Raw genomic sequence first — 57,671 nt, forward strand, 5'->3', positions numbered from 1 at the left:
CGGCTCGTCGCTCGCGCGCCGGAGGCCCTTCAGCCGGCAGAGGAGATCCGGCAGCGCGATCCGCGCCTCCAGGCGCGCCAGGGCCGCCCCGATGCAGAAGTGGATGCCGTGGCCGAACGCGACGTGCGGGTTGGGGTCGCGCCCGATGTCGAAGCGGCCAGGGTCGTGGAATTGATGCGGATCCCGGTTCGCGGAGCCGATCACGGGCAGCACCAGCTTCCCGGCCGGGATCACCTGGCCGTGCACCTCGACGGCGCGCCTCGTCTCGCGGAACACCATCTGCAGCGGCGAGCGGTGGCGCAGGACCTCCTCGATCGCCGAGGGCAAGAGCTCGGGCGCCGCCCGGAGGCGGAAGAGCTCCGCCGGGCTCTCGAGGAAGCACAAGATCGCGTTGTCGATCAGGTTCGTCGTCGTCTCGGTGCCCGCCGCGAGCAGGAACTGGAAGAAGCTCAGGAGGTCTCCCTCGGTCAACCGCTCGCCGTCCACCTCGGCCTCGACGAGCCGGGTCAAGAGATCCTCCGCCGGCGCCCGCCGGCGCGCCTCGATCAGGTCCGCCAGATACGCCTTCATCTCTTCCTTCACCACGGCGTGCGCGCTCACGGCCCTCGCCGCCTCCTCGCCGCCGGAGATCGCGTGGCTGAGGTTCGCTATCACCTCGCTCCAGCGCAGCAGCCGCGCCCGGTCCTCGGGGGGAATGCCGAGCATCTCCGCGATCACCATCGTGGGCAACGGCCCCGCGTAGTCCGCCGCGAGGTCCATCTCCCCGCGCTCGATCCACGGATCCAGGAGATCGCGCGACAGCTCCCGGATGCGCGGCTCCAGGCCCGCGATCGAGCGCGGCGTGAACGCCCGCAGGACGATGGATCGAAGCTTCGTGTGGCGCGGCGGGTCGGAGAAGACGATCCAGTCCGGCGCCTTGCCGGTGGGAGGCGTCACCGCGGAGCTGAAGGCGTCATGATCGGTCAGCGCCCGCTTCACCCCGTCGTAATCGAAGACCATCCAGAGATCGAGCGGAGCGACGTGGAACACGGGAGAGCCGGTCCGCAGCTGATCGTAGAGGGGATAAGGATCCCGCCGCATCTCGTCCGGGAAAAGGTTCATCGTCGAGACCTCCGTCGTCTGGAGTCGCCGGTGGCAGCCGCCCTTCGGAGACGATGGTAATCGATGCACCCACGAGATGGAGCGCTGGAACGCGCCTCCCGCGCGAAATGCGCCAGTCGACACACCCCGGACGGACGCGGCGCCCGCGCACCGACGCGGTCACGCGGGCAGGCCGAGTCGCTCTCACCGATCGACGCGCTCCGCTCGCCGATGCCGGCCGTCACGCCAGGATCCAGGTTCACCGCCGTTGGCAAGATCGGCTCGTACCCTGGTATCCTTCAATTCAGCGGCACCCTCCGGACGAACTCTCGGTCCCACGGTGAAGCCGGGCCTCCGGCGACGCAGCGCCCGGGCCGCGAGCGCCGCAGAGCCCGCCGGCCGGGCGCGCCGGCGCGCCCCCGCTCGGTCCCGGTCGCCACCGCCGCTCCGAGGCCGCAGAGCTGATGTCTGCAGGCCTCAATCGGCCCGCCGCAGCGCCGGCTGGAGCCGCGAGATCCCCGACGAACCACCCGCCCCACGCGACGGCGAGGCGTGCACACGCCTTGCATAGGCCGCGCTGCGAAGGCCGGCTCGCAGGAGAGCCGCCCTGTCGAGGCCGATCCGAATTCGGACGGCCGCCCATCGAAAAGTCCACCTGTAACGTCCTGCGACGCCTATAAGACGGCCCGGGATTTCGAGGATGCTCGCCGATCCTCCTCGTCGAGCACGCCGCGTTTCCCCCAACTTGCCTGCGCGCCGGAGCAGTCGACGGCCGCTCGCCCAAAGCACCGAAGGTGATCCTGCGCATGAGAGCCCCCTTGCCCCCTCGATGGATCTGCGGCGCCGCCGCCCTAGCCGCGGCGGCGTGGGCCGCGCCAGCGTCCGCTCAGGAAGCGGGACCGGCGCGCGGCCTAGCCCTAAACCGCTTCAGCCCCGCGCCCGCCGGCGACCGGATGTTCGGTGTGCCGTCGCCGTACGCAGCCTCGCCGAACCAGGACGGCAGCGCGACGCTGCACGTGATGCTGCTCGGCGACTACGCGCACAACCCGCTCGTGCTCACGCGGGAGGGCAGCGACGAGAACCTCGGCGCGATCGTCGGCCACCAGCTGTTCCTGCACCTGAACTCCTCGCTCACGCTCTGGGACCGGCTGCACGTCAACGTCGACCTGCCCCTCGCCGTGCTGCAGCAGGGTGACAGCCCCGCGGCCGAGGGCCTCTCGTTCAGGTCGCCGAGCGACGTGCAGCTCGGCGATCTCCGGGTCGGGCTGCGCCTGCGCCTCCTCGGCGATTACTTCGACCCGTTCCAGCTCGCCGTCGGCGGCTTCGTGTGGTTGCCGACCGGCGACCGCGACGGCTCGTTCGTGGGCGAGGACTCGGTCCGCGGCCTGCCGCAGATCCTCGCCGGCGGCCGGATCCCGGGCTTCGTCTGGTCGGCCGCGGCCGGCGTCGATCTGCGCCCGGCGCAGACGTTCGCGCAGGTGCGGCAGGGCCTGATGTTCAACGGCGGCGCGGGCGTCGGCCTGCTGCTGGGCTCGGAGGAGCAGCTCCAGATCGGCCCCGAGGCGACCGTCTCGACGGTGCTGGAGGACCCGGAGGCCCGGAACACGAACGTCGAGGCGCTGCTCGGCCTGCGCTACCGCTTCGCGCCGACGCTCCGCGACTTCGAGCTCGGCGTCGCCGCCGGCCCCGGCTTCACCTCGGGCATCGGCACCCCGGATTTCCGTGCCGTCGCGATGCTCGCGTACTCGCCCGAGGTCCGGCGCGCGGACCCGGACCGCGACAAGGACGGCATCGTCAACGAGAAGGACGCCTGCCCGGACGTGCCCGGCGTCGGCGACCCGGATCCGAAGAAGAACGGCTGCCCGCCGTCCGATCGCGACGAGGACGGCATCCTCGATCGCGTCGACGCGTGCCCGGACACGCCCGGCATCGCGAACGACGACCCGAAGAAGCACGGCTGCCCGCCGCCAGGGGACCGCGACAAGGACGGCATCACCGACGACGTCGACGCGTGCCCGGACGAGGCCGGCCCGGCGAACGAGGATCCGAAGAAGCACGGCTGCCCGCCGCCGCCCGACAGGGACGGCGACGGCGTGATCGACGCGGAGGACGCCTGCCCCGACATCCCCGGTATCCGCACCTCGGATCCGGCGACGAACGGCTGCCCCGGTGACCGCGACGGCGACACGGTGCGAGACGACAAGGACGCCTGCCCCGACGAGAAGGGCAAGCCCGATCCGGATCCGGCGAAGAACGGCTGCCCCGTCGCGGTGCGCGTCACCGAGCAGGAGATCGTCATCCTCCAGCAGGTGCAGTTCGACACCGGCAAGGCGACCATCAAGAAGGCGAGCGACGAGCTCCTCGACGAGGTCGCAGGTGTGCTGAAGGAGCACCCGGAGATCACCAAGATCGAGGTGCAAGGGCACACCGATCCGCGCGGCGGACGCGCGTACAATATCAAGCTCAGCCAGGCGAGGGCCGAGTCGGTCACGAAGGCGCTGGTCCAGCGCGGCATCGAGGCCGAGCGGCTCGCGTCGAAGGGCTACGGGCCCGACGTCCCGATCGCGGAGAACGACACCGACGAGGGACGCCAGAAGAACCGCCGCGTGCAGTTCAAGATCCTCGAGAAGAAGCCGAAGCAGCAGGAGGCGCCGTGAAGAGACGTTGGATCCTAGGTAGTCTTGTCGGGCTCGCCTGCGTGGGCGGGCAGGGCAGCGTCGCGCACGCCGCGCCCACGCTGCGCGTGCAGGTCGACCAGCGGGGAGACTTCCTCCTGGTCGGCAACACGCTCGGCTACGAGTGCGCCCCCGCGGACATCGACCGGCCCGCGCTGGGCACCGCCGCCTGTGCAGGCAGCACCTTCGACGAGGACAGCGCGCCCGATATCTACTGGCGCGCCGACTCGCCCGCGGAGGGCCAGGCGGAGGCGCGCACCACCGTCACCGCCGAGCAGGCGCGCAGCTCCGCGGTGCTTGCCGTGCCGGACGGCGCGACGGTGACGCACGCCTTCCTCTACTGGGCCGCGCACAAGCAGAACACTCAGCCCGCGGACACGGCGGTCACCCTGGACCGGCCCGGCGCGGGCGGCTTCATCGAGAACCTGACCGCCCTGCGCTCGGTCGTCACCACCAGCTCGGCCCAGACCTACTACCAGTCGGTCTCGGACATCACCGCGATCGTGCAGGAGCGAGGCTCCGGCGCGTACCGGGTGAGCGGGGTGAACAGCGCGAGCTTCGTGAACAGCGACTTCAACAACCACTTCGCCGGGTGGTGGCTTGTCGTGTTCTATCAGCTCGCCTCGGAGCCGCCGCGCAATCTGGCGCTCTTCGACGGGCTGGACTCGGTTCCTAGCGGAGGGAGGCAGGAGGCGACCCTCTCGGGGTTCCTGGTGCCGACTGCGGGCTACGACGCGAAGATCGGCATGGTCACGTTCGAGGGAGATGCGTCCATCCCGGGGGACCAGTTCTTCTTCAACGGAGGGAACGCCCTCGGCGACGATCTGAACCCGGACACCAACTTCTTCAACGGGACGCGCTCGTACCTGGGCGCGCCGGTGTCGACCGTGGGAGACCTGCCGCAGCTCGCGGGGACTCCCGGCACCATGGCCGGCATGGACATCGACGTCCTCGACATCACCTCCAAGGTGACCCCGGGGCAGGAGTCGGCGCCGATCGTGGCGTCGAGCACCAACGACCTGTACTTCCTCGCCGGGTTCGTCACGTCGATCTCGACGTTCAAGCCGGACTTCACGACCTCCACGAAGTCGGCCGTCGATGTGAACGGCGGATCGCTGCTCCCGGGCGACGTGATCCAGTACACGATCGAGGTCCGCAACACCGGCAACGACGCGTCGATCGACACGGTGCTCGCCGATGAGCTGCCCGCGGGCGTGACCTACGTGCCGGGCTCGCTCTCGATCACGGCGGGCGCCGGCGCGGGCCCGCAGACGGACGCGGCCGGCGACGACCAGGGCGAGTACGACGCGGGGACGGTCCGCGTGCGGCTCGGCACGGGCGCGAACGCGACGGAGGGGGGCTCGATCGCCGCCGGCGGGGCGACGACGGTCACCTTCCGGGTGACGGTCGACGCCGGCGCCTCGGGGCTCATCTCCAACCAGGCGGTCATCACCGCCGCCGGGCAGCAGGGCGCGCAGTCCGAGGAGACGCCGACCGACGGCAACGGCCCGGCCGGCGGCACCCCGCCGACCGACGTCGAGATCGAGGCGTGCGAGACGAACGCGCAGTGCGCCGCGCCGACGCCGTACTGCAACACGGAGGCGACCCCGAACGAGTGCGTCGAGTGCCTCACCGACGCGCACTGCGGGCCGCTGTCGCCGACCTGCGACGCCGACGCCAACACCTGCGTGTGCGTGCCCTCGGGGGCCGAGGTCTGCGGCGACGCGTTCGACAACGACTGCGACGGGGTCATCAACAACGGCTGCGACTCGGACAACGACGGGATCGACGATCCCGACGAGCTCGAGGCCGGCACCGACCCGAACGACGCGGACAGCGACGACGACGGGGTGCCCGACGGGCAGGAGCCGCGCTGGAACGAGGACGCCGACGAGGACGGCCTCATCAACGCGCTCGACCCCGACAGCGACAACGACGGGCTCTACGACGGCACCGAGCTCGGCCTGCCCTGCGATCGTCCGGGCACCAACGTGGCCGCGGGCCACTGCCGCCCCGACGCCGACGAAGGGGCGACCAAGACCGACCCGCTCGACCCCGACACCGATGACGGCGGCGTGCCCGACGGCCTGGAGGACTTCAACCTCGACGGAGCCATCGACGAGGGCGAGACCGATCCGAACAACGGCGCCGACGACGTGCCGCCGGTGGACTCCGACGGCGACGGGCTGAGCGACGCGCTCGAGGAGACGATCGGGACCGATCCGAACGACGCCGACAGCGACGACGACGGCGTGATCGACGGGCAGGAGCCGAACTTCAGCGACGATACGGACGGCGACGGGCTCATCAACGCGCTCGACCCCGACAGCGACGACGACGGGCTGTTCGACGGCACCGAGCTCGGCCTGCCCTGCGACAACGCCGCCACCGACGTCACCGCGGGCCACTGCCGCCCCGACGCCGACGAAGGGGCGACCAAGACGTCGCCGGTCAACCCCGATACCGACGGCGGCGGCGTGAGCGACGGCAACGAGGACACCAACCTGGACGGCGCCATCGATGGCGACGAGATCGATCCGAACGATCCCGCCGACGACGTGCCGCCGGTGGACTCCGACGGCGACGGGCTGAGCGACGCGCTCGAGGAGACGATCGGGACCGATCCGAACGACGCCGACAGCGACGACGACGGCGTGATCGACGGCGATGAGCCGAACTTCAGCGACGACCACGACGGCGATGGCCTCATCAACGCGCTCGACCCCGACAGCGACGACGACGGGCTGTTCGACGGCACCGAGCTCGGCCTGCCCTGCGACAACGCCGCCACCGACGCCGCCGCGGAGACCTGCATCGCGGACGCCGATCCCACGACGAAGACGAACCCGCTCGATCCGGACACGGACGACGGCGGCGTGCCCGACGGCGTGGAGGACGCGAACCACAACGGCTCCATCGACGAGGGCGAGACCGATCCCAACAACGGCGACGACGACGCGGTGGGCGAGGACCGCGACGGCGACGGGTTGCCCGACGCGGTGGAGGAGATGATCGGGACCGATCCGGACGACGCCGACAGCGACGACGACGGCGTGCCCGACGGCCAGGAGCCGAAGCCCGGCGAGGACACCGACGGCGACGGGCTCATCAACGCGCTCGACGTCGACAGCGACAACGACGGGCTGTTCGACGGCACCGAGCTCGGCCTGCCCTGCGACAACGAGGGCACCGACGCGGCGGCGGGCCACTGCCGACCCGACGCCGACGAAGGGGCGACCAAGACCGACCCGCTCGACCCCGATACCGATGACGGCGGCGTGCCCGACGGCCTGGAGGACTTCAACCTCGACGGAGCCATCGACGAGGGCGAGACCGATCCGAACAACGGCGCCGACGACGTGCCGCCGGTGGACTCCGACGGCGACGGGCTGAGCGACGCGCTCGAGGAGACGATCGGGACCGATCCGAACGACGCCGACAGCGACGACGACGGCGTGATCGACGGCGATGAGCCGAACTTCAGCGACGACCACGACGGCGATGGCCTCATCAACGCGCTCGACCCCGACAGCGACGACGACGGGCTGTTCGACGGCACCGAGCTCGGCCTGCCCTGCGACAACGCGGCGACCAACGCGGACGCGAAGACCTGCATCGCGGACGCCGATCCCACGACGAGGACGAACCCGCTCGATCCGGACACGGACGACGGCGGCGTGCCCGACGGCGTGGAGGACGCGAACCACAACGGCGCCATCGACGAGGGCGAGACCGATCCCAACAACGGCGACGACGATCAGCCGGCGTGCAGGCAGGACAGCGACTGCGGCGGCGCGACGAGCGGGATGATCTGCGAGGATCACGCCTGCGTGGAGGGCTGCCGCGGCAGCGACGGCAACAGCTGCCCGTCCGGCGAGGTGTGCAGCTCGACCGACAGCACGGCGGGCACCTGCGCGCCCGAGAGCGAGAACGACCCGACCGGCATCTTCGCCGAGGGCAACGGCTTCTGCGCCGCGCGGCCCACGCCCGCGGGGAGCACCCGCGGCGCCGCCGCGCTCCTGCCCATGCTCGCCGCCCTCGCCGGCCTCGCCCTGCGCCGGCGCCGCGCAGGCCGCTGACCGGCGGATAGAGGCCCACGGCCGCACGCCGCCCCGCCTTCCTGGCGGGGCGGCGCCCCCCAGCGGCCGCGGGCGCCTCTCGCCGCGAGCGCCCTCAGGGGCGCCGACATCCCCCCTACCCGCTCCTCAACAACCAGCGTTCGTCCTGGACCGGCCGAAGCACGGGACGCCACGTTGTAAGTTTCTTGTCCACCTGTAGCCGTCCTCCGTAGCGTGGCGCGCCAAGGAGAACGACCATGGAGATGCTGCTCGCCAGCGAGCGCCGCGCCACGCGCCGCGCTGCGATCGTGGAGTGCCAGGCCGTGCGCGAGCGAGGCTTCCGGCTGCTCGGGACCCGGGCGATCGACCTGTCGATCGACGGCATGCTCGTGCTGACGAGCGCCCGCCCGCTCACGGGTGAGCCGGTGATCGTCTCGTTCCGGATCCCGGACACGAACGTCTGGATCGACGCGACGGCGACGATCGCGCGCACGCTCCACGGCCGGCGCCTGGGCGACCCGGGGCGCGCCGTGGGCCTGCGCTTCGACCCGCTCGACAGGGCGTCGATCCGGCGCCTCCGCGCGGCGCTCGAGCATTTCCCGCCGACGTACCCCTACCGCGCACAGCGCGTCGACTACGCGGCGACGGCCGCGATGATCGCGCTCAGCTGATCTGCGCGACCGAGCGACCGAGCGGCCCTGACGCCGCTGCGGGGCAGCTCCCCGCGGTGCGAGATCAGAGCGCGCGGTGGGGCTCGACGTCGGCGACCGGGAACTCGGCCCTGAAGCTCTGCTCCCGGAGCAGCCGCCCCGGGAGCTCGAGCATCACGACGGTTGCATCGCCAGCCAGCGCCCACGGCGCCGGCGCTGGCTTCACGTCGGGAGGACGACCTCCGGCGCTCTGGCTCATCACGACCTCTCCTTGGGCTCGATGGGATCGGGTACCTCGAGCAGATCGATCGCCCCCGGGGGGCGCCGCGCGCTCGCGAGCTCCGATCGCTCGAGGTGGGCAAGGACGGCGAGGACGGCCGCTTCGTCCCACGCGTCGCCGAGGATCTGCAGGCCGATGGGCAGGCGCTCGGCGTCGACGCCGACGGGCGCCGTGCCGGCGGGGAGGCCGGTGAGGTTGCCGAGGAAGGCGAAGCGGCACATGCCGTCGAGGGCGACGGGATCCAGGAAGGCGCGGCCTTCCTCGGCCTGCGCGTAGCGGGGCGCGGTGATCGCCGTCGTCGGGAGCGCGAGGACGTCGACGCCGGCGAGGGCGCGCGCCGCCTCGCGCCGCATGCCCGCGCGGAGCCGCGCGGCGTCGATCTGCTCGAGCGCGGTGACACCCGAGAGGAGGCTGAAGGTGACGCGCAGGTCCTCGCTGATGAGGTCGCGCTGCTCCCGCCAGGCGCGCTGGTTCGCCGCGAGCGACTCGGGGCCGATGACGAGGTAGCCGATGGAGGCCGCGTGCCTGGCGAGGGGGATCTTCACGTCCACGAGGGTCGCGCCCTCGCGCTCGAGCGCGCGCAGCGCCCCCCAGCACACGCTCGCGACCGGGGTGGAGGCGTCGCGCCACTCCGCCTCGTCAACGCCGATACGCAGGCCGCGCACGCCGGCGCCGAGGCGCGCGCCGAAGCCTCCGGGGGGCGGCGGGGGCGCCCATGCGGTGAGGTCGTCGTCGGGGTCGGGCTCGCTGGCGACGGCGTCGAGGAAGCGCGCGAGATCGGCCGTGCTGCTGGCGATCGGGCCGGCGTGGGCGACCGAGCCCTTGAAGCCGTCGCCGGCGCGGCTGACGCGGCCGAAGGTCGGCTTGATGCCGAAGACGCCGTTCAGCGCGGCGGGCGCCCGGATGGAGCCGCCGCCGTCGCCGCTGGCCGCGAGCGGCGCGAGCCCGAGCGCCACGCCGACGGCGGAGCCGGTGGAGGAGCCGCCCGCGGCGCGCTCCTTGTGGTGCGGGTTGTGGGGCATGCGCTGGTGGACGCTGTTGCCGATCGGCGACATGCCCCACTCGGTGAGCACGGTCTTGCAGAGGAACACGGCGCCCGCCTGCCGGAGCCGGGCGACCACGGCGGCGTCGCGCGCCGCGGGCGGCTGGGGGCCGCAGGGCGAGCCGAGCGTGGTCGGGAGGCCCTCGACGTCGAACTCGTCCTTCACGAGCAGGGGCACGCCGTCGAGCAGGCCGCGCGGCCGCCCCGCGGCGTGGCGCGCGGTCGACGCGTCGGCGTCCCTGAGCGTCGCCTCGCGCGAGGTGGCGACGGCGATGTTCATGCACGGGCGCTCGGCGGCGAGCGCCTCGAGCGCCGAGAGCGCGCGCTCGGCGACGCGGAGCGGGGTGGTGGCGCCCTTGCGGTAGGCCGCGGCGTAGGCCACCGAGGGTCTGGGCCAGTCGCGGACGGGGGGCGCGCCGAGCCCGGCGTCCTCCCAGCGCCGCGGCGGCGCGGCCTGGAGGGGGCGCGCCTCGGCGGGGACGTCGTCACGGAAGGCGTCCGGAAGCGAGGCGAGGCGATCGATGCCCAGGCTGCGCTTCATCACTTCCCGGAGCGCGGCGGAGGATCCGGGCGCCTCCGCGGCGAGGCGCGCCGCGGTGAGCGCGCGGCCGGTGAGTCGGGGGACCTTCATGCGGCGCAGCTTACTCGACGGGGGCGGGCAGCGCGGCGCTCATGGTCAGGGTGCTCCGCGAGATCACGCCGTAGCTGCGTGTCGTCGGTGGCGGGATCGGTCGTCGTTCCTGGTCGCTCCACGTGCGTGGGAGGGGATGGGACGTCGGCCGCCGCGACCCCGGAGCTCAGGCAGACGAGGTGAGGTCGTCCCAGGCAAGCACCGCCTCGGGGCGCAGCTCGCGCAGCCACGTCACGGCGCGCCCCTCGGACAGCCTCCGCTCGAACACCAGCGCCGCGTCGCCCGCGTAGAAGGTGCCGGTGGAGTCGGTGGCCTCGTCAACCTCGTCCAGGCTGAGCGTACGGGCGAGCTGACGACCGTGCGACGATCGAGAGACATGACTCGGCACTTCTTTGGGGTGTCCCCACAGCGCGACGCGGGCGACGAACGCGCGCACGGAGTCGCTCGTTCGCTCCCACTCGTCCCAGCCGAACCCATAAGCCCACATCCTGCCGTCCTCCGTCACGCACGCGAGGGTGTCGGGGTTGTCGATGTCCCGTACGCTCACCAGGATCGCGGGGCCGTCCGGCGTCTGCTGGAGCGGCCACTCCGCGACGCTCCCTTTGGCGAGGGCTCGATCGAGCATCTGGATCCCGCCGAAGCGCTGGATCCGATCGACGCTGCGCAAACCACCGAACGAGCTCTCGGCGTCCGCGGCCACCCTGGCAAGCGCCTCGCTACCGCGGTTCTCCAGCACCCACGAGGCGAGCCGCGAGGGATCTCCGGGATCATGCAGCCGGTAGAGCCAGCGTGACGCCGCCTCTCTCGCGCGAGGCGACAGCGAAAGCGTCTGCGACGCTGGATCGACGGTTGCGCAGAGAAACCCGACCACGCTTTGTCGAAATCGATGATCCGGTGCTGCGAGCGGGAGATCCAGGTGCCAGGCTTCGCTATCCAGAGCCGCACGGCCGGTCGCATCGACAAGGTCATCGCGAAACTCGATCCAGCCGGACTCGGGTGCGACAAGCGATTCTCCGGCCGCTCGCACCACCGGAAAGACGCACTGTATCCGCAGGGCCGCGCATTCTTCGAGCCAGGGACGCAAGCTGGCCGCCGTCGGGGCAAGCACTCGCAAGAACACATCGTCGCGCAGAGCGAGCACCCCGTCGCAGACATGCCATACGAAACCATGCAGGCGAGACGAACGACTCGCCTGGCCGATCCGGCGAGCAACGCCTTTGACGAGAGCGTTCGTCTTGTCAAGCGCGGTCACCGGTCCCGTCGCCGGCTCGAAGGTACCGAGGTGGACGCGGGCACGCAGCTCGAACCCCGGAGCACGCCACCGATCGAGCCTCTCCGCCACCTCGTTCAACTGAGAGACGGACGCCGTGAGCTGTTTGGTGCCGCAGATTGATCGGAGCTCGAGGCTGAACATGCCCCTCTCGATCGTTCCGAGGAGAGGATGACTGAATCGAGGCTTCAAGTCGGCCCCCAATCGTTGTTCAGGCCGGTACCTCCGAAGACGCCTGGAGTCATTCCGGCCACGCGATGGGCGCGGCGCTCAATCTCCGCATCCGAATGATTGTTGCGCCCTGCCGCCCGCTCGACCTCGAGCTGCTGTCGATACCGCGTCGCGTTCGCCCGGCGCGCGTCGTCCAGGGGCGCTGTGTTCCCCTGGGCGGCCTGTTGCCGTGCCCGATCCAGCGGTGCCCCCGCGCCTGCGGGCCTGAAATTGAGGGACGGTCCGCCTTTAGGAGGGGACGCGGGAATCGTCTCGGGCTGCTGGCCCGTGCCTGCCAGCGCGTGCAAGCGAGCCAGCGTCTGGGAGCAGTTCGGGCACGGCGCGCAAGCGGTTCCATTGACATCGGTGCTTCCGATCGGCCCCATGCGGCGCAGAGCGCGTCGGAGGTGCCGCTGGCCCTCGGGTGTGCCCGGGTCGCATTTGACCCCATTTCGATCCTCGTAATCGTAGAGATAATTGCTGATTGCATGGGGCTCGGAACACCAGGACGGATCCCTGCCCTGGCCGCGCCCGGGGTCCTGAGGAAGCGCGGCGGCGACTGCCGGGTGGAGATCGTACACCGGTCCCTGGCCCTCGGGGTTGCGGACACTGGCGGACTGCCCGGTGAACTCCCGCGTGCCGCCTCCTTGAGATCGCGGGACGCGACGCGTGTTGAGCTTGGAGCCCATGAGCCCATCAGTGTCGACCAGCGTGAGCGGCCTCCCGCTCACATACCCGTACGCTTCGAGCCCCCCTTCGAGCCCCAGCGGCTCCGGGCTCAGGTACGTCGCGCTCGCCGGATCGACGTACCGCCAGCGGTTGTAGTGGAGCCCCGTCTCCGGCTCGTACCAGTGCCCCGGGAACCGGCACAACGTGGCGTTAGCGTCGCCAGCGATCACCCGACCGTACGCGTCGGTCTCGAAGACCTGGTCGACGCTCCCGTCAGCGTTGACGAGCCCGAGCGGCACAGGCGCCCCGTCCCGGTGCACGAAGTACTTCCAGGCGCCCTGGCCCGCCTCGGTGTCGATCGCCTGCGCGATCGGCGCCGGCGAGCCCGGCGAGTACGCGTAGCGCCGTCGCTCCACCAGCGCGAACGGCGCGGATGCGCCTGTGGCGCTCGCCTGGCGCTCCACCGTCTCCTCCAGGAGGTCCTCGCCATCCCAGCGGTAGCGGTGCCGCACCATCGCCGCCTCCCGCCGCAGCACCCGCTTCTCGATCCGCCGCGCGAACCCATCGTAGACGAACTCGAGCCGCGTGCCGTCGGGCAGCGTCATGCCCGAGAGCAGGCCGAGCGCGCTCCATGCGTAGATGGTCACCGCGGTGCCCTCCACCTTCTTCACGAGCCGGCCGCGCGCGTCGTACGTGAGGGCCGCGCCGTTCGTGGTCACGAGGCGGCCACCGCTGAGGTGGGACTGCGCGCGGCCGTCAATTCACTGCACGTCGCCTCGCGGCGAGAGCACGTAATCCTCGGTCCTGGCCCGCCCCTCATGCTGCTTCTGCGCGATTCGGCCGCGCGCGTCGTACAGGAAGGACTGCGCCCCACGATCGCGATCGGCGAGCACCTGGAGCTCGTCGGCAGGCGACCATCGGTAGTCGAACCGCAGGGTCTCCGGGCCGGCCAGGGCGCCGACCCACATGGGCTCGCCCGGTCGGATGACGGCGGTGCCACCGCCGAAGACCGCCGAGCGGAGGACGTTGCCGTGCGCGTCCCTCGTGAGCTCGATGCGGCCACCGCCGGCAAAGAAGCGCCCCGTCTCGCCGTCCGTCGGGTCGTACGCGAACCTCGCGATCGGCTGGTTCGCACCCTGGACACCCGAGAGATCCGAGAAGACGAGCGCGGCGCATCGCCCGGCGGTGTCGCGCGGGGCGGCGATCGAGAAAGCGCCGAGCACTTCCACCTTCGTGCGATGCAGGCCGGCGTCGTAGACGTGCCGGAGCGATGTCACGGACGATGGATCGTCCTTCCGCTCCGTGTCCTCGCGGATGCAACGCCCTCGCGCGTCGTACGTATAGAGCGTGCTGACGGCCTCCGTCTCGAAGCTCAGGAGGCGCCCGCGCTCGTCGTACTCCAGCCTGTGGGATGTGTCGTCCGAGAAGGTGCGCGCGATCAGCCGATCGAGCTCGTCGTAGGCGAATTCGACGAATTCGCCGTCGTCGAAGGTGATCCTCGACAGCCGCCCGGCCTGGTCGTTCCTGTACCGCAGCGAGCGACCGTCGAAGGTGCGCTCGGAGAGGATCCGACCCTCGAGATCCCGCTCGATGGTGTGCACGTCGCCCTCCTCGTTGACGATGCGTACCATGTCGAGCTCTCGGTCTTAGGCGTACGAGACGCGCGTGCCGTCGCTCCGCTCGACCGCGATCACCTCGCGGAGGCCCGCGTAGATCAGCCGGAACCAGCGGCCATCCGCGTCGCGCTCGCCGGCGAAGCGGCCGGCCTCGTCGTAGCTCGTGACCGTGCGAGCGCCCAGCGGCGAGCGGTGCTCGACCACGCGCCCCATCGCGTCGTAGATCCAGCGGTGGACCCCGCCCTTCTCGTCCCGCATCTCCACGAGTCGCCCGAGGAAATCGTAGCGGAGCGCCCGCGCGCCGCCGTCCGGCTCGACGATCCCGACACGGTTGCAGAGCGCGTCGTACGTCATCGCCGTCTTGCCGCCGTCAGCGGTCTCGGCGTGGACAAGGCAGCCGCGCTCGTCGTAGCGGAAGCTCGCGACGAGCCCCATCGCGTCGGAAAGGTAAATCAGGTTGCCGTTCGGATCGCGCGCGTGCTGCGTCTCCAGGCCGTCAGGGCACCGCAACTGCCAGCGTTGCGGCCGCCGCCCTGGGCGCCGTTGCCGCCGTTCTTGCCGCCCGCGCCCTGATCGCCGCCGGCGCCGTTGCCGCCCCGCCCGCCGCTGCCACCGCCGCCGGCGCCGCCGCCGAGGATGGAGACACCAGGGTTCATGCCAGGGATCGCGGGGATGTTCGGAACCGGAGCTGTGCGCGCCATGATGCGATGGTCGCCCAACGGGCCACGGAGTCAATACCCGCTGCCACGCAGAAATGTGCTCGGATGGCGCAGCCCATGATGGGTCGACGGAGCGTGGCGTCCCTGCGCACGGCGCCTGAATCCGCGATGAGCTCGACGGGTGAGCGCGAGCCGAGATTGCCTCGATAGAGGGCCGACGATCGCATTCCAGAGGCGGAGAGGCAATCACGGCTCACGGCGCGTGCGCCGCCCGAGCGCTCGACCGCCAGGTTGTCACAACGTCCTGTCGATAGCGCCGTCCTCAGACCCCCGGCTCGGCCGCAGCCTCGTACAGCTCGCGGACATCGAGCCGCGCGCCGATCGACGCCAGGAGCGCAACGTCGCTCTCACGCGACATAGCAGACGTGAAGCCGCCATCGACGTCGCGAGTCGACACCTCCACGCTGCGCTCCCGGTGCGACACCAGGACGTACTGGCGCAATGAGGCGAAGCTCTTGTAATGCTCGAACTTGTCGCCTCGGTCGTACTCCTCGAAATCTCCCGCAGAGAATGCCGATGCGCGGACGTGTGACGAGGAGAACGTCAAGCCGTGATCGTGCTGGAGACGCACGCGTGACGGCCACAATGGCTTGACAGCAGCGCCGGAGGGGGGGTCTCATCGCTGGTGGATCCATGGCGACGAGCAGCCCTACGCATGTGAGCGCGACGCCGATCGGCGCTGCGACCGCCGCCGCGATGGCCTGGAGGTTCAAGGGTAAGCTCTGGGTGACCGCGATGGTGAAAGCCACCTTCGGGTTCGCCAGCGACACGATGATGCAGCGCATCGCGCCGCAGGAGATCATTCGGGAGGAGGTCCATCACGGCGGGCTCCTCTCGCGGAGCATCCGGTTCACGACCGATCTGGTCCCTCGCCTGCTCAAGGCCGACGTGCTCTTCACGGGCCATGCGCATGCGCCGCACGGGCGCCCCGTCGAGGCGGCGCATGTCCGGCTGGGAGTCTTCTCGAGCAGCTGGACGCTGCTGGACAAGACGCTGATGGTCCGTAAGCGGGGCGGCTTCGTGCGGCTCCCCATCGATTACGAGCATGCCTTTGGCGGGATCGGCTTCCCGGACAACCCGTTCGGGGAGGGCCATCCGCAGGGCTCGGGCGAGCCGAACATCCTCGATCCGGTCGACGCGAGGCGCGTGGCTGGCTTCGGCCCGATCTCGAAGGCCTGCCCCGCCCGCCGCCGGCTCCTCGGGGCGACCCCGCGCGCCCTGCTGGAGCGCGGTATCCCCGAGATCCCGGACGAGCTCAGCTGGGACTACTTCCAGGCGGCGCCGCCGGATCAGCGCACGCACTTCCTGCGCGGCGACGAGTGGATCGTGATGGACGGCCTGCACCCGAGCGCGCCGCGCATGCGCATGCGCCTGCCCGGCGCGCGCGGCTTCGCGCGCATCCACGGCCTCGCGGGCCTCGGCCTCGCCGAGCACCAGGAGCTCCCGCTGAGCGCCGATATGCTGCGCATCGACGGCGACGAGCAGCGCTGCACGGTGACGTGGCGCAGCAGCTTCCCCGTGCCCTCGGAGGACGTGCTCCCGCGCATGCGCATCCTCGCCGGCGTCGAGCTCCCGGGCGAGCCGATCGCGTGGCCCGCTCCGGGCGCCGCGGTCAGCAGGGCCGGAGCGACGGCGCTTCGCGCGGGCGCGGCGGGCGACCGGGACGCCGCCTCCCTCGAGTCGACCGTCGCGCTGTCCGCCGCGGCGAGCATGAGCCCCACCGGGACGCTGGACATCGCGCCGAACAGGACGCTCGCGGTCCCGGCGACGCTGCCGTTTCGTCCGGCCCCCGCAGGCGCCTCGCCTTCGCCGCCGAAACGGCCTGCACCCTCGCCGCCCGAGGCTCCGCTCGCCAGGTCGGGGACGATGCAGATGCCGAAGGACGTCGGCAGCCATGCGGCGCGCCAGCCGGCGACTCCCTTCACGGCCGAGCCGCCACGCGCGCCGCCGGCCGAGCCGAGCGCTGCCGCCGCCAGCGCGGCCGCGCCCGCGGTCCCCACGCCGGAGCCGGCGAGCCCCGCGGCCGCGGGGGGCACCTTCGCCTGGGCGACGCCGCCTCCCGAACCGCCGCCCCCGGAGCCGCCGCCTCCCGGAGCGCCGAAGCGCCCCGCGAAGCTCGATGTGCGGGCGCTCCTGTACGGCACCGGCAAGGGGCGAGGCTGACGCTCCGATGCCCGTGAAACCCCGAAGAGCGAGCCCTGGTAGCGCAGGGTGTCAGCAGCCCTCACGTGGCCATCCCGGCGCCCACGCGGCGCGCACGCCCACGCGGCCTCTCCACCTTTCCGGTGCCCCAGGGAAGGCCGCGGCGGAATCGGAGAACGAGCGATGAAGGAAGCCTCCGGGACGTTGAGCGTTCGCATCGAGTCAGCGCGGGGGCCGTGGGACCACGTGAAGGTCCGCGAGCTCTCCGGCCGAGAGGCGATCTCGCAGCTCTTCTCGTTCGACCTCGACGTCGTGATCGACGAGGGCCGCGAGCTCCCGGCCGACGCCGCGCCCGGCGCCGAGGTCAGCCTGGTCTTCGAGGCCGACGGCGAGGAGATCCGTCGCGTCTCGGGCATGCTCGGCCCGATCCGGGACCGCCTGGAGCCGCTGGCCGAGCGCGCCACCTGCCGCCTGCGCGTCGTGCCGCGCGCGTTCCGGCTCACCCTCGTCGAGACGCAGGAGATTTACCTGGATCGCAGCGTTCCCGACATCCTCCGGAGCAAGCTCGAGCGGCACGGCCTGGGCTCCGAGGACGTCGAGCTGCGGCTGCTCGAGAGCTACCCCGAGCGCGAGTTCGTCGTGCAGTACGGCGAGAGCGATCTCGCGTTCATCAGCCGCCTGGCCGAGCACGTCGGCATCAGCTTCTTCTTCGAGCACGAGGGCGGCCGCGACAGGATGGTCTTCACCGACCACCCGTCCGGCTTCCGCCCCGCCTCGGGCGCGGAGACGGTGCCCTTCCGCGCCCGCGGCGAGGCCGCGGGCATCTTCGCCCTCGAGGTGACGACCGACCTGGTGCCCACCAGCTACGTCGTGCAGGACTACAACTACCGCGCACCGCAGCTCGACCTGACGGCCTACGCCAGCCTGGGCTCGGGCGACGGCGGCGGCGTGGTCGAGTACGGCAGCCACGTCAAGACGCCCGAGGAGGCCGGGAAGCTGGCGCAGATCCGGGCGGACGAGCGGCTGTCGCGGCAGCGCGTGTACGAGGGCAAGGCCAGCCGCGCGGCGCTGTCCGCCGGGCGGCGCGTGACCCTGATCGAGCACCCGCGCTTCCCGGAGCCCGAGGAGCTGCTCCTCGTCGAGGCGGAGCACGAGGCGAGGTTTCCGGCGTTCAAGGACGCCGGCGAGCAGAGCCCGTTTTACAGGAACGCATTCCGCGCCATCCCGGCGCGCGTCGCCTACCGGCCGCCGCGCCGGACGCCGAGGCCGCGCATCTCCGGCGTGGTGACGGGGATCGTGCAGCCGGGGCCCGAGGGAAAGACGAACGGCGTCGCCGTGCTCGACGCCGAGGGGCGCTACACGGTCCAGCTCCACTTCGACACGGCGGAGCCGGGCGAGCAGAAGGCCTCGCGCCCTGTCCGGATGGCGCAGCCCTTCAGCGGCGTGGGCCACGGGATGCACTTCCCGCTGCGCCCCGGCACCGAGGTCCTCGTGGCGTTCGCCAACGGCGACCCGGATCGCCCGGTGATCCTCGGGGCCATGTTCAACCCGCTCGCGCCGTCGCCCGTGACGGCCCGCAACGCCAACCAGAGCCGCATCACCACGGCGTCCGGCGCCATGCTCGAGATCTCGGAGAAGCGATGACGAAGCCCACGACGGTCGGGATCCACTTCCGCTCCGAGGCCGCCCCGGCCGGGGCGTTCACGGTGCTGGGGCTGCGCGGCGAGGAGGCGCTGTCGCGCCCGTACCGCTTCGAGATCGATCTCGCGTCGCCCGATCCCGCGCTGCCGCTCGACGACCTCGTCGGCGCGGCCGGGGAGCTCGATCTCGCCGGCCGCGCGATCCCGGGGGTCGTGGCCGAGGTGGAGCAGGGCGGCGCGCTCGGCGGCGATCGGTACGCCTACCGGGTCGTGCTCGTGCCGCGCCTCGCCCTGCTCGGCCTCGCGCGGCAGACGCGCATCTACCAGCGGCTCAGCGTGCCGGACCTGGTGGAGGCGGTGATCGCCGGGAGCGGCCTCGGGATCGAGGTGGAGCGGCGGCTCGAGCGGGCGTATCCGCCGCGCGAGCACGCCGTGCAGTACCAGGAGAGCGCGCTCGACTTCGTGTCGCGGCAGCTGGAGCAGGCGGGCGTCAGCTACTTCATCGAGCCGCGCGAGGGGGCGGAGCGGCTCGTCCTCTGCGACCACCCGGGCGGCTTCCGGGGCGCGGTCGAGGCCGCGATGGGGGAGGCCGGAGGGGTGCGCGCGCTGCGCTGCCGGCGCCGGATGTCGCCGCGCGCGCTCGTGCTGCTCGACTACAACGAGCGCACGCCCGAGGTGCCGCTGGAGGCCGAGGCCGAGGTCGACGCGCGCGGCTTCGGGCTGCTCGTCGACGAGGGCGGCTCGTTCGCGGCGCCCGAGGAGGGCGCCGCGCTCGCCGCCGTGCGCGCCGAGGAGCTGCGCTGCCGCGCGACCGTGTACGAGGGCGCGATCGGCGCGCCGCTCGCCGCGGGCGAGCACCTCGGGCTCTCCGGCCATTTCCGGGCCGACTGGAACCGCGATTACCTGGTGACGCGCACGGTGCACCGCGCCGGGGCGGTGGACGAGCCGCGCTATGCTTGCGAGTTCGAGGCCATCCCGGCCTCGACGCGCTACCGCCCGCCGCGCGCCACGCCGAGGCCGCGCCTCGAGGGCGCGATGGTCGCCCACGTCGACGCGCGCGGCCCGGAGGGCGTCGCCGCGGTCGACGCCGAGGGGCGCTACCGCGTGGTGATGCCGTTCGATCTGAGCGGCGCGGCCGAGGCGCAGGGCTCGGTGCCGATGCGCCTGGCGACGCCCTACGGCGGGGCCGACGAGGGCATGCACTTCACGTTGCGCAAGGGCGCCGAGGTGCTGTGGACCGGCGTCGGCGGGGATCCCGAGCGGCCCGTGATCACCGGCGTCGTGCCCAACGCGAAGAGCCGCGTGGTCACGAGCGCCGACGAGGGGCGCGGCCGCATCCGGATGCCGAACGGGGCCATGGTCGAGATGGGAGGCGGCTTCGGGCGCGCGCGCGGCGGGCCCGCGACGCGCGCCGGCGCCGAGGGCGCGCTGCCGACGGAGCAGCAGCTCGGCCAGGACGGCATGACGACCACCGCGAGCAGCGGGGAGGACTGGATCCGCTTCGCGGTCCCCCACAGCGACGGGAAGTACAGCTACCTGCGCTACGGCGAGCGGGCGACCGCGGCGGCCGGCACGTTCACCGAGTCCGCGCGGCTCGATCCTACCGGCGGGTTCGGCAGCAGCGGCTGGACGTGGTCGAGCCTCGACGACGGCTACGACACGAGCTCGGACGCCAATGACAAGGGGAAAGCGGCGCACTTCGGCTGGGCAGCGAGCGACGGGGTCTACGATCACACGGACGGCAACCGCACGGTCGTGACCCAGGGGGACTACCAGTCGGTCACCACGGGCAACCGCACCGACGTCGTCCTCGGGAACTACCGGCTCGTCATCCCGAACCGGACGCTCGGCATCTTCGACGCGGATTTCTACTCGATGACGTTCAGCAAGGACTGGCAGGGCTGGCGGAAGACGCAGCGCAGCCACGTCTCGACCGTCAACCTCACGTACGGCGACAACTCGAATTTCTTCACCGGCATCAACTTCGGGGCGAGCCTCGGCGGGAACTACAGCATCGCGGCGGGCGTGAACGGCAACGTCTTCCTCGGGCTCAACACGGGGATCACGGCCGGGATGAGCTGCAACATCGCGTACGGCCCGGTGCTCGAGTTCGGCAGCACGAAGAAGCTCACCACGGCCGACGAACAGGACATCAAGGCGCGCTCCAAGGTGCACCTGCGCGTGCGGAGCACCGACGCCCCGACGGTCGACGCCGCGAAGCCGTGGGCAGCCGCCGTGGCGGCGGGCGCGCTGGGCGCGGTGATGGGCTCGGTCGGCGCCTCCGCGGGCAAAGAGGATCTCGAGAAGGGCAGCGAGCTCACGGGCGTGACGTGGGGCTTCACGACGCTCGGGGCGCTCGTCGGAGCGTACCTGGTCCACAAGTTCGCCCACTCGAGCCCGCTGAACGACGCCGAGCTGATCATCGAGCCGACCCGGATCCTGCTGCGCTGCGGCGGGCTGGCCGGCGCGTACATCAAGATCGAGCCCGCCGCGATCGAGCTCGCCTGCGGTCCCAGCAGCCTCAGGATCGACGCGACGAGCGTGGTCGCCGGAACTGGGACCGCCAGGCTGGAGCTGAGCAGCACAGCCGCGTCCTCCGTCCTGAGGTTCGGCGGCCACCAGGTCCAGATCGACGCCATGGGAGCCGTCATCCAGGGCGCCCAGTTCCACACGCTCTAGGAGGAGCCCGCTCGGCGAGCGGTCGAGCGGCCTGCGCGCGTCGAGAGCTGCCATGAAGATCATCAACCCCACGCCCACCACGTTCGCCGCGGTCTCGTGGCATATCCGGCCCCCGCAATGGGACCTGTGCCTGATCGCGAAAGGCACCTACCGCCTCGTGCCCGGCGAGCCGGCGATCCCCGCCGGCGCCCCGGAGCCGCCGCTCGGCGACGCGCACGAGGGCGACGATCCGCGCGGGGCGCTCCTGCATGCGTCCGACTTCGCCCCCTTCAAGCCGAAGGCGGATCTCCTGCTGACCGGCAAGGCCCACGCGCCCGGCCGCCGGCCCGTCAGCTCCCTGCCGGTGAGCTTCGCCGTCGGCAAGGCGTCGCTCACGCTGCAGGTGACCGGCGACCGGTACTGGACCGATCCGGCCGCCGGCAAGCGCACCGACCCGCAGCCGTTCGTCGAGATGCCGCTCGGCTATGACCGCGCCTTCGGGGGCCCGGGCTTCGCGGCCAACCCGGTTGGGCGCGGCGTGTTCGACCCGGGCGAGCGCGATCTCCGGCGACGGCCGCTGCCGAACATCGAGGATCCGCGCGCGCCGGTCGACTCGCCCGCGGCGCGGCCGCCGCCCGCGGGCTTCGGGCCGCTCGCCGCCGCCTGGGCGCTGCGCGCGAGCAAGCTCGGCACCTACGACGAGCGCTGGCTGAAGCAGCGCTGGCCCTTCTTCCCCGACGATTTCGACTGGAGCCACTTCAACGCGGCCGTGCCGGCGCTCCAGGCCGAGTACCCGCGCGGCGACGAGGAAATCGTCTGCCACAACCTGCACCGCGCGCGGCGCGACTACCGCGCGCGCCTCCCCGGCGTCCGGATCCGCTGCTTCCTCGACGAGCTCGCGGGCGGCGCGGAGCGCTTCCGCGAGGTGCAGATGCACCTCGATACGGTCCGGGTCGACATGGAGGCCGAGGCGCTCATCCTCGTGTGGCGCGGCCATGCGCCCGTCTCCGCCGAGGACCACCCCGAGGTGCGGCACGTGCTCCTCGAGAGCGAGCCGCTCGGCGAGGGCCGCGTCGCGGCCGCGCGCTACCGCGAGCGGCTCGCGCTCGCGCTGCTGGAGGCGCGCCCTGCCGTGGCGGAGGCGCCCGCCGCGGCGGCGCCGCCCGGCAACGACAACGACGGAGCGTCTCCCCTGGCCGGCGTCGACGACGCCGAGCTCCTCGCGCAGATCCGCGCGACGCTCGAGCGGGGCGGCGCCCCCGCGGCGCTCGTGGCCTCGCTCGGCGCGTCGGTCAATGGCCCGCGCCCGCCCGGCGCGGAGCTCGAGGCGTGGCTGGGCCAGCTCGGCGGGGATCCGGCGCAGCTCGACGAGATCCTGCGGAAGAGCCGCGAGCAGATGAAACAGGCGCTCGAGGCCGGGGGGCACGACCCGGCGCAGCTCGACGCGCTGGACCGCGAGGACGAGGCGCGGGACCGGGCAGCCACGGAGCGCGCGGCGCCGTGGACGCGCGAGCGCGTCGAGCTCTGCCTGTCGATCCGCGAGAGCATGGCGGGCGCCGATCTCTCCGGGCTCGACCTGTCGGGGCTCGACCTCAGCGAGGCGAGCCTCGCGCGCGCGCTGCTCGCCGGCGCCGACCTGACCGGCGCCCGCCTCGCCGGGGCCGACCTCGACGGCGCGACGCTCGCTCGCGCCAGGATGGCGGGCGCGTGGCTCCCGGCGGCCAGGCTGAACGACGCCGACCTCTCCGGCGCCGACCTCGCGGGCGCCGACCTGACGGGCGCGGCGCTCGGCAAGGCGCGCCTCGACCGCGCGGCGCTGCGCGGGGCCGTCCTGACCGGCGCGGCCGCGGCCGGCGCCTCGTTCCTCGAGGCCGACCTCACCGGAGCGCGGCTCGACGGCGCGCAGCTCGCCGGCGCCCGCCTCGCGCGCGCGGCGCTCGACCGCGCGTCCTTCGTCGGCGCGGCGCTCGAGGGCGCGAGCCTCGAGGGGGCGCACGGCGAGGCGGTCGACCTGCGCGGCGCCGACCTGCGCGGGCTGCGCGCCTCGGAGCACACCCGCCTGCCGCGCGCCCAGGCGCGCGGCGCCCGCGCCGACGGCTCGCGCTGGATGCACGCCGACCTCACGGGCGCCGACCTCGCGCTGTCGAGCCTGCGCCGCGCGGATCTCGGCCGGGCCGAGCTCGGCGGCGCCGACCTGCGCGGCGCCGACCTGGCAGGCGCCGACCTGACGCGGGCGCGGCTCGGCGGCGCCCGCCTCGAGCGGGCGAACCTGCACGAGGCTCGCCTCGAGGGCGCCGACCTGCGCGACGCCGACCTGCGCGGCGCAGGGTTGTACGAGGCCGCCCTGTGGCAGGCGCGGCTCGAGGGAGCCGATCTCACGGGCGCGCAGCTCGCGTCCACCCTGCTCACCAGCGATCGAGGCGCGACGTGACCGGCGCCGTCGCCACCTCCGCGGGCTTCGCGCGGGACAAGGACGATCTCCTCGCGCGCCTCGACGCCGGACCGCTCGATCCGCCGATGCTCGTCGGCCTCGACCTGCGCGGCGTCGACCTCGCGGGCCGCGATCTCTCGGGCGTGCTCTTCAACGGCGTCGACCTGAGCGACGCGCGGCTCGCCGGCGCGCGGCTCGCCGGCGCCGTCTTCCTGGCCGTCACGCTCCGCGGGGCCGATCTGTCGGGCGCGCGCCTCGAACGCGCGGTGCTCGCGCGCCACGTGCGGCTCACCCGCGACGCCGCGGCCGCGACGCTGCCGCTCGAGGCCGATCGCGACCTCGGCGCCGAGTCCGTCGAGGCGCTGCGCGCCGCCGGGTACGCGGGATATGCCGCCGGGGCCACGTCGCTCGCCGGCGCATCGCTCCGCGGGGCCGATCTGTCGGGCGCGCGCCTCGAGGGCGTGGATCTCGCCGGCGCCGATCTCTCGGCCGCGACGCTGATCGGCGCCGCGCTCGCGGAGTGCGCTCTCGACGGCGCGCGCCTCGACGGCGCGACGCTCCGCGAGGTCGAGCTCGACCGCTGCGCGCTCGCGGGCGCGAGCTTCATCGACGCCGAGCTCGCCGCCGTGACGCTCATCGGCGTCGCGCTCGGCGCGCTCGACCTGTCGCGCGCGCGCCTCGTCCGCGGGCTCCGCGTTCCGAACCAGGACCTCCGCGGCGCGGCGCTCCCGCGCGACCTCGCCGGCGGCGACCTCACGGGTGCGAACCTCGCCGGCGCGGACCTGTCCGGCTTCGACCTGCGCGGCTGCAAGCTCGACGCGGCCGATCTCGACGGCGCGCAGCTCCCGTCCGCGGCGCTCGGCGGCGCCTCGCTGCGCGGCGCCTCGCTGCGCGGCGCGCGCCTCGCCGGCGCCACGCTGAGCGGGGCCGACCTCGAGGGCGCCGTGCTCGAGCGCGCGAACCTCGACGGCGCCCGGCTCGACGGCGCAGGCCTCGAGGGGGCCGACCTCACCGGCGCCAACCTGTCGGGCTGCGATCTCTCGGGCGCGCGCCTGCGCGGCGCGCGCCTGCGCGGCGCGCTGCTCGCGGCCGCCGTGCTGCGCGGGACCGAGCTCACGGGCGCCGATCTCGCCGAGGCGTCGCTCCAGGACGCCGCGCTCGACGGCGCGGATCTGCGCCGCGCGCGCCTCCCGGGCGCCCGCCTCGCCCGGGCCGAGCTCACCGGCGTCGATCTCTCGGACGCCGACCTCGCGGGCGCCGATCTCTCCGAGGCGCGCATCGCGGGCGGGCGCCTCCGCGGCGCGAACCTGTCCGGCGCGCGCCTGCACGGCGCCACGCTGAAGCGCGCGCAGCTCGCCGGCGCCGCCCTCTCCGGCGCGGATTTCGGGGGGGCCTCGCTCGAGGGGACCTCGCTGCTCGGGCTCGATCTCCGGGGCGTGCGGCTCGCCGGCGCGCGGCTCGCGAGGAGCTCGCTCGTCGAGGCGAAGCTCGGCGGGATGGATCTCGCGGGCGCGGTGCTCCGCGACTGCGACCTGTCGCGCGCGGACCTCCGGGACGCGCGGCTCGACGGGGCCGATCTGGTGCAAGCGAGCCTGGCCGGCGCCCAGCTGGGCGGCGCCTCGCTCGTCTCGGCGCGCCTCGGGGTCGCGAACCTGACCGGCGCCAGCCTCCGGGGCGCGCGGCTCACCGGCGCGGATCTCTCCCGGGCGTGCCTTGACGGCGCCGCGCTCGCGCGCGCCGATCTCGGCGGCGCGCGGCTCGACGAGGCGATGGCGCGCAAGGCGGATCTGAGCGGCGCGCGGCTCGAGGGCGCCTCGCTCGTCGGCGCGGATCTGTCGCACGCCGACCTGTCGGGCGCCGATCTGTCGGGCGCCGATTGCCGCGGCGTGAACCTGCACCGAGCGGCCACCGCGCACGCGCGCTGGGACGGCGCGAAGCGCGAGGGCGCCCGCGGGACCGATCCGGATCGTGCCCGCGCCGAGGACTGGCGCCCGCCCACGCTGTTATGAACGGCCGACGACGGCCGCGAAGCCACGACCCGAGGACCACCGCCATGCCCACCGCTGCCCTCCCTGCTCTCTCCGTCGAGCCCCCGCTCTCCGACGCGCGCCCCGAGGGGCTCCCCGACGGCGCGCCGCGCGCGCCGTGCGCGCTGTCTGAGGAGCGCCCGCTGCGCATCGTGGCGCGCGCGGGCGCCTCGGCGTCGATCGTCGAGCGCGACGGCCACGAGGTCGTCGCGGTGCACGACCGGGCCGGCCGGCTGCTCTTCGAGTACGACGCGGAGACCGGTCGGGGCAGCCTCGTCGCGGCGGGCGGCCTCTCGCTCGCGGCGCCCGGGGGCGACATCGATCTCGTGGCGGGCGGCGCCATCCGCTGCTGGGCGGCCGGCGAGATCGCCATCGCGAGCCGGAGCGGCGCGACCCTGAGCGCGCGCGCCGGCGAGCGCGGCGCGACGGTGCAGGTCGCGCCCGGGCGCGTCACCCTGGCCGGGGAGGCGCTCGCCGCCGTCGCCGAGCGGGGCGACATGCGCATCGCCGAGGCGCGCTATGAGGGGCGGGCGCTCACCGCCGTGCTGGAGCGGGCGCACACCACCGTGGGCAAGATCGAGTCGATCGCCGGGCGGGTGATCGCGCGGGCGGGGGATCTCTTCCAGGAGGTGCGCGACCTGCACCAGCTCCGCGCCGGGCGGGTGCGCGCGCTGGTCGAGGACGTGCTCGAGCTGCGCGGGCGCGAGGTATCGGTGGACGCGCGCGAGGACGTGAGCATCGATGGCCAGCGGATCAACCTGGGTTAGGAGGGCGCGGCGATGTTCCCTGTAACCACGACGCAGGCCGGGATCTGCCAGGCCATGCCGGACACGTGCAAGACCCCTGCGCCGCCTGGTCCGCCGGTGCCGCTGCCGTACCCGAACGTGGCGATGTGCAACCAGGCGGTCCCGAGCACCTGCGCCCTGAAGGTGCTGGTGGAGGGCAAGCCGGTGCTGACGAAGCAGAGCGAGATCCCGATGTCGACCGGCGACGAGGCCGGCGCTGCCGGCGGGGTCGTCAGCGGCAAGATCAAAGGCGAGGCGATGTTCCGCAGCTTCTCGGCGAAGGTGAAGGCCGAGGGCAATCCGGTCGTGTTCCACGCGTGCACGGTGGCGCAGAACGGCAAGAGCCCGAACATGCCCATGGGCGTGCAGGTCGCGCCGTCGCAGGCGAAGGTGATGGTGAGCGGCTGAGAGGCCGCGCGGCTGGCGGAGGGGGTCCACGTGGCGGCGCGTCGTTACCGCGTGGTTCACCGCAGCCGGTACGAGCTCGGGGCCGAGGGCGCGGTCGCGTGCCGGCTGGAGGCGCACCTCACCCCGCGCGCGCTGCCGCATCAAGCGGTCGAGTTTCACCAGCTCGTTGTGCGGCCATTGCCGCGCTCGAGGCGGGTCGAGGAGGACGCCTTCGGCAATCTTTGCGCGCGAATAGAGGTCTGCGGGAGCTTCGGCGCGATCGATGTCACGGCCCTCAGCGTGGTGCGCCTCTGCGAGGAGGCGGCGGGCGGCGCCGGTGATCTCGGGGACGACTGGCGGGCGGTGGCGGTGCGCACGGCGGCCGCCGCGGCGGAGGACCCGGCGCTGCGCGCGCTCGTGGAGGGGACGGCGCGCGCGCCGCGGAGCGGCGCGATGGCGGACTACGCGCGGGGGTGCTTCCGGGAAGGCCTCCCGCTCGGCGGCGCGCTGGAGGAGCTGGTCGACCAGATCGGACGGGATTTCACCTTCACCCCAGGCGTCACCGCCGCGGACACCGGCATCGCCGTCTTCTGCGAGCTCCGGCGCGGCGTCTGCCAGGACTTCGCGCACCTCGCCGTGGCGTGCTTGCGATCGATGGGCCTCGCGGCGCGTTATGCGAGCGGCTACGTGGCCGGCTCCGCCTCGGCGCCGGCGCGCGCCTCGCACGCGTGGGCGTCGGTGTGGTTGCCGTCGGGCGGCTGGCACGACCTCGATCCGACGCTCGGGCGCCTGGGCGCGCCCGGGCACATCGTGCTGGGCTACGGACGCGACTACGATGACGTCGCGCCCCTCAGGGGCACCGCCGAGGGCGCGCGCGGCGCCCGGCTGCGGACGGAGATCGTGGTGGCGCCGCAGGAAAGCGAATGACGTCGCGCCGTTTGCACGAGCGGGTCGCGCGTACCCAGCCGAAAATCGAAAGGAGCTCGAACAACGATCGAGGTTGCCGGACCAAACGCCCTCGTGACGGGCGGGAGGTCGCTCGATGAGACCGTGGACTTCCTCCTGTAGATGGGCGCGTCGGCCGCGGCGCCGCGCGAGGTGAGCCCCACACCGGAGGTCGTCGACCGCGTGCGAGCCGCCGTGCGCGAGGCGGTCGCGCCGCACGACGGCCCGGGGGGCGTGCACATGGCGAGCGCCGCGTGGATCGTCACGGCGGCAGTGGACTTGACGCCTCCCTGACGCCCTTCCCGCTCGTCAGCACACCCATATCGTTCAAACGCCTGGATCCCTGTCTGATGTTCGACGGAACCGCCGAGAGGGCCATCAAGCTCTACGAGAGCGCGCTCGGGGCGAAGCGTGAAGGCGTGATGCGCTTCGGTGATGTGCCGGGCGACAACCCATCTCCCGAGAGCAAGGACCGGATCATCCACGCCACGCTGCACATCGGTCCTGGCGTCATCATGGTCAGCGACACGATGCCCGGCGCGCCGGCCGCAAAGGGGAGCAACACCGAGGTTGCTTGCACTTCGGCGATATCGCGGAGAGGACGAAGGTGTTCGACGCGCTCGCCGCGGGCGGCGACGTCACGATGCCCCGGCCACCTCGGTCCCCCGCCAAACGGACTTCCGCACGCGCGCCCCGCCCCGTGCGTCCCCGCGCGCACGCCGCCGCTCGCTCCCTGGCACGGCGCCCGCATACCGACCGTCACGAAGGACGTGGCGGGGGGGGGACCACGCGGAGAAGATCCATGAGCCAGAGAGCATCCGATCAAGCCATCCAGGTGAAGCCGCTCGCAGGGCACATCGGCGCCGAGATCCACGGCGCCGACATCTCGAAGCCGCTGCCCGATGAGGCCGTGGCGGCCATCCGCGCGGCGCTGCTGAAGTGGAAGGTCGTCTTCTTCCGGAACCAGCCGCTCGGCCACGCCGAGCAGATCACCTTCGCCGCGCGCTTCGGCGAGGTGACCTACGCCCATCCGCACGAGGACGAGCCGTTCGACGAGCACCCGGAGATCCTCGCCATCGACAGCCGCCGCTACGATCGCCGCTACGGCAAGCGCTTCAGCTACGAGAACCGCTGGCACACCGACGTCACCGCGGCCGTGAACCCGCCGGCGGCGTCGATCTTGCGGGCGCATATCCTGCCGCCCTACGGCGGCGACACGACCTGGACGAACCTCGTGGCAGCCTACGAGGGGCTGTCCGCGCCGATACGTGCGCTTATCGACGGCCTGCGCGCCGAGCACCGCTTCGGGCTGCGGTTCGCCCCGCAGGACCAGGACAGCCCGTACCTGCGCAAGGTGCGCGAGAACCCGCTGATCTCGATCCACCCCGTGGTGCGCGTCCACCCCGAGACCGGCGAGCGGGCGCTGTTCGTCAGCCCGGGCTTCACCAGCCACATCGTCGGGCTGTCGCCGCGCGAGAGCAGCGCGATCCTCGATCTGCTCTTCGAGCAGATCAGCCGCCCGGCGTACACCGTGCGGTTCCGGTGGGAGCCGGGCAGCATTGCGTTCTGGGACAACCGGGCCACGGCGCACCTGGGGCCGCAGGACCTCGGGCACCTCGATGTCGAGCGCGTCCTCTACCGGGTGACGCTGACCGGAGACATCCCGGTGGGGGTCGACGGGGTCCGCTCCGAGATCGTGGCCGGTGAGCCGTTCGGCAAGCGGCCCCCGAGCAAGCCAAAGCCCGCCCGCAAGGACAAGGCGCCCGAGGCGGAGGTGCAGGCATGAGCGCCGCGAGCGCAGGCGTCGAGAGGACGTCGTTCGAGGGGCCCGACGGGCCGGTGGAGGCGGTGCAGGTCCGCCCGGCGTCGCGCGGGCGCTCGCCGGCGCCGGCGGTGCTGATCCTCCACGAGGGGCTGGGGCTCACGGTCCATACGATCGAGCTGGCAAGGCGCTTCGCGCAGGAGGGGTACCTCGCGTTTGCGCCGAACCTGTATTCGCACGACGCGACGCACCGGACCTTCACCGAGGCGGAGGTGGCCCGGGGGGTGAGCCTGCTGCGCGCGGCCGACCGCGACGGGGTGGTCGCGCGGTTGCCGGCGGACGAGCAGGAGCGGCTGAAGAAGGTGTTCGCCTGGTTCGGTAGCCGCGACACGTCGACGTACCTGCCCGACGCGAGGGCGGCGGCGGCGCACCTCATCGGCCGGTCGGACGTGCGGCCGGGGGGCGTCGCCGCCGTCGGCTTCTCGCTGGGCGGAGGGCTCGTGGCGCAGCTCGCGGTCGCAGGCGTGGCGCTCACGGCGGGCGCGGTGTTCTATGGGCAGGCGCCGGCTCTGGAGCAGGTGAAGAACGTGCGGTTTCCGCTGCAGGTGCATTATGCGGAGGAGGATCCGGCGATCACCCCGAGGGCGCCAGCGGTGGGGGAGGCGTTCAGGGCTGCGGGGCGAGAGCTGATTTCGTTCGTGTATCCTGGGACGCGCCACGGGTTCTTCAACGAGACGCGGCCGGCGTACCACGCCGACGCGGCGCAGCTCTCGTGGCGGCGTACGCGGGAATTCTTCGCCGAGCGCACCGGCAACGTCGCGCAATGGCGGCCGCAGGCCGTCGCCGGCGAGGGTGCGCGCGCTGCGGGGTAGCTGCGGCTCCGTCGCTGGCACATCTGGCACCTCAACCTGTGGCACCTCAACCTGGGTCGGCACCTCAACCTGCGGAACCTCAACCTGGGTCCGGAACCTCAACCTGGGTCGGAATCTCGACCCTCGAACCTCAACCTGGGTCGGGTCGGAACCTCAACCTGGGTGGGAATCTCGACCCTCGAACCTCAACCTGGGTCGGGTCGGTCCCACCTCATGGCACGGAGGCTGCTAAGCGCCCCCCATGACCGCCTCCACGCCCATCGCCGAGAGCAACGCTCCGAAGCCCATCCATACCGACGAAGCCGGACTCATCGCCGGCGCGATCACCCTTCCCGCGCCCGCCGGTGACCTCCCCGGCTACCGCGCCCACCCCGCCTCCGGTGGCCCCTTCCCTCTGGTGCTGGTGATTCAGGAAATCTTCGGCGTCCACGAGCACATCCGCGACGTGGTCCGTCGCTTCGCGCACCGCGGCTACTACGCCCTCGCCCCGGATCTGTTCGTTCGGCAAGGCGATCCGAGCCACCTCCGCACCATCGACGAGCTCCGGGCTCTGGCGGGCCGCGTGCCCGACCGGCAGGTGCTCTCGGACCTCGATGCGAGCGTGGCCTTCGCCGAAGCGTCCGGAAAGGCCGACGTCCGCAAGGCGGCCGCGGTCGGCTTCTGCTGGGGCGGCCGCATCACGTGGCTGTACGCCGCGCACAACCCGGCGCTGAAGGCGGCGGTGGCCTGGTACGGACGCCTGACCGGCGATCGGACCGAGGCCCAGCCCAAGCACCCGATCGACGTGGCGAGCGCGCTGCTGGCGCCCGTGCTGGGCCTCTATGCCGGACAGGACCAGGGAATCCCCCTCCCGATGGTCACCGCGCTGCAGGAGGCGCTCCGTGCAGCGTCCGAGACCGGCAGCGCGCCCGGCGCCGCGCACTCCGAGATCCGGGTCTACCCTGACGTCCCGCACGCCTTTTACGCCGACTACCGGCCGAGCTACCGGCCGGAAGCCGCCGCCGACGCCTGGCAGCGCCAGCTCGACTGGCTGGCACGACACGGCGTCGCCTGACGGCGACCGGCCGCGACAGCGCCCCGGCGATCCCTGCTGCCCCGGCAACAAGCTGCGCCTCCACTGCTACTCCTTACGCACCCCCGACCGCGCCACCGCGCCCCGCGATCGGATACCCGAACGCGGTGCGCGCCAGGATCCGAGACACCGAGCTCTACCTCGACGTCGGGGGCATGGGCCTCGTCCCCGACGGCCCGCGGATGCGCGAGAAGCCGGTGATGTTCGTCGTACATGACGGACCTGGCGCAGATCACTCCTTGAACAAGGGCGTGATGACGCCGCTCGCCGACCAGGCGCAGCTCGTCTACTTCGATCATCGCGGACAGGGCCGCTCCGCGCGCGGGCCAAAAGCAACGTAGACCCTCGAGAACAACGTCGAGGACATGGAGGCGCTCCGCCTGCACCTCGGCCTCGATCGTACCGTGGTGATGGGCACTTCCTATGGCGGCATGGTGGCCATGGCCTATGCGCTCGAATACCAGCGGAACATCTCTCATCTCATCCTGGTGGCCACGGCGGCCAGCGATCGCCTCATGGACAGGGCGAAGCGGATCATCGCGGAGCGCGGCACGGAGCAGCAGAGAGCGGCGTGCGAACGCCTCTGGGCCGGCGAGATCGAGAGCGACGAGCGGTTCGCCGACCTCCTCCAGATCATGGGGCCGCTCTGCTCGACCACCTTCGATCCACAGAAGGCGACCGGGGCCCGCGCGCGCACCATCTACAACGTCGACGCGTGGAACGTCGGCCTGGAGGGGTTCGTGCGGAGATTCGATTTCACGCCGCGCCTCCCCGAGATCGCGGTGCCCACGCTCGTCATCGCCGGCCGACACGACTGGATCTGCCCACCCGATCTCTCGGAGGAGATAGCGCGGCTCATCCCGGGCGCGGTCCTACGTATCTTGGAGCGCAGCAGCCGCTGGGTGCGCGCCGACGAGCCGCGGGCGCTGCTCGATGCCATCGCCGGCTTCCTGGCCCAGAGGCGGCAGCGCGCAGAGCGCACCGCCGAGCGCCGCGCCCTCTACTGGATCCCGGCCTTCTTCATCGCCGCCGGCATCCGCTGGACGATGACCGTCCCGACCTTCTTCCCCACCTCGCCGCTGATCTCCGGGAGGAGCTTCGCGGCCTTCTTTCCGACCGGCGTGCCGTAGAACTTGATGAGCTCCTTCAGCTCATCGGCGGTGAACTTCCCCGCATAGATCTCGACGTTCCACTGGACGAGCTCGTCGTACGGCAGCACCTCGGCGACCACCGCCTTCAGCTTGCTGGCGTCCCTGGCCGAGATCTTCGCGCCCGCTTGCTGCATCGAAGCTCCCATGTTGGTCATCAGCTGATCGAGGAGCGCATTGTAGACGTCCTTCGGCATCACGAGGTGCGTGAGCTCCAGGGCGAGCTTCTTCTCCGCCTCTCCGGCGTACGCGCTGCCGAGCGACACGAAGGAGAGCAGGGTCACAGCGGCGAGCGAGACGATCCATGAACGAAGCGCGTGCTTTTTCATGGACCCTTTGTATCACGACCGCGCCGCGATCCGCGCCGCGCAGGCAGGCCCGCCGCGTCCCCTCCCCGGCGCCGCCGCGACATCTGAGGAGCCGCCGCGCAGGCGCCGTTCGGGCGCTCGGTCACACGACCGTCACCTCGTCCCCCACGTGCAACGTGCCGGCTTTCGTCTCCTGGATGTAGTTCTGTCCGAAGTTCACGTCGCTGGGCTTCTGCGCGTCGCGCCGGTACGTGGCCAGCGTACGGAGCGGCTCCGGGCCGCGCTCTGCGGTGCGCTGGTCGGTCGTGGTGACGACGCAGCGGGCGCACGGGCCGCCGGCGCGGAGCACGAGATCTCCCATGCGGACGCGGCCCCACCGGTCCTCGTCGAACGCAGCGCAGCCGCTCACGACGAGGTTGGGCCGGAAGCGATCCATCGGCAACGGCGCCGCGCCCCGGCCCTCGAGGTGAGCGTTCAGATCGGCGAGGGAGGCCTCGGAGATCACGAGCAGCGGGAACTCGTCGGCGAACGACACGACGTCTCCCGGGCCTGCCACCGAGACCTTGAGGACGGGCCGCCGGAACGCCTCGCCGATGCGGACGAGCCGCCCCGGGTGATCCAGGACGCCGCTGAGCCAAGCGGCGGCTTCGTCGCCGCAATCCTCGGCCAGGAGGCCGCTGCTGCGCCAGACCTCGACCGTGAGCAGGCGCGCGCCCTCGGCCCTGCGCGGCACGGAGATCGACGGCCGGCCGGCGAAGCCGAGCGTGAGCGCGCTCTCGGAGAGCTGCGTCTCGATGAGCGCCATGCGCGGCAGCGGGCGCTGCGTGAGGGGCTTCCCCTCGGGGTCGACGATCATGAACCGCCGATCGCCCGCGAGCCCGAGCGCGTCGACGGCGGCCGCGTCGACCGCGAGGCCCCGGCAACCTTTGACGGGATAGATGTGGATCGCGGAGAGTCGCATTGCGGAGCTTATAACACCCCTCGCGCGCTCGACGCCCGGAGAAGCGCGGCGCGCACGTTCCGAGCGCTCGCGCTCCCCGTCGTCATGCCACGGCGCCTCCCTCCGCCGGTATCCCGAGCACCTGCCGCAGGTCCATCCCCACGACGACGTCGGCGTTCTGCTGCACCCATTCGACGAGCGCGGGGCGCAGGGCGCGCGCGATCTCTTCCTTGACGAGCCCTTCCACGACGCTCGGCCCGAGGCGCTGCGGGTCGAGCGCGACGCCGCCGCCCGCGACCAGGGCGCCGAACAGCCGCACGAGCGACTCGGCGCCCGCTGCCTGGCCTGCCGCGCCGAGCGGCTCGACCCGCTCGACGGCGATCTCGCCGCCGCGCTTCACGACGAAGCGACGGACGTCGGCCTGGTCGACTCCCCCCTTGTGGAGCACCGCCGAGGAGCAGTCGACCTCGATGCGCTGCACGCGCGGCGCGGTCTCGATCTCCTGCCGCGTGCCCTCGATATCGACGCTGGCCGCGATGGTCGCGCCGGCCGGGATGCGGAACCCGTCCGAGCCCACCCCGCCCGCGAGCTCCTGGTGCAGCGTCAGCCGCGCAGACAAGCGGGCACCCCGCACGGCCGTGCTGCTGCCGGCCTCGAGGTTCGAGAGCACCTGACGCACCGTCACGACGAGATCGGGGTCGCTGGTGGGGTCGTACGGGGGCATGGCCATGGGCGTCGACGTGACCAGTCCGCGCATGAAGGCGCGCGCCTCGTCCTCCGCCGATCCCTTTCCGACCCGGACGAGCCCTCCCGTGTAAAAGACGTTGGGCGTCATCGCGCCTGAACGGAAGTCGTACTCGACCTGCTGGAGCCCCATGTCGCCGAGCGGCGGCGGCAGGTCGATGACGAGGTACGGCTCGAAGATGATCCGGAGGAGCGCCGGCGCGAGCGTCAGGCGGAGCGCCGTCGCGCTCGACGTGGCGAGCGCGGCGATTCCGGTGCGCCTGAGGACGGTGCGAGCGGGGAGGTCGAACGAGATCGAGACCGACTCGAGATCGATCCACGACGGCAGGAAGCACCAGGCCATTCGAGGAGGGTACACCCACCTGGCCGCCGGAAGCGCGGCCTATTGACCCGCCGCACGGGGCGCGCCCATCATGTCCCGCATGAAGCCAGAGGAATTCCTCGACGAGCTCGACCGCAAGGTCGGTGAGCGCCTCGCCCACATCGGCGCAGTGGCCCGCGCGGCGGAGCCGGCGAGCGGCGTCGGCATCCCGGCGCTGCTCGCGACCGCGCTCAAGAAGGAGCTCGAGGCGACCGAGGAGGCTGCGCTCTGGCTCACCACCGAGACCGACGTGGAGGTGAAGCTCGCCCTCGCCCGCCAGTGCGGCGACGAGGCGAGGCACTACCGGCTCATCGCCGAGCGGCTCCGCGCGCTCGGCGTCGACCCCGCCGCAATCCCGGCGAAGTTCGGGCCGCCCACGCCGATGTTCGGGTACTTGAAGGGGCTCGGCTCCACGGTCGAGCGCGTCGCAGCGGGCCAGTTCACGCGGGAGGCGCTCGCGAAGGTGCACAACCAGGCGTTCATCGATTACTGTGAGTCGCAAGGCGACGCCGAGACCGCGCGCCTTTACCGCGAGGTCATCCAGCCGGACGAGGGCCATCACCACGAGATGGGCCGGCGGCTCCTCACGCGCCTCGCGGTCACCGAGGAGGCCCAGGCGCTCGCGCGCGCCGCCGCGATGCGCACGCTCGAGATCGCCGAGGAGCTCCAGGAGATCGCCCGCCTGAAGATGGGTATCTGCCGCGCGCCTGGGTGCTAGTGTTCAGGCGCGGTCCTGGCGGACCGCCAGCGGCTCGATCCAGCCGCTCCGATGCGGTTCGTCGATCTGACCGTCGATGTCCGGGCGTCGATCGCGAGCTAGCGTGTCGTGGAGTCGCGCTGTCACGCAGAGAGAGCGACCAGGGCGGGAGCAGCCGTTCGGGCGGGGCGTTCTCGCATGCCTCGCGGCGTCCCGGCTGTCCGCGAGGCGCGTTCGGGACACGGCGGTCTCTGCGTCGGTCGCTGTTCCGAGGCCTATATGCGGGATGGCCCGACATGCGAAAGCCATCGAATCCATGCACCCTCCAGATACCGAAGTTGCCGCCTTGTCGCGAGGTTTCCTCGCGGCGAGAGGCGGCCAGCTGGGTCAAGGGGGTTCTCATGATCAAGTTTCCGGGGGACAGATCGTTCCGGGAGGTGGCCCGGTTCACCCAGGATTGTGGTTCGATCTGCACGCACGCGGCTCAGTATTGCCTCGAGATGGGAGGCTCTCACGTGAGCGCCCCGCACATGCGGCTGCTCCAGGACTGCGCCGACATCTGCGAGGCGACGTCGAAGCTCCTCCTGCGCAGCTCGCCGCAGATCACGCAGATGATGAGCGTGTGCGCGAGCCTCTGCGAACAGTGCGCGGCGAGCTGCGATAAGCTCACTGGTGATACGCAGATGAAGACGTGCGCTGACGAGTGCCGCCGCTGCGCTGCCGCCTGCCGGCAGATCTGAGGGCGGCGGAGACATCGTGGTCTTTCGGACCGTGAGCCGAGCAGCGGAGTAGCTTCCCTCGCCTCTTGCGGATCGCCGCCATCCTCCCCGCCAGAGCCCTCGCGCGCGGCGGCCCGTCGGCGCCGCGGTCGCGCGTGGTCCGGCGGCGGGGTTCTGGCTCCCCATGGTACCCTCGCGCGCATGCGTTATCGAAGGACCATGGGAGCCGCCGGGTTCGCTCTCCTGTGCGCCGGGTGTGGCGGGGACGCGCCCGAGGCTGCGGTGCGCGCGGTGCGCGACCTGGGTGCGCTGGAGTTTGCCCCGTCGATTCGAGGGCGGGACGGCGGCTACAGCGCGCGGTGGGGCGACCGATCGGTGTGGGTGTTCGGCGATACGACCCTGGAGAAGCCAGGGGAAGACGGAGCGCTGTGGAGGTCGAGCACCTTCTGCGCGACCGACGATCTGGATGCGTCGGATGGGCTCTCGTCGCTCACCGAGCCGCTCGACGGGGCCGGCGCGCCGCGGGAGTTCCTGCCGTTCACCGAGGAGGAGCTCGAGTTCAACCTCACGCACTCCGACCCTCGGGCGGAGGAGACGTGCGAGGAGGATTGCGGAGCGCGCTATGCGCTGTGGCCGGGCCCCATCGTCGTCGACGAGGCGACCAGCCGTGCGCTCGTCTTCTACAGCAAGGTGACGGGGCGGCTCGGGGCGTTCGACTTCGACATGCGGGGTTCGTCGGTCGCGGTCTGGGAGAGCTTCGATGCGCCCCTCGCACGCCCGGAGGTACGCCCGGGCGCTGCGGAGCCGACGCTCCTCTTCGGTGCGGCTGAGCCCTCGCTCACGTCGGCGGCGCTCGTCCGCGAGGGGATGCTCTACGCCTACGCCTGCGCGTGCTCGGGTCTCACGTGCCCGTGCCTCGTCGCGCGCGCCGCGCTCGCGGAGGCAACGGAGCGCGACGCGTGGCGGTTCTTCTCGGACGGGCGCTGGGTGGAGGGTCATAAGGAGGCGGAGCCGGTCATGGCGGGGGCACCGATGATGTCGGTGCATTGGAACGAGCACGTCGGCAGGTACATCGCGCTGTACAGCGAGCCGGTATCGTCGGAGATCTCGCTCCGGACGGCGCCGGCGCCGGAGGGCCCATGGTCGGACAGCGCGGTGGTTTTCACCGCCGAGGTGCCGCCTACCCCGGAGGCGTGGCCCTATGCTGGGCTCGTGCACGCGGAGCTCGCGCGGGAAGGAGGGCGGGTGGAGTACGTGACGTACTTCCGGGAGACTGGGTTCCTGGAGGGAGAGATCCGACTCGTCGAGCTGGAGCTCGAGTAGTAGGCGACCCGACCCAGGTTGAGGCCTGCGACATGCAGTAGTAGGCGACCCGACCCAGGTTGAGGCCTGCGACATGCCGGACGCCGGAACCCCGATCCGACCCAGGTTGAGGCCTGCGAGCCGACCCAGGTTGAGGCCTGCGAGCCGACCCAGGTTGAGGCCTGCCCAGGTTGAGGCCTGCCGGCCTGACCCAGGTTGCGACCTGCGACCTGCGGCCTGCCGGAGACCGCCCCACCAGGTAAAGAGGGGCAGCTGAAGACGGTCGAACCGGGTTGAGACGACCTGGCTCGGTCGACCATCCGCCATGAACCTAACCCGAATGGCCCCAGCCGGATCGCTCCATCAGCTGGGCAGGTCTACTTCACCGGCACCCAAGGTGCCATTCGCTCAGACCCAGCCGCCCCCAACCTCAACGCGGTTTCGCGCCAGCCCAGCGCGGCAACTCATCCCCAGCGACACCTGAACGCTGCCGCTCGCTTCACCTACCCCTGACGGACCTTCCCCACGACGGCGCCTTGGCCCGCCCCGCTGTGGCGCTGTGACGCACCGCCGATGTGCTTACATCGTGAGCACGACGTCCGCCACGCTGGCGCCATGATAGATGCGCATCCACCACGTCCCCGCCGGGAAGACGGCGCTTCGTACCCCGGCACGCCATCGTTCGAGCGCCGCACGGTACGACGCACGAAACGCTCGCACAGCGGCACCAGCGATTCGCCGTGCATCGCCCTGGTTACGGCCGACGGCAAACGTCGGATTGCGATCGCGCAGCGCCTCGAAGCTCGTCGCGCGGCTGTAAGGGGAGACCGTGCTGGCACCTTTGTTGCCTAATAATCGGAGCCCTTGCCGCTGCAACTCCGCATGGGCTTGCGTTTCCTGCCGCTCGAGCTCGACCGCGACTTCACGGCGAAAGCCTTCTGCGTTGTCGTGCTCGATGGCGGGTGGTAGCGCGAGCGAAAGCGTTGCTTCCTCCGGCCACTGCCGATTCTCTGGATCAAGATACACGGAGGGACGCGCTGCACGGAGAACGCCACCGCCGAGCTCGCTCACATCCGACTTGGCCCCCGGCCACTGGTGCGCGTGGCGGACGAGGCCAGCGGCTACGGGGTTCGCGAGGACGTAGGCGATCTTCTCCACCATAGCCGCGCGCGTCAGCAGCCGCACCACGCTCGTGGGTTCGTGGTCCCACACCGGCCCTTCCCACGTGCGGAGGACCTTCGTTCCAAGCGCAACGATGCGGTGAAAAAACTGCAAGAAGCGCGGCAAAACGCCTTGCACATCGGTCACGACGAGGTGCAGATGCGTTGACATCGCGCAAAGAGCGTGGACTTCGATGCCAAATCGACGGGTCGAAACGGCGAGAGAGTAGACCAGGAACTGGGTGAGGGCAGCATCCGGGCGGAGAAGGAGATGCCGGCGCAGGACGCGACGGGTGATGAGGTAGGTGGCGCCGGGAGCGATCTCGCGAGGCTGGCTCATGGCCGGGGCATACGAACAAATGCCGTACCAGGGATCGCGATCAATCATTTCAATGACTTATGCCGGCGCGACGGGTACGACGGGTGGCGGCCGCCACGTGGTCCGCCACCTGGACCGCTGTCGCAGCGACGGCTGCTAGCCTTGGCGCCATCGGATAGCCGAACCTCCGGCTCACACAAACCGAGGCGCGCACCCCAGGTTGCGCGCAACCCGGGGGGTGCGCGCAACCGGGGTGTGGTCGACTGGCCTCGACCGCCGTCGGTCGCAACCCGGGTGTGGTCGTCTGCCCGATCCCCTCAACCTGGGTGCGGTCGTGCCCAACCTGGGTGCGGTCGTGCCCAACCTGGGTGCGGCCGTGCCCAACCTGGGTGCGGTCGTGCCCCCCTCAACCTGGGTGCGGTCGTGCCCCCCTCAACCTGGGTGCGGTCGTGCCCCCCTCAACCTGGGTGCGGTCGCGGTCGCCGAGGCACTTTTTTCTGCAACCAGCCATCAGCTACCCTCCGCCTGTGGCAACGTCCGACAGGAGCCGCGCCGAGTACCAGCGGCGGGTCAACCGCGTGGTCGACTACATCCAGGCCCATCGCGCGGAGGACCTCTCCCTCGACACGCTGGCCGCTGTGGCGGCGTTCTCGCCGTTTCACTTCCACCGCGTGTTCAAGTCCATGACGGGCGAAAACCTTCGCGAGTTCATCCAGCGGACGCGCCTCGAGACCGCGGCGAGCCACCTCGTGCAGCGGCCACGCGCCGACATCCTCGAGATCGCCCTCGAGAACGGCTTCAGCTCGGCGAGCGCCTTCGCGCGCGCCTTCAAGGAGCGCTTCGGCATGAGCGCGTCCGCCTGGCGCAACGGTGGCGCCACGGACGCGCGCAAGGCGCGGCAAGCGGATCGCAAGCCGGGTCAAGTCGAGCGCAACCCGTGCAAAGCAGCGGCCTGCGCGCCCGACCAAGATGCCTCCTCGTCGGGCACGGACGCCCGCCAAGACGAGGAGGAGATCATGAACGTGACCGTGAAGACCCTGCCGAGCTACCACGTGGCCTATGTCCGAAACGTCGGCCCCTATGGCCCGGAAGGGAGCGTCGGCGAGGCCTGGCAGCGGCTCGTCCGCTGGGCGAGCGCCCGCGATCTGTGGACCCCGGACCGCATCTGCCTCAGCATCGCGCACGACAACCCCAAGGTCACCGAGCCTGCGAAGTGCCGCCTCGACGCCGCCATCGTGATCCCGCAGGGCTTCAAGGCGGACGGCGACGTCAACGTGACCGACATCGCCGGCGGCAAGTACGCCGCGGGCGCGTGGGTCGGCGACGCGCGCACGATCGGCTCCGCCTGGGACCAGCTCTTCGGGAAGTGGCTCCCTGAGAGCGGCTATCAGCCCGACCATCGGCCCTGCTTCGAGCTCTACCAGGGCGAGTTCCACGATCCCAAGACCAACAACTTCCGCTGCGAGCTCTGCTTGCCCGTGCGCCCGCTCTAGCTCCGGCCCCCAGGGAGCCCGGTCATCCTGCCCGGGCTCCGCTCCTGCACCGCCTCGCCGCAGCGCTGGCGGGCGGCCGGGCCCCCGGTCGCCTCGCCCCACGCGCCGCCCTTCAGAGCCCGCCGTTGCCCCGCAAATCATCGATATTACACGACCTTTACGGCAGATCGGCGCCGCTCGCGTTTGACAGCCGGGGCTCCTTGCACTAGGAGCCGACATGGCATTCATCTACGATGAGCCGAGCAGGACGTTTGGCGAGTACCTGCTCGTCCCGAATCTGACGACGAAGGACTGCGTCCCCGCGAACGTCGATCTCACGGCCCCTGTCGTCCGGTTCAAGGCCGATCCGGGCGCGACGCCGCCGGATCCGAGGCTCGCGCCGCTCACGATCAGCGTGCCGATCACCAGCGCGATGATGCAGTCGGTCTCGGGCGCCGATCTCGCGATCGCGCTCGCGCGCTGCGGCGGCCTGTCGTTCGTGTACGGCTCGCAGGGCATCGAGGAGGAAGCCGCCATGGTGCGGCGCGTGAAGAACAACAAGGCCGGGTTCGTCGTGAGCGACTCGAACCTGCGCCCCGACGCGACGCTCGGCGACGTCCTCGCGCTCACCGATCGCACGGGCCACTCCACGATTGCGATCACCGAGGACGGCACGCCCACGGGCAGGTTCGTCGGCATCATCACGAGCCGCGATTACCGGCTCGGCAAGACGCCGCTCAGCACGCCGGTGCGCGAGATCATGACGCCGTTCAAGTCGATCCACTGCGGCAAGGTCGGCCTCGATCTGCAGGAGGCGAATGAGCTCATCTGGCGTCACAAGCTCAACACCCTGCCCGTCATCGACGAGCGACAGCACCTCCAGTACCTGGTGTTTCGCAAGGACTACGAGTCGCACCAGGCGCACCCGCTCGAGAACGTGGATCACGAGAAGCGCCTCATCGTCGGCGCCGGCATCAACTCGCGCGACTACAGAGAGCGCGTGCCGGCGCTGGTGGAGGCGGGCGCCGACGTGCTCTGTATCGACTCGTCGGACGGCTACTCCGAGTGGCAGGGCGACACCATCGCCTTCGTGAAGTCGCTCGGCAAGCCGGCCTATGTCGGCGCCGGCAACGTCGTCGATCGCGAGGGCTTCCTCTACCTGGTCGAGGCCGGCGCCGACTTCGTCAAGGTCGGCATCGGCGGCGGCTCGATCTGCATCACGCGCGAGCAGAAGGGGATCGGCCGCGGCCAGGCGTCGGCCGTGATCGAGGTGGCCAAGGCGCGCGACGAGTACTTCCAGCGGACCGGCGTCTACGTCCCGATCTGCTCCGACGGCGGCATCAGCCAGGACTACCACATCACGATCGCCCTCGCGATGGGCGCCGACTTCGTCATGATGGGCCGCTACTTCGCGCGCTTCGACGAGTCGCCCGGGCGCAAGGTCCGCGTGAACAATCAGTTCATGAAGGAGTACTGGGGCGAAGGGAGCAACCGCGCGCGCAACTGGCAGCGCTACGACCACGGCGATACCAGCAAGAAGAAGGATCAGCTCGAGTTCGAGGAGGGCGTCGACAGCTACGTGCCGTACGCCGGCAAGCTGAAGGACAACCTCGACGTCACCCTCGCCAAGGTGCGCTCGACGATGTGCAACTGCGGCGCCACCTCGCTGCGCGACCTGTACATGCGCGCGCGCCTGACCGTCGCGTCCGCGGTGAGCATCCACGAGGGCGGCGTCCACGACGTGATGCTGAAGGACACGCGCGGCAACACGCGCGAGCCCTGAGCTGCGCAGGCCTCCCGCGCCGACCGTCCCCCGGGCGCCCCGGGGCGCGCGCTCCGGTCGACGAAGCAAGCCCTCGTGTCGCGCCCCCGTCCACCTGACGGGCGGCGGCGCGCCTCGCGCGGTGTCAGCCGCCGAGCAGCGCGCGCGTCCGCTGCTCCGCGCGGCGCCCCTCGGCGGCGAGCCGCTCGATGAAGCGCTCGACGATCGGATTGCGCCGGAAATTCTCGCGCGTCATCAGCTCGACGGGCAGCGGATCGACCTCCGCGACCTCGACGTCGAGCCGCGAGCGCGCCACCTCGGTCAGCGCAAGCGCCGGCGCGAGGCCGATGCCGAGCCCGCCGGAGACGTACGAGACGAGGAGCGACACGCTCGACACGTCGATCGTCGAGATGGGCCGGATCCGCTCGCGATCCAGGTACGCGTCGAGCATCCGCCGCCCCACGCTGCCGGGCGCCAGCCGGAGCAGCGGCTCGTGCCGGAGCCGCTCGCGCAGCGCCGGCGCCGTGCCCTTGAGCCGCGGCCCCACCCAGAGGAACGGCTGCACGAACAGCGGCTGCTTCACGAGGTCGCCGCCCGCCGAGGACGCCGACGCGAGGCCCAGATCCACCTCGCCGCGCTCCACCCCCCGCGCGGCGTCGACCGAGTTCGCCGTCGTGATCGCGAACCGCACCGGCGCGCGCTTCTCGAGCATCTGGCGGATCACCGGCACGAGCAGCCCCTTGCCGAGGTAGTCGCTCGCCGCCACGCGCAGGGTCGTCGACGGCTCCCCCGCCAGCTCCGAGAGCAGCTCGAACACCCCCTCCGCCTGGTCGAACAGCCGCGTGATCGCGCCGAGGGCCGCCTCGCCGGCCGGGCTCAGCCGCACGCCGCGGCCGTCGCGCTCGAACAGCGCCACCCCGAAGCGCTCCTCCACCCGGCGCACCTGCTGGCTGATCGCCGACGGCGTCTTGTGCAGCCGCCGCGCCGCCTCGGCGACCGAGCCCGAACGGGCCACCATCAACACGTCCTCGAGCGCTGGGAGCAGCGACGCGTCCATGTAGCTTTACTTAATCGATCGTGAAAAAAGTTTCATTCGACTTAATTCTCTCGCGCCCGCATAGTCATGCCGCCCGCCCGACGTTGAACCGCCAGACCGGCGGCGGCCGGCCGCCTTCGAGGGAGGCCGCTGGCGCGCCCTGGCGCCGGCGTCGGGCCGGTCCGCTTCGCTTCGCACGCCGTCCCCTTCACCCCCTTCACCCGATTCCAGCGCACCGCGAGAGGCCATCATGGGTAAGAGTCTCTATGACAAGGTTTGGGACCTCCACAAAGTCCGCACGTTGCCGAGCGGCGAGGACCAGCTCTTCATCGGCCTTCACCTGATCCACGAGGTGACGAGCCCCCAGGCGTTCGGGATGCTGCGCGATCTCGGCCTGCAGGTGAGCATGCCCGAGCGGACGTTCGCGACGCTCGATCACATCGTCCCGACCGACAACCGCAAGCGGCCGTTCAAGGACACGCTGGCGGAGGGGATGGTCGACGCGCTCAAGAAGGCGTGCACCGAGCAGGGCGTCACGTTCTTCGATCTCGAGTCGGGGCGGCAGGGCATCGTGCACATCATCGGCCCCGAGCTCGGCCTCACGCAGCCGGGCATGACGATCGCGTGCGGCGACTCGCACACGTCGACGCACGGCGCGTTCGGCGCGATCGCGTTCGGGATCGGGACGACGCAGGTGCGCGACGTGCTCGCCACGCAGACGCTGAGCCTCCAGCGGCTCAAGGTCCGGCGGATCCAGGTGGAGGGCAAGCTCGGGCCGGGCGTCTACGCGAAGGACATCATCCTCGAGATCATCCGCCGGCTCGGCGTGTCCGGCGGCACGGGCTACGCGTACGAGTACGGCGGGTCGACCATCGAGGGGTTCTCGATGGAGGAGCGGATGACCCTGTGCAACATGTCGATCGAGGGCGGCGCCCGGGTCGGCTATGTGAACCCTGACCAGGCGACGTTCGAGTACATGAAGGGGCGTCCGTACGCGCCGAAGGGTGAGGCGTGGGAGAAGGCGCTCGAGTACTGGCGCTCGATCGCGTCGGACGAGGACGCGCGTTACGACGACGTCGTCCGGATCGACGCGAGCGAGATCGCGCCGACGGTCACCTGGGGCATCACGCCGGGGCAGGCGATCTCGGTGAAGGAGAAGGTCCCGGCGGCCGAGGACGTGGCGAACGAGTCCGAGCGGGCGCTGATCCGCGAGGCGCTCGAGTACATGCGGCTCGAGGGCGGCAAGCCGATCGAGGGGACGAAGATCAACGTGGCGTTCATCGGGAGCTGCACGAACGGCCGCCTCTCGGATTTCCGGGAGGTCGCGCGGCGCATCCAGGGGCACAGGGTCGCGCCGCACGTGCGCGCGCTGGCCGTCCCGGGGTCGATGGAGGTGGCGCGCGCGGCCGAGGCCGAGGGGCTGGACCGGGTCTTCCGCGAGGCGGGCTTCGAGTGGCGCGAGCCGGGCTGCTCGATGTGTCTGGCGATGAACCCCGACAAGCTCATCGGGGATGAGCTGTGCGCCTCCTCGTCCAACCGCAACTTCAAGGGCAGGCAGGGGAGCCCCACCGGGCGCACCGTGCTCATGAGCCCGGTGATGGTCGCGGCGGCCGCCGTCCGCGGCGAGATCGCCGACGCTCGTGACGTGTTCGGCATCTGACGACGCTCGCACCCGAGGGAGATCCCAATGGCACTCGATTTGATTCAATCCGTCACCGGTCGCGCCGTTCACGTTCCGGGAGACGACATCGACACGGACCGCATCATCCCGGCGCGCTTCCTGAAGTGCGTCACCTTCGACGGCATCGGCGAGCACCTCTTCCGGGACGTGCGCTTCGACGAGCGCGGCGAGAAGCGGGAGCACCCGCTGAACGACCCGCGCTTCGCGGGGGCCACGGTGCTGATCGCCGATCGCAACTTCGGCTGCGGGTCGTCGCGCGAGCACGCGCCGCAGTCGATCGCGAAGGCGGGCTTCAAGGCCGTCATCGCCGAGAGCTTCGCCGAGATCTTCTTCGGCAACTCGACGACGCTCGGCATCCCCTGCGTCTCGGTGAGCCGCGAGGACCGCGCCGCGCTCGTGGCGCGCGTGAACGCCGACCCGAAGACCCCCGTCACGGTCGACCTGCAGGGGCAGGTCATCCGGGCGGGGAGCGATCTCACGGTGCCCTTCACGATCAAGCCGGGCGCGCGCGAGTCGCTGATCCGGGGCACCTGGGATCCGATCGCCCAGCTGCTCGAGGGGGCCGCGGAGGTCCGGCAGGTGGCGGCGCGGCTGCCCTACGTGCAGGCCGCCTCCGCGCAATAGCTCCGCGCTCGATCGGGGCGCTGCCCCAACCTGGGGCGCGCGAGCAAGCACCTCAACCTGGGTCGGGTTTTCCAGGGTCGGGTCATCCAAACCTCAACCTGGGTCGGGTTTTCCAGGGTCGAGCACCTCAACCTGGGTCGCTATCCCGACCCGGGTCGCCTCCGCCCCCGCGAACCTCAACCTGGGTCGGGTCATCCCCGCGAACCTCAACCTGGGTCGGGTCATCCCCGCGAACCTCAACCTGGGTCGGGTCATCCACAACCTGGGTCGGGTCATCCCACAGCCGAACCTCAACCTGGGTCGGGTCGTCCCAGCCGCCCCCCTCCGTGGCGCCGGTTGGCTCAACGTGACACGTAGGCAGCGCTCGCCGTCACACTATGGCCCCGTCGCGCTGAGCAAATGCGCGCAGCGGGCGCCGCGCGGCCGCGAAAAGCCGGCCGATACGCGTCGCTCCGTGCGGCCGGCGACGCCACCGAGCAGGCGGACGCGCCTGGCACGTCCAGTGCTTTATCTCCACGCGAGCTCTGCGAGTCGGCGCTGAGACGCCGCGCGCAGCAGCGCTCGCATGCCGCGGCGCAGAGCCATCGTTCCTTGATCGCGTGTCGCGCACAGGCACGCAGGATGGAGTACCCCCCATGCGTTTCGCGATCTTCCCCTCTCTTATCTCACGTTCGTCAGCCGCTCGCTCCTCTCTCCAGGGTCTGATTGCGCTCTCCGCGCTCGTTGTGCTCACCGGCGCCAAGGGGCAGGGCTGTGGGCGCGTGGATGAGCCATCACCGCCGCCAGAGCCCGACTGCGGGCCTGGCTTTCACTGGGAGACGGTCTGTTCACCGTGCGAGATCGGCGAGATGTGCGAGGAGCAGTGTGTGCCGGACAGCATCTGTCCTCCTGACTGGAGCGAGCAGACCATCTGCCGCGGCGGCACCACCTCTTCGGGTCAGGGTGGCTTCGCCGGCGGCACCGCCATGCCCGTCGATCCGGCCGAGTGCTGGACCGAGTGCATCCCGCCGCAGCCGTACTGCCCGCCGGGCACGATCGAGCAGACCGTGTGTGGCGGCTCCGGCGGCTGGGGCAGCGCCAGCGCTGTCGGCTCCGGCGGCTGGGGCGCTGGCGGCATGCCGATGCCTCCCGAGCCGTGCTGGACCGAGTGTGTGCCCATCGAGCCCTACTGCCCGCCCGGCACCGCCCCGCAGACCTTCTGCGACGAAGGCACCACCGTCACCAGCAGCACCACCGGCGGCGCCGGCGGCTCGGGTGGCTGGGCGGGCACCGGCGGCGCCGATGGGGGCGCGAGCCCGCCGTACCCCGGCGGCGGCTGCTGGACCGAGTGCGTGCCCACCGAGCCCTACTGCCCGCCCGGCACCACCCCGCAGACCTACTGCGACGGCGGCACCTCCGTCACCAGCAGCACCAGTGTCGGCGTCGGCGGCTCGGGCGGCTGGGCGGGCACCGGCGGCGCCGGCGGCGCCGGCGGCGCCGGCGGGGGCACCGCGGGCGGTGAGATCGGCGGCAGCGATCCCGGCTTCGCCGCGCCGCGCCCCCCCGACGGCGGCTGCTGGACCGAGTGCGTGCCCACCGAGCCCTACTGCCCGCCGAACAGCATCCCGCAGACCATTTGCGGCGGCAGCGCCGTCTCGGTCGGCAGCTCGGGCAGCACCGGTACCGGCATGGGCGGCAGCAGCCCGTACCCCGGCCAGGAGTACTGCTGGACCGAGTGCGTGCCCGTCGAGCCCTACTGCCCGCCGGGCACCACCCAGCAGACCATCTGCGAGGGCGGCATGCCCGAAACGAGCAGCAGCAGCGGCACCGGTATGGGCGGCATGCCCTTCCCCGGCGGCGGCTGCTGGACCGAGTGCGTGCCCACCGAGCCCTACTGCCCGCCGAACACCATCCCGCAGACCGTCTGCGGCGGCGGCAGCTCCGTCTCTGTCGGCAGCTCGGGCAGCACCGGCACCGGCGTGGGCGGCATGCCGTATCCCGGCGATTGCTGGACCGACTGCGTGCCCGTCGAGCCTTACTGCCCGCCGGGCATGATCGAGCAGAAGGTCTGCTCCGGAAGCAGCAGCAGCAGCACGGGTACCGGCATGGGCGGCGCCGACTCGTACACCGGTGAATGCTGGCTCGAGTGCGTGGAGGGAGCCACCTGCCCCCCCGGCGCGATCATCCGGACCATCTGCGAGGAGACGAGCGTCGGCGGCTCCGCCCCGGTCTGCCGGCAGGAGTGCGTGCTGATGCTGCCGTGACGCGGCGAGCGCGGGTGATCCCCCCGACCGCGGGAGGTCTCGACAGCGCAACCGCGCCTCCCGCGCCCTCCAGCGCCGCCACGCCCATCGAATGACGAAAGCGCCGGGAGCGCCAGGGGAAGCACGATCCCCTGGCGCTCCCGGCGTATCCGCGTTCCAGCACAGCACCGCCCCGGCCCAGCGCCGCCGCACGCCACCGGCGTTCGCAGGCGATCCGACCCCGCACGCGCCGCAGCACGCGGTCCGTCGTGCGCGCTGGGATGCCGACGCCGTGCGCGATGACCTCCGCGCCTCCGTCGTCGAGCATGATGGTCCGACCGACATCGCCGACTACGCCGTCCAGGTCAAGGCAACCACCTCGCTGTTCGACGTGATCCGTTCCGTTGAACGCCGCTGGTCGATTGAAGAGCGCTTTGAGAGGGCGATGGACGAGGTCCGCTTCGACCACGATGAGGTTCGCAGTCTCATCGGCTGGTACCGCCACATCCCCCTGACGCTCTTTGCGCGCGCCTCCTGACGGCTCATCGGGCAGCCTCCGACGCTTCGCGCTGGTCTGGCGGTCCGGCGGTGACCGTGGTCAGCCGTCACCCTCTTGACGCGACGCTCCGGAGGAGCCCCGCCAGCCTCGTCCTCCCTCGGGCTCGAGGATGCCCGCGGGCCCGTTGATTGGAATTGACTCCGGCCATGTGAGCGTTCACATTGCAGTCGAGGGCCATCCTTTCGTCTCGGCTTGCTCGGATCGTCACGGGCACTGCGTTCTTCGTCGTCTGTTCGCTTTTGGTCGATTTTTGAACCGATTCTCTTCGCTCGGCCTTCGCGAACGCAGCTGCCGATCGAGGGTGATTGGCGTTTTACAAGGGCGATCCACCAGAGAACACGGCCACCATCGATGATTCGACGCATGTCGTGAAAGCCTGGGGGCTGCCCGCCGGAGATGGGCAGGCCGTGCCGCTGCAGCCGAGCTCCTGCGGTAAGTACTCCCGAGGGACCTCGCGTTGAGCACGAACGGGATCCCCCTCAGGGCGATCTGATCAGGCGTACACGGCCGGCCGCCCTGCGGCTCCGGCACCGTCTTCGGTGATAGCGGTTCAAGTCGCTCCCGGAGCTCGTCCGACATCGGCAGCTCGATCAGTCCGTGTCCTGCCGCGCGCCCGCCTCTCCCGAGAGAGCGGGTTCAGCGGCCTATTTCCAGGTGCTCTTACGCCGTTCAGCGGCGCGAAGCGTAGGCGGAAACAGCCCGTGCCCCGATCGCACGGAGACAGCCCGCACTCTTACAGCTGGCATAAACTATTGAATTCATAAGAACCATCATGAACTCCGTTGCTTGCGAGGAGCCATGCGAAACTTGATTAACCGGTATCTCTACGCGGTTCTGGCCGGCCTCTTGCCGCTCGGCGGCGCATGCTCGAGCGGGTCCGACAACCCCGGTACGGGCGCCGGCGGCACGTCGACCAGCGCGGCTGGCACGACCACCGGGGAGGGGGGAGGCGGTACGACCGCCGCGGCCGGGGCCGGCGGAGGCGGCGGCTCCGGAGGCCAGGGGGGCGACGACGACCAGCTGGCTTGCCCGCCTGCGCCTCCAGAAACCGGGCTTTATGCCGCCGACGCCACCGGCGTCACCTTCAACCTGGAGACCGGCCTGCTGAGGCTGGAGATCTGCGACGAGAGCATCATCAGGGTCCGGTACACCACGGGCCCTTCCATCCCCGACAAAGAATCTCTATCTGTCAACAACAAGTGGGACAAGCCGAGCTTCTGCGTCGCGGAGAGCCCGGAGGCCGTGACGATCACCACGTCGCGACTGAAGGTCAGCGTCGACACGACCAACGGGCTGGTCACATATGCCGACTTGAACGACGCCGTCGTCCTGTCGGAAGACAGCAAGACCTTGACCCCCGCGACCGTCGAGGGGGTCAGCACGCACCGCGTCGAGACCGTCTTCAACTCCCCCGCCGACGAGGCCCTGTTCGGTCTTGGCCAGCACCAGGACAACGTGATGAATCGCAAAGGAACGACCCGGCGAATCGTCAACGTCAACACGGAGATCAACGTCCCGGTATTGGTGTCCAACAAGGGCTACGGGATCTTCTGGGACAACTACTCCTCCTCGAACTTCGACGGGACCAAGTCGAACAACAGCAAGTACAGCTATTCGTCCGAAGCCGGCGAGATGGTGGACTACTACTTCTTCTATGGTCCGAGCATCGACCAGGTCGTCGCCCGATACCGCACCGCGACCGGCGCGGCCCCGTTGTTCCCGAAGTGGGCCTACGGGCTCTTCCAGTCGAAGGACAAGTACGGCAGCCAGGCCGAGCTGCTGCGGATCAAGGACGGCTACCGCAACAACGACATTCCGGTCGACTGCATCGTTCAAGACTGGGATTACTGGACCCCGTACGCGTGGGGCTCCCACTTCATGGATGAAGGCCGCTATCCAGATCCAGCGTCTCTCATCGCCGAGATGCACAAGGCCAACGTTCACACGATGATATCGATCTGGCCGGTGTATCAACGCGTGAACACCGAGCGGAAGGCGGGAGAGCTGGACAACTACAACGCGCTCGACAAGATCGGGGCCCTGTACCCCAGCGGCGGCACACACCATTTCTATGACACATTCAACCCCGCCGCCAGAGCGCTGGTGTACCAGCAGATCCACGATCGCCTGCTGGGGCCGCACGGCTGGGACGGCATCTGGGCGGATAACACCGAACCGCAGGCCTACCCGGACCCCGTGAACGTGCGGGCGGCCGACACAGCGCTCGGCAAGGGGGCGCTGTACCTGAACGCTTATCCCCTGGGACACGCCGCGGGAGTGTACGAGCATTGGCGTGGCGTCGGCCCGAAGCAGAAGCGAGTCTACGTCCTCACCCGCAGCGCCTTCGCCGGCCAGCAGCGATACGCCACGACGTGCTGGTCGGGAGACATCGACAGCAATTTCGCGACCTATGCCAAGCAGATCCCCGCCGGGCTCAATTTCTCGCTCGCGGGGATGCCCTATTGGACCACGGATATCGGCGGGTACTGGGGGCACAACGTGAACTGGACCACCAGCGCGAACAATGAGCTCTTTACCCGCTGGTTTCAGTATGGCGCCTTCTCCCCGATCTTCCGGATTCATGGAGGCGGATCGAGGGAATTGTACAGCAACAGCTGGAGCGCCGCCACCAAGGCCAACCTCCTCAAGATCGACAATCTGCGCTATCGGCTGATGCCTTACATCTACTCATTGGCATGGAAGGTGACCAGCGACGGCTACACCATGATGCGGCACTTGGTATTCGACTATCCCGATGATGCGAATGTATTCAACATCAAGGATCAGTTCCTGTTCGGCCCTGCGTTGCTGGTCAACCCCGTGACCGCCGCGGGCGCTACCAGCCGCTCCGTCTATCTTCCCGCGGGAACCTGGTACGATTTCTGGACAGGCTCGGCGACAGACGGCGGGCGTACGGCGTCGGTGCCCGCGCCGCTGAGCGAAATACCGCTCTTCGTCAAGGCGGGCTCGATCGTCCCCATGGGCCCCAGCATCCAGTATGCGACGCAGAGCATCGACCCGCTGGAGGTCCGGATCTATACAGGCCAAGACGGGTCCTTCACTCTCTACGAGGACGAGGGGGACAGCTACGACTATGAGGACGGCCAGTACTCGCTGATTCCATTCACATGGAACGAGTCCACCAAGGAGTTGACCATCGGGGCGAGGAAGGGAAGCTACGCCGGAATGCCGGCCAGCAGGACGTTCAGGATCGTGCGGGTAGGCGCCGCCCATGGCGCCGGCGTCGACGTCACCGCGGCTCCAGATCAAGTGGTCACGTACAGCGGCTCCGAGGTGGTTGTAGCCGCGAACTGAGCGACGGCCGTTGACGCTCAGGCGGTTCGATCGCCTCATTTCAATCCACGGCGCTTCCGGCGTGTCCGTAGCTGAACGCGAAGGCCCACGCCGGGAACACCGTGGCCACGAAGCCCGCGCCGAGCCCGTAGAGGAGCTCGTCGAGCGGCACGCCGAGCAGCGCCCTCCCCGGCAGCAGCGCGCTGGGCCGCCAGGTGCGCTCGAACACGCCGGGCACGAGCGCCGCGAAGACGAGGCACAGGCCGAGGTAGAGGGCCGCCGACAGGAGCGCTCCGAGCAGGCCCGGCACGAGCAGATCGCGGCGCGCCGCGATGAGCGCCGCGGCGACCGCCATCATCACCGCCACCGCGGCGTAGAGCACGGGCACCCCCGCCGCGACCAGCGCCCCGGCCGCCGCGAGCGCGAGCGCGATCACCGCCGCCGCCCGCAACCACGGTCGCGCGCGCGGCGCCCCCTGCGCCGCGCAGGGCACCGGCGCGCGGCGGAACACCACGGCATAGACGGTCGAGGAAAATCCGCTGAGCCCGACGACGAACAGCACGTCCTCGATGCCGAACCCGATCCGATCGGCCAGGTCGAACAGGAACTTCGGGGCCCAGTACCTCGGGTAGAACAGCCGCTCGGTCGCCGCGAACGGCAGCGAGGCGAGCGCCATCCGCTTCATCACGGGGCGCAGATCCGGGCGCGCCAGCCAGATGACGGCCCCCGGCAGGAGGAAGAGCGACGAGAGCAGCAGGAACTCGTGCGACATCGCGCCTCGCTCCTCAGCGCGCGGCGAGGGCGATGAGGGTCGATCCGACCAGCGACAGCGTCGCCGCGCCCGCCGCCGCGACCCGGACCAGCAGCAGGCGCGAGCCCGGCGGCGCCGGGCGGGCCAGCAGCACGACGAGCGCCGCCGCCGCCGGCGCGAGCAGGCCCGCCCCAGAGCGCAGGCCCACCGCGCCCAGGCCGACCGGCGCGAGCACGAGCGAGAGCCCGTTCAGGAGGACCACACACCGAGCCGCCCGCTCTCCGCCCACGCGCACGGGCAGCGTCCGCTTGCCGCTCTCGCGATCCGAGGGCTCGTCCGGGAGCGCGGTGGCGATCGCGCAGCCGAGGTGGCTCGGCAGCAGGAACGCGAGCAGCGCAAAGGGGAAGCGCGCCGGGTCGCCCCCCTGGGCAATGTAGCCGTAGAGCGGCAGGACCGCGCCGACGCCGACCATCTGGAGCAGCTCCCCGCCGCCGCGGTACGACAGGCGAAGCGGCGGGTAGCTGTAGGCCCAGAGGAGGAGGAGCGCCGCGATCGCCAGGAGCACGAGGAGCGGCGCCGCGGCCGTCGCCAGCGCCGCGGCGAGCGCCGTCGAGACGGCCACGAGCGCCGCGACGCACACGACGGCCGCGGCGCCGAGCGCGCGGGGCGAGAGGCGCCCCTCGACCAGCACGCGCGAGCCGCCCGAGAAGGGCGTGGCGGTCCGGTTGCGGCGATCGGTCTCCTGGTCGGCGACGTCGTTCGCGTAGACGATGAAGAGCTGGTTCAGCAGGCCGAACAGCTGGACCGCCGCGAGCGTCCCCACGTCGAGCGGCCGGCCGGCCGCACGCGCGCCGACGAGCTGCCCGAGCAGCAGCGGGAGCGCGATGCTCGGCTGCGAGGCCAGCCGCGACGCATCGAGCCACGCTCGAAGCGCGCCCGGCCGGGCGCTCATCGCCCGTCGCCCCGCGACAGGCCGAGGCGATCGGCCAGCTTGGCGCGCAGATCGGTGAAGGGGAGGTCCCAGCGGCGCTCGCCGTCGAGGCGCCAGGCCTTGAGCGGGATCAGGTCGACCTGGGCGAGCAGGCAGTGGAGCTGCGACTCCTCGTGCGGCTCGCGGATGAACGAGAAGGGGTTGCGGTACTCCCGGCCGTTCAGCTGCGAGTACTTGCGGTCGTTGCTGGCCACGAGCTCGACGAGCGCCCGCTGCCGGCCGTCGAGGTAATCGAAGAACGAGACGTCGAAGGGCCCGACGCCCGCGCGCTCCTCCGGCTTGCGCATCACCCAGCGAGCCCAGTCGTAGCCGTAGAGGAAGTCGTGCGCGTAGCGGAACCGCAGCTTCGACTTGTTGCCGAAGCCCAGGCAGAGCGACACCACGCGGCGGGCGAAGTCGCCGATCGCGGGCGCGCTCCCGGCCTGCCACAGGCAGCAGGCCAGGTAGTCGAGATCCCAGAAGATGTTGTCGGGGAAGTTGTCGGCGACCGCGCAGATCACCTCGCCGAGCCCGCGGGCAAAGGCGCGCGCCCGCTCGGCGTCCTCGCTGCCGTTCACGATCTGCTCGATCAGGGCGACGGGGGTGGGCGCGCACGGCCGGTCCGGCGCGACCGAGGCCCGCGCGCCCAAGAGGGGCGTGAGGCGCGCGAGCGCGTCGCGCTCCTCCGGGGGGATGACCGCGACGCCCGTCATGTCGGCCCTCCCCCGGCGCGGAGCCCGGCGGCGAGCAGGGCCGCCGACAGGGCGACGATGCCCCACTGGATCGCGCGGTGGAGCTCGCGCTTGTAGGCCGCCTGCGCGGCGAAGGCGCTCGTCACCGCCTCGGGGCTCTTCTCGAGGAGCCGCGCCCTGAAGAAGAGCGCCACGGCCGCCGCCGGCGCGACCGACCAGAGCGGCGGCGCGTCCTCGGCGAGGAGGGACGCCGCGAGCCAGAGGAGCGGGCCGAGGCCGGCGAGGGCCTCGGTGACCCGGCGCGTGGCCGCATTGCCGAGCAGCGTGGCCACGGTGCGCTTGCCGCCGGCGCGGTCGCTCTGCTCGTCGGACAGCCCGCTGGCCAGCGCGCTCGCCAGCGCGAGCACGAGCAACCCCGGCAGGAGCGCGACGAGCCACGCCGGCGCCAGCGCGCCGCACTGGGCATACGCGTGCAGCGCGGGGAGCACGCCGCCGACGCCGACCATCTCGAGGAGCTCGCCGCCGCCGCGGTAGTTGAGCCTGAGCGGCGGCAGCGTGTACGCGACGAAGACGAGCTGGCCGAGCGCGGCCAGGGGCAGCAGCAGCGGGCGATCGAGCGCGGCGCCGGCCCCCCAGGCCATGAGCAACGCGGAGACACCGGCCCCGAGCCCGGCGAGCAGGAGCGCCTTGGCGGGGAGGATGCCGTCCGGGATGGTCTTCGGCGAGCAGCCGTCCGGGAACATGCTTCGCTTGAGGGCGTCCACCTCGCGATCGCCCCAGTCGTTCAGGAGCACGACGAAGGCGACGTCGGCCATCATCCACAGCGCGCCGAAGGCGAGGGCCCCTGCGGACAGCCGGCCGGCGACGGCCGCGCCCACCGCGTGCCCGTAGGCGGCCGGGACGAGCACCTTGGGCCAGCTCGCGGGTTTGAGCGCGTACGCCCACCGCGCTCCAGGGCTCATCGACTCGAGGCGCATGGATCAGCTCTCTCTGCTGCTAGCACAAGAACATCCACGCTCAGCGGCTACATGAGCCCGTCCGGAAAACGGACCGTCCTTCCGCCGGGCACGGCAGCGTTTCCTTCGACGCCGATCTGAGCCACCTTACTCCCCCTCGACAGCCTCCCTACGCGACCCAGTGCGGCACGTCCTCCTCCCCTCCCCGAGCCTGGCCGGCGCGCTCCTGCCGCGCGCCCCCGGGCAGCGCCTCGATCCCGCGCGGAGGCGCGCGTGACCGCCGACGCGCCCCGGCCGCGCGGCGCGCGGGAGCTCGCGGATGAGCCCGCCCGCCGCCGCATCCGCGACGATCTGCGGACGACGCTCGTCGTCGAGGCCGCCGCGGGCACCGGCAAGACCACCGCGCTCGTGTCGCGGATCGTCGCCGTGCTGCGGAGGGCGCCCGAGGAGGGCGGCGGGACGCTCGATCGCATCGTCGCGGTGACCTTCACGGAGAAGGCGGCCGGCGAGATGAAGCTGCGCCTCCGGGCCGAGATCGAGCGGGCGCGCAGCGACCCGGGCGCAGGCCCGGCGGAGCGCGCGCGGCTCGACGAGGCGCTCGCGCACCTGGAGGCGGCGCGCATCGGGACCATCCACTCCTTCTGCGCCGACCTCCTGCGCGAGTGGCCGGTCGAGGCGCGCGTCGACCCGCTGTTCCAGGTCGCGGCCGCGGATCAGGCCGAGGCGCTCTTCGACCAGGCCTTCGACGCCTGGTTCCAGCGCACCCTGAACGACCCGCCCGAGGGCGTGCGCCGGATCCTGCGCCGGCGCCCGCGCGACGGCGCGCAGGGCCCGCGCGACCTGCTCCGGAGCGCGGCGTTCAGGCTCGCCGAGCACCGCGACTTCACGCGCCCCTGGCGGCGCGATCCGTTCGACCGCGAGCGCGCGATCGACGAGCTCCTGGACCGCCTCGCCGCGCTCGCCGACCTGGGCGCCGAGGCCGACCGGGAGGGCGACTACCTCGCGCAGAGCCTCCGGAACCTCGACCGCTACCTCGCGGAGCTCCGCCGCCGCGAGGAGGTCACGGGCGGGCGCGACCACGACGGCCTGGAGGCCGAGCTCGGCGACGTCGCGCGCTGGAAGGAATGGCGCTGGAAGGGCTCAGGCAAGGCGTTCGGCGGGGATCTCACGCGCGCCGAGGTGCTCGCGCAGCGCGACCGCGTGAAGGCCGAGCTCGACGCCGTGCTCACGGCCGCGAGCGCCGACCTCGCCGCCTGCCTCTCGCGGGAGCTCCGGCCGCCCATCGAGGCGTACGACGCGCTCAAGGCCCGCGCCGGCAAGCTCGACTTCCTCGACCTGCTGCTCTGCGCCCGGGATCTCCTCCGCTCGAGCCGCGGCGTGCGCGAGGAGCTCAACCTCCGCTTCTCGCACCTCTTCGTCGACGAGTTCCAGGACACCGACCCGCTCCAGGCGGAGATCCTGCTCCTGCTCGCGGCCGACGACGTCTCCGAGGCCGACTGGACGCGCGCGCGCCCGGTGCCTGGCAAGCTGTTCGTGGTCGGCGATCCGAAGCAGTCGATCTACCGCTTCCGCCGCGCCGAGGTCGCGCTCTACGAGGCGACCAAGGCCCGACTCGTCGCGTGCGGCGCGAGCGTCCTGTACCTGTCGACGAGCTTCCGCAGCGCCCCGTCGATCCAGGAGGCCGTCAACGCGGCGTTCGCGCCGCTGATGCAGGGAGGCGCCGCGGAGGGCGAGCGCGCGGCGACCCAGGCGCGGTACGTCGCGCTCGAGCGGTTCCGGGACGATCCGCCGGAGCAGCCGGCGGTCATCGCGCTCCCGGTGCCGCGGCCTTACGGCGACTTCGGCAAGATCTCCGATTTCCGTGTGCGGCAGTCGATCCCGGACGCCGTCGGCGCCTTCGTCCACCACCTCATCCACGGCGGCGCGGGCGCCGGCGCGGCGCTGGACGGTGACGGCGCGCGGCGCTGGACGGTGACGGAGCGCGAGCGCCCTGGCCAGCGGGTGCCGCTCGAGGCGCGGCACATCTGTCTTCTGTTCAAGCGGTTCCAGACCTTCGGGGAGGACGCGACCCGCGCCTACGTGCGGGCGCTCGAGGCGCGCCGGATCCCGCACGTGCTCGTGGGCGGACGGTCGTTCCACGATCGCGAGGAGGTGATGGCGGTGCGGAGCGCGCTGCTCGCGATCGAGTGGCCGGACGACGAGCTCAGCGTCTACGCGACGCTGCGCGGGCCCCTCTTCGCGCTGACGGACGACGTGCTCCTGCTCTACCGCGACCGGTTCCGGCGCTTGCACCCGCTGTTTCAACCGCCGGACGACGGCGCGCTCGATCTCGC

Annotated in this window: 44 protein-coding genes and 1 pseudogene (2 of these 45 only partly in view); 27 read left to right on the plus strand and 18 right to left on the minus strand. The window is 71.6% G+C overall.

What is annotated here, in order from left to right; all coding sequences use genetic code 11:
• On the minus strand, window positions 1–1,101 hold the 5' portion of the coding sequence (locus ACSRUE_RS00925) for a cytochrome P450 (protein WP_441289375.1). It extends 117 nt beyond the left edge of the window; only the first 1,101 of its 1,218 coding nucleotides appear in the window; its start codon is at window positions 1,099–1,101; the stop codon falls past the left edge of the window.
• A 932-nt stretch (window positions 1,102–2,033) separates the two neighbouring features.
• Here ACSRUE_RS00925 and ACSRUE_RS00930 point away from each other — a divergent pair.
• The 3 genes from ACSRUE_RS00930 to ACSRUE_RS00940 all read left to right on the plus strand — a co-directional run bounded on the left by ACSRUE_RS00930 (window position 2,034) and on the right by ACSRUE_RS00940 (window position 8,484).
• Window positions 2,034–3,737 carry an OmpA family protein gene (locus ACSRUE_RS00930; protein ID WP_437943701.1) on the plus strand — a complete coding sequence of 568 codons (1,704 nt, stop codon included), beginning with the start codon at window positions 2,034–2,036 and terminating at the stop codon, window positions 3,735–3,737.
• Window positions 3,734–7,834: a hypothetical protein gene (locus ACSRUE_RS00935; RefSeq protein ID WP_441289376.1), complete on the plus strand. Its 4,101-nt coding sequence runs from the start codon at window positions 3,734–3,736 to the stop codon at window positions 7,832–7,834. Before ACSRUE_RS00930 ends, ACSRUE_RS00935 begins: the two co-directional genes overlap by 4 nt.
• Window positions 7,835–8,070: 236 nt before the next feature.
• Window positions 8,071–8,484, plus strand: coding sequence for a PilZ domain-containing protein (locus tag ACSRUE_RS00940; protein WP_437762232.1), 414 nt, complete (start codon window positions 8,071–8,073; stop codon window positions 8,482–8,484).
• Between the two features lie 64 nt (window positions 8,485–8,548).
• Here ACSRUE_RS00940 and ACSRUE_RS00945 read toward each other — a convergent pair whose 3' ends face one another.
• The 8 genes from ACSRUE_RS00945 to ACSRUE_RS00980 all read right to left on the minus strand — a co-directional run bounded on the left by ACSRUE_RS00945 (window position 8,549) and on the right by ACSRUE_RS00980 (window position 15,447).
• Entirely contained in the window at window positions 8,549–8,722 is a 174-nt protein-coding gene (locus ACSRUE_RS00945; RefSeq protein ID WP_437943699.1) for a hypothetical protein, read from the minus strand.
• The gene (locus tag ACSRUE_RS00950; RefSeq protein WP_441289377.1) at window positions 8,722–10,416 is read right to left on the minus strand and encodes an amidase; all 1,695 of its coding nucleotides are present in this window, start codon (window positions 10,414–10,416) and stop codon (window positions 8,722–8,724) included. The genes ACSRUE_RS00945 and ACSRUE_RS00950 overlap by 1 nt, the downstream gene beginning before the upstream one ends.
• Before the next feature lie 166 nt (window positions 10,417–10,582).
• A complete protein-coding gene (locus tag ACSRUE_RS00955; protein WP_441289378.1) occupies window positions 10,583–11,830 on the minus strand; it encodes a hypothetical protein in 1,248 nt (415 codons plus the stop codon).
• A gap of 44 nt (window positions 11,831–11,874) precedes the next feature.
• On the minus strand, window positions 11,875–13,284 hold the full coding sequence (locus tag ACSRUE_RS00960) for a YwqJ-related putative deaminase (RefSeq protein ID WP_441289379.1): 1,410 nt from the start codon (window positions 13,282–13,284) through the stop codon (window positions 11,875–11,877).
• 42 nt (window positions 13,285–13,326) lie between these two features.
• The gene (locus ACSRUE_RS00965) at window positions 13,327–14,196 is read right to left on the minus strand and encodes a hypothetical protein (RefSeq protein WP_441289380.1); all 870 of its coding nucleotides are present in this window, start codon (window positions 14,194–14,196) and stop codon (window positions 13,327–13,329) included.
• A gap of 15 nt (window positions 14,197–14,211) precedes the next feature.
• A complete protein-coding gene (locus ACSRUE_RS00970; RefSeq protein ID WP_441289381.1) occupies window positions 14,212–14,691 on the minus strand; it encodes a hypothetical protein in 480 nt (159 codons plus the stop codon).
• Window positions 14,634–14,882: a hypothetical protein gene (locus tag ACSRUE_RS00975; protein WP_441289382.1), complete on the minus strand. Its 249-nt coding sequence runs from the start codon at window positions 14,880–14,882 to the stop codon at window positions 14,634–14,636. The genes ACSRUE_RS00970 and ACSRUE_RS00975 overlap by 58 nt, the downstream gene beginning before the upstream one ends.
• Window positions 14,883–15,162: 280 nt before the next feature.
• Window positions 15,163–15,447 (minus strand): hypothetical protein, encoded by a 285-nt coding sequence (locus ACSRUE_RS00980; RefSeq protein WP_441289383.1) that lies wholly within the window; start codon window positions 15,445–15,447, stop codon window positions 15,163–15,165.
• Window positions 15,448–15,557: 110 nt separating this feature from the next.
• Between ACSRUE_RS00980 and ACSRUE_RS00985 the strand changes: the two genes are divergently transcribed.
• From ACSRUE_RS00985 to ACSRUE_RS01045, 13 genes and pseudogenes are all read left to right on the plus strand, one after another.
• Complete coding sequence (locus ACSRUE_RS00985; RefSeq protein ID WP_441289384.1) at window positions 15,558–17,063, plus strand: DUF2169 family type VI secretion system accessory protein; 1,506 nt, start codon at window positions 15,558–15,560, stop codon at window positions 17,061–17,063.
• A 162-nt stretch (window positions 17,064–17,225) separates the two neighbouring features.
• Complete coding sequence (locus tag ACSRUE_RS00990) at window positions 17,226–18,686, plus strand: type VI secretion system Vgr family protein (protein ID WP_441289385.1); 1,461 nt, start codon at window positions 17,226–17,228, stop codon at window positions 18,684–18,686.
• On the plus strand, window positions 18,683–21,361 hold the full coding sequence (locus tag ACSRUE_RS00995; protein ID WP_441289386.1) for a type VI secretion system Vgr family protein: 2,679 nt from the start codon (window positions 18,683–18,685) through the stop codon (window positions 21,359–21,361). The genes ACSRUE_RS00990 and ACSRUE_RS00995 overlap by 4 nt, the downstream gene beginning before the upstream one ends.
• Window positions 21,362–21,413: 52 nt before the next feature.
• Window positions 21,414–23,771: a DUF2169 domain-containing protein gene (locus ACSRUE_RS01000; RefSeq protein ID WP_441289387.1), complete on the plus strand. Its 2,358-nt coding sequence runs from the start codon at window positions 21,414–21,416 to the stop codon at window positions 23,769–23,771.
• Window positions 23,768–25,780: a pentapeptide repeat-containing protein gene (locus tag ACSRUE_RS01005; protein ID WP_441289388.1), complete on the plus strand. Its 2,013-nt coding sequence runs from the start codon at window positions 23,768–23,770 to the stop codon at window positions 25,778–25,780. The genes ACSRUE_RS01000 and ACSRUE_RS01005 overlap by 4 nt, the downstream gene beginning before the upstream one ends.
• Window positions 25,781–25,824: 44 nt before the next feature.
• Window positions 25,825–26,565 (plus strand): DUF3540 domain-containing protein, encoded by a 741-nt coding sequence (locus tag ACSRUE_RS01010; RefSeq protein WP_441289389.1) that lies wholly within the window; start codon window positions 25,825–25,827, stop codon window positions 26,563–26,565.
• Between the two features lie 12 nt (window positions 26,566–26,577).
• The gene (locus ACSRUE_RS01015; protein ID WP_441289390.1) at window positions 26,578–26,991 is read left to right on the plus strand and encodes a DUF4150 domain-containing protein; all 414 of its coding nucleotides are present in this window, start codon (window positions 26,578–26,580) and stop codon (window positions 26,989–26,991) included.
• 30 nt (window positions 26,992–27,021) lie between these two features.
• The gene (locus ACSRUE_RS01020; RefSeq protein WP_441289391.1) at window positions 27,022–27,897 is read left to right on the plus strand and encodes a transglutaminase family protein; all 876 of its coding nucleotides are present in this window, start codon (window positions 27,022–27,024) and stop codon (window positions 27,895–27,897) included.
• A 141-nt stretch (window positions 27,898–28,038) separates the two neighbouring features.
• Complete coding sequence (locus tag ACSRUE_RS01025) at window positions 28,039–28,209, plus strand: hypothetical protein (protein ID WP_441289392.1); 171 nt, start codon at window positions 28,039–28,041, stop codon at window positions 28,207–28,209.
• Window positions 28,210–28,717: 508 nt separating this feature from the next.
• Window positions 28,718–29,701: a TauD/TfdA dioxygenase family protein gene (locus ACSRUE_RS01030; RefSeq protein ID WP_441289393.1), complete on the plus strand. Its 984-nt coding sequence runs from the start codon at window positions 28,718–28,720 to the stop codon at window positions 29,699–29,701.
• Window positions 29,698–30,549 (plus strand): dienelactone hydrolase family protein, encoded by an 852-nt coding sequence (locus tag ACSRUE_RS01035; RefSeq protein WP_441289394.1) that lies wholly within the window; start codon window positions 29,698–29,700, stop codon window positions 30,547–30,549. The genes ACSRUE_RS01030 and ACSRUE_RS01035 overlap by 4 nt, the downstream gene beginning before the upstream one ends.
• A 241-nt stretch (window positions 30,550–30,790) precedes the next feature.
• Window positions 30,791–31,603, plus strand: a complete 813-nt coding sequence (locus ACSRUE_RS01040) for a dienelactone hydrolase family protein (RefSeq protein WP_441289395.1) — start codon at window positions 30,791–30,793, stop codon at window positions 31,601–31,603.
• Between the two features lie 125 nt (window positions 31,604–31,728).
• Window positions 31,729–32,586: pseudogene (locus ACSRUE_RS01045) on the plus strand (alpha/beta fold hydrolase); the annotation flags it as partial.
• A 35-nt stretch (window positions 32,587–32,621) separates the two neighbouring features.
• Here the strand turns inward: ACSRUE_RS01045 and ACSRUE_RS01050 are convergent.
• The 3 genes from ACSRUE_RS01050 to ACSRUE_RS01060 form a co-directional block, all read right to left on the minus strand.
• Window positions 32,622–33,098: a DUF2059 domain-containing protein gene (locus tag ACSRUE_RS01050; protein ID WP_441289396.1), complete on the minus strand. Its 477-nt coding sequence runs from the start codon at window positions 33,096–33,098 to the stop codon at window positions 32,622–32,624.
• 121 nt (window positions 33,099–33,219) lie between these two features.
• Complete coding sequence (locus ACSRUE_RS01055; protein ID WP_441289397.1) at window positions 33,220–34,038, minus strand: MOSC domain-containing protein; 819 nt, start codon at window positions 34,036–34,038, stop codon at window positions 33,220–33,222.
• Window positions 34,039–34,120: 82 nt separating this feature from the next.
• Entirely contained in the window at window positions 34,121–35,104 is a 984-nt protein-coding gene (locus ACSRUE_RS01060; protein WP_441289398.1) for a hypothetical protein, read from the minus strand.
• A 79-nt stretch (window positions 35,105–35,183) separates the two neighbouring features.
• Between ACSRUE_RS01060 and ACSRUE_RS01065 the strand changes: the two genes are divergently transcribed.
• The 3 genes from ACSRUE_RS01065 to ACSRUE_RS01075 all read left to right on the plus strand — a co-directional run bounded on the left by ACSRUE_RS01065 (window position 35,184) and on the right by ACSRUE_RS01075 (window position 37,861).
• Entirely contained in the window at window positions 35,184–35,840 is a 657-nt protein-coding gene (locus tag ACSRUE_RS01065) for a ferritin-like domain-containing protein (protein WP_437715035.1), read from the plus strand.
• Window positions 35,841–36,220: 380 nt separating this feature from the next.
• Window positions 36,221–36,559 (plus strand): four-helix bundle copper-binding protein, encoded by a 339-nt coding sequence (locus ACSRUE_RS01070; RefSeq protein WP_437297157.1) that lies wholly within the window; start codon window positions 36,221–36,223, stop codon window positions 36,557–36,559.
• Between the two features lie 180 nt (window positions 36,560–36,739).
• Window positions 36,740–37,861 (plus strand): DUF4185 domain-containing protein, encoded by a 1,122-nt coding sequence (locus tag ACSRUE_RS01075; RefSeq protein ID WP_441289399.1) that lies wholly within the window; start codon window positions 36,740–36,742, stop codon window positions 37,859–37,861.
• Window positions 37,862–38,419: 558 nt separating this feature from the next.
• On the opposite strand, the gene ACSRUE_RS01080 is transcribed toward ACSRUE_RS01075, so the two are convergent.
• Complete coding sequence (locus tag ACSRUE_RS01080; protein ID WP_441293047.1) at window positions 38,420–39,340, minus strand: transposase; 921 nt, start codon at window positions 39,338–39,340, stop codon at window positions 38,420–38,422.
• A 506-nt stretch (window positions 39,341–39,846) separates the two neighbouring features.
• Between ACSRUE_RS01080 and ACSRUE_RS01085 the strand changes: the two genes are divergently transcribed.
• Entirely contained in the window at window positions 39,847–40,812 is a 966-nt protein-coding gene (locus ACSRUE_RS01085; RefSeq protein WP_441289400.1) for an AraC family transcriptional regulator, read from the plus strand.
• A 217-nt stretch (window positions 40,813–41,029) separates the two neighbouring features.
• Complete coding sequence (locus ACSRUE_RS01090) at window positions 41,030–42,574, plus strand: IMP dehydrogenase (protein WP_437762243.1); 1,545 nt, start codon at window positions 41,030–41,032, stop codon at window positions 42,572–42,574.
• A gap of 124 nt (window positions 42,575–42,698) precedes the next feature.
• On the opposite strand, the gene ACSRUE_RS01095 is transcribed toward ACSRUE_RS01090, so the two are convergent.
• A complete protein-coding gene (locus tag ACSRUE_RS01095; protein ID WP_441289401.1) occupies window positions 42,699–43,571 on the minus strand; it encodes a LysR family transcriptional regulator in 873 nt (290 codons plus the stop codon).
• 268 nt (window positions 43,572–43,839) lie between these two features.
• Between ACSRUE_RS01095 and leuC the strand changes: the two genes are divergently transcribed.
• The 5 genes from leuC to ACSRUE_RS01120 all read left to right on the plus strand — a co-directional run bounded on the left by leuC (window position 43,840) and on the right by ACSRUE_RS01120 (window position 51,990).
• Window positions 43,840–45,249, plus strand: coding sequence for a 3-isopropylmalate dehydratase large subunit (gene leuC / locus ACSRUE_RS01100; protein WP_441289402.1), 1,410 nt, complete (start codon window positions 43,840–43,842; stop codon window positions 45,247–45,249).
• A gap of 27 nt (window positions 45,250–45,276) precedes the next feature.
• Complete coding sequence (gene leuD / locus ACSRUE_RS01105; protein WP_437762246.1) at window positions 45,277–45,894, plus strand: 3-isopropylmalate dehydratase small subunit; 618 nt, start codon at window positions 45,277–45,279, stop codon at window positions 45,892–45,894.
• A gap of 866 nt (window positions 45,895–46,760) precedes the next feature.
• Complete coding sequence (locus ACSRUE_RS01110; protein WP_441289403.1) at window positions 46,761–48,137, plus strand: hypothetical protein; 1,377 nt, start codon at window positions 46,761–46,763, stop codon at window positions 48,135–48,137.
• A gap of 271 nt (window positions 48,138–48,408) precedes the next feature.
• A complete protein-coding gene (locus ACSRUE_RS01115) occupies window positions 48,409–48,654 on the plus strand; it encodes a hypothetical protein (protein WP_441293206.1) in 246 nt (81 codons plus the stop codon).
• An 819-nt stretch (window positions 48,655–49,473) separates the two neighbouring features.
• Complete coding sequence (locus ACSRUE_RS01120) at window positions 49,474–51,990, plus strand: glycoside hydrolase family 31 protein (protein WP_441289404.1); 2,517 nt, start codon at window positions 49,474–49,476, stop codon at window positions 51,988–51,990.
• Window positions 51,991–52,030: 40 nt separating this feature from the next.
• On the opposite strand, the gene ACSRUE_RS01125 is transcribed toward ACSRUE_RS01120, so the two are convergent.
• The 4 genes from ACSRUE_RS01125 to ACSRUE_RS01140 are packed head-to-tail and all read right to left on the minus strand — an operon-like array spanning window position 52,031 to window position 55,359.
• Window positions 52,031–52,741 carry a lycopene cyclase domain-containing protein gene (locus ACSRUE_RS01125; protein WP_441289405.1) on the minus strand — a complete coding sequence of 237 codons (711 nt, stop codon included), beginning with the start codon at window positions 52,739–52,741 and terminating at the stop codon, window positions 52,031–52,033.
• 13 nt (window positions 52,742–52,754) lie between these two features.
• The gene (locus ACSRUE_RS01130) at window positions 52,755–53,672 is read right to left on the minus strand and encodes a prenyltransferase (protein WP_441289406.1); all 918 of its coding nucleotides are present in this window, start codon (window positions 53,670–53,672) and stop codon (window positions 52,755–52,757) included.
• Complete coding sequence (locus ACSRUE_RS01135; protein WP_441289407.1) at window positions 53,669–54,403, minus strand: ferrochelatase; 735 nt, start codon at window positions 54,401–54,403, stop codon at window positions 53,669–53,671. The genes ACSRUE_RS01130 and ACSRUE_RS01135 overlap by 4 nt, the downstream gene beginning before the upstream one ends.
• A complete protein-coding gene (locus tag ACSRUE_RS01140; RefSeq protein WP_441289408.1) occupies window positions 54,400–55,359 on the minus strand; it encodes a prenyltransferase in 960 nt (319 codons plus the stop codon). Before ACSRUE_RS01140 ends, ACSRUE_RS01135 begins: the two co-directional genes overlap by 4 nt.
• Before the next feature lie 252 nt (window positions 55,360–55,611).
• On the opposite strand from ACSRUE_RS01140, the gene ACSRUE_RS01145 reads away from it, so the two are divergent.
• A protein-coding gene (locus ACSRUE_RS01145; RefSeq protein ID WP_441289409.1) for a UvrD-helicase domain-containing protein crosses the window boundary here: on the plus strand, window positions 55,612–57,671 show its 5' portion. Its footprint extends 1,702 nt past the window's final position; only the first 2,060 of its 3,762 coding nucleotides appear in the window; the start codon lies at window positions 55,612–55,614; the stop codon falls past the right edge of the window.

It is taken from the genome of Sorangium sp. KYC3313, from assembly GCF_052075895.1.
GTDB lineage: Bacteria > Myxococcota_A > Polyangia > Polyangiales > Polyangiaceae > Sorangium > Sorangium cellulosum_B.

Bases quoted from the DNA above. Each gene is read 5' to 3' on its own strand.
- ACSRUE_RS00930 (WP_437943701.1), top strand. From the start codon at position 2,034: ATGTTCGGTGTGCCGTCGCCGTACGCAGCCTCGCCGAACCAGGACGGC.
- ACSRUE_RS00940 (WP_437762232.1), top strand. From the start codon at position 8,071: ATGGAGATGCTGCTCGCCAGCGAGCGCCGCGCCACGCGCCGCGCTGCG.
- ACSRUE_RS00945 (WP_437943699.1), bottom strand. From the start codon at position 8,722: ATGAGCCAGAGCGCCGGAGGTCGTCCTCCCGACGTGAAGCCAGCGCCG.
- ACSRUE_RS00950 (WP_441289377.1), bottom strand. From the start codon at position 10,416: ATGAAGGTCCCCCGACTCACCGGCCGCGCGCTCACCGCGGCGCGCCTC.
- ACSRUE_RS00955 (WP_441289378.1), bottom strand. From the start codon at position 11,830: ATGTTCAGCCTCGAGCTCCGATCAATCTGCGGCACCAAACAGCTCACG.
- ACSRUE_RS00965 (WP_441289380.1), bottom strand. From the start codon at position 14,196: ATGGTACGCATCGTCAACGAGGAGGGCGACGTGCACACCATCGAGCGG.
- ACSRUE_RS00975 (WP_441289382.1), bottom strand. From the start codon at position 14,882: ATGGCGCGCACAGCTCCGGTTCCGAACATCCCCGCGATCCCTGGCATG.
- ACSRUE_RS00990 (WP_441289385.1), top strand. From the start codon at position 17,226: ATGAAGGAAGCCTCCGGGACGTTGAGCGTTCGCATCGAGTCAGCGCGG.
- ACSRUE_RS00995 (WP_441289386.1), top strand. From the start codon at position 18,683: ATGACGAAGCCCACGACGGTCGGGATCCACTTCCGCTCCGAGGCCGCC.
- ACSRUE_RS01000 (WP_441289387.1), top strand. From the start codon at position 21,414: ATGAAGATCATCAACCCCACGCCCACCACGTTCGCCGCGGTCTCGTGG.
- ACSRUE_RS01010 (WP_441289389.1), top strand. From the start codon at position 25,825: ATGCCCACCGCTGCCCTCCCTGCTCTCTCCGTCGAGCCCCCGCTCTCC.
- ACSRUE_RS01015 (WP_441289390.1), top strand. From the start codon at position 26,578: ATGTTCCCTGTAACCACGACGCAGGCCGGGATCTGCCAGGCCATGCCG.
- ACSRUE_RS01025 (WP_441289392.1), top strand. From the start codon at position 28,039: ATGGGCGCGTCGGCCGCGGCGCCGCGCGAGGTGAGCCCCACACCGGAG.
- ACSRUE_RS01030 (WP_441289393.1), top strand. From the start codon at position 28,718: ATGAGCCAGAGAGCATCCGATCAAGCCATCCAGGTGAAGCCGCTCGCA.
- ACSRUE_RS01035 (WP_441289394.1), top strand. From the start codon at position 29,698: ATGAGCGCCGCGAGCGCAGGCGTCGAGAGGACGTCGTTCGAGGGGCCC.
- ACSRUE_RS01040 (WP_441289395.1), top strand. From the start codon at position 30,791: ATGACCGCCTCCACGCCCATCGCCGAGAGCAACGCTCCGAAGCCCATC.
- ACSRUE_RS01050 (WP_441289396.1), bottom strand. From the start codon at position 33,098: ATGAAAAAGCACGCGCTTCGTTCATGGATCGTCTCGCTCGCCGCTGTG.
- ACSRUE_RS01055 (WP_441289397.1), bottom strand. From the start codon at position 34,038: ATGCGACTCTCCGCGATCCACATCTATCCCGTCAAAGGTTGCCGGGGC.
- ACSRUE_RS01060 (WP_441289398.1), bottom strand. From the start codon at position 35,104: ATGGCCTGGTGCTTCCTGCCGTCGTGGATCGATCTCGAGTCGGTCTCG.
- ACSRUE_RS01065 (WP_437715035.1), top strand. From the start codon at position 35,184: ATGAAGCCAGAGGAATTCCTCGACGAGCTCGACCGCAAGGTCGGTGAG.
- ACSRUE_RS01070 (WP_437297157.1), top strand. From the start codon at position 36,221: ATGATCAAGTTTCCGGGGGACAGATCGTTCCGGGAGGTGGCCCGGTTC.
- ACSRUE_RS01075 (WP_441289399.1), top strand. From the start codon at position 36,740: ATGCGTTATCGAAGGACCATGGGAGCCGCCGGGTTCGCTCTCCTGTGC.
- ACSRUE_RS01080 (WP_441293047.1), bottom strand. From the start codon at position 39,340: ATGAGCCAGCCTCGCGAGATCGCTCCCGGCGCCACCTACCTCATCACC.
- ACSRUE_RS01090 (WP_437762243.1), top strand. From the start codon at position 41,030: ATGGCATTCATCTACGATGAGCCGAGCAGGACGTTTGGCGAGTACCTG.
- ACSRUE_RS01095 (WP_441289401.1), bottom strand. From the start codon at position 43,571: ATGGTGGCCCGTTCGGGCTCGGTCGCCGAGGCGGCGCGGCGGCTGCAC.
- leuC (WP_441289402.1), top strand. From the start codon at position 43,840: ATGGGTAAGAGTCTCTATGACAAGGTTTGGGACCTCCACAAAGTCCGC.
- leuD (WP_437762246.1), top strand. From the start codon at position 45,277: ATGGCACTCGATTTGATTCAATCCGTCACCGGTCGCGCCGTTCACGTT.
- ACSRUE_RS01120 (WP_441289404.1), top strand. From the start codon at position 49,474: ATGCGAAACTTGATTAACCGGTATCTCTACGCGGTTCTGGCCGGCCTC.
- ACSRUE_RS01125 (WP_441289405.1), bottom strand. From the start codon at position 52,741: ATGTCGCACGAGTTCCTGCTGCTCTCGTCGCTCTTCCTCCTGCCGGGG.
- ACSRUE_RS01130 (WP_441289406.1), bottom strand. From the start codon at position 53,672: ATGAGCGCCCGGCCGGGCGCGCTTCGAGCGTGGCTCGATGCGTCGCGG.
- ACSRUE_RS01135 (WP_441289407.1), bottom strand. From the start codon at position 54,403: ATGACGGGCGTCGCGGTCATCCCCCCGGAGGAGCGCGACGCGCTCGCG.
- ACSRUE_RS01140 (WP_441289408.1), bottom strand. From the start codon at position 55,359: ATGCGCCTCGAGTCGATGAGCCCTGGAGCGCGGTGGGCGTACGCGCTC.